Annotated in this window: 44 protein-coding genes (1 of these 44 running past the window's edge); 27 read left to right on the forward strand and 17 right to left on the reverse strand. The window is 68.8% G+C overall.

The features are described from left to right. Positions 1 to 116 precede the first annotated feature (116 nt). Positions 117 to 2,288 (forward strand): GGDEF/EAL domain-containing response regulator, encoded by a 2,172-nt coding sequence (locus tag ACO057_RS05290; RefSeq protein ID WP_421989361.1) that lies wholly within the window; start codon positions 117 to 119, stop codon positions 2,286 to 2,288. Next, entirely contained in the window at positions 2,272 to 4,773 is a 2,502-nt protein-coding gene (locus tag ACO057_RS05295; protein WP_421989363.1) for an ATP-binding protein, read from the forward strand. The genes ACO057_RS05290 and ACO057_RS05295 overlap by 17 nt, the downstream gene beginning before the upstream one ends. 48 nt (positions 4,774 to 4,821) lie before the next feature. Here the strand turns inward: ACO057_RS05295 and ACO057_RS05300 are convergent, their stop codons facing one another. The 4 genes from ACO057_RS05300 to ACO057_RS05315 form a co-directional block, all read right to left on the reverse strand. Further along, positions 4,822 to 5,775, reverse strand: a complete 954-nt coding sequence (locus ACO057_RS05300; RefSeq protein WP_421989365.1) for a crotonase/enoyl-CoA hydratase family protein — start codon at positions 5,773 to 5,775, stop codon at positions 4,822 to 4,824. A 215-nt stretch (positions 5,776 to 5,990) separates the two neighbouring features. After that, a complete protein-coding gene (locus ACO057_RS05305; RefSeq protein ID WP_421989367.1) occupies positions 5,991 to 6,578 on the reverse strand; it encodes an IMPACT family protein in 588 nt (195 codons plus the stop codon). A gap of 103 nt (positions 6,579 to 6,681) precedes the next feature. Continuing rightward, a complete protein-coding gene (locus tag ACO057_RS05310; RefSeq protein ID WP_421989369.1) occupies positions 6,682 to 8,016 on the reverse strand; it encodes a sensor histidine kinase N-terminal domain-containing protein in 1,335 nt (444 codons plus the stop codon). Next, a complete protein-coding gene (locus tag ACO057_RS05315; protein WP_421989371.1) occupies positions 8,013 to 8,675 on the reverse strand; it encodes a response regulator in 663 nt (220 codons plus the stop codon). Before ACO057_RS05315 ends, ACO057_RS05310 begins: the two co-directional genes overlap by 4 nt. A 98-nt stretch (positions 8,676 to 8,773) precedes the next feature. Here ACO057_RS05315 and dsbD point away from each other — a divergent pair, with 98 nt between their 5' ends. The 3 genes from dsbD (at position 8,774) to ACO057_RS05330 (ending at position 11,964) form a co-directional block, all read left to right on the forward strand. After that, positions 8,774 to 10,624, forward strand: a complete 1,851-nt coding sequence (dsbD, locus tag ACO057_RS05320; protein WP_421989373.1) for a protein-disulfide reductase DsbD — start codon at positions 8,774 to 8,776, stop codon at positions 10,622 to 10,624. Next, the gene (locus ACO057_RS05325) at positions 10,621 to 11,247 is read left to right on the forward strand and encodes a DsbA family protein (protein WP_421989375.1); all 627 of its coding nucleotides are present in this window, start codon (positions 10,621 to 10,623) and stop codon (positions 11,245 to 11,247) included. Before dsbD ends, ACO057_RS05325 begins: the two co-directional genes overlap by 4 nt. 84 nt (positions 11,248 to 11,331) lie before the next feature. Continuing rightward, positions 11,332 to 11,964, forward strand: coding sequence for a L,D-transpeptidase (locus tag ACO057_RS05330; RefSeq protein ID WP_421989377.1), 633 nt, complete (start codon positions 11,332 to 11,334; stop codon positions 11,962 to 11,964). A 53-nt stretch (positions 11,965 to 12,017) separates the two neighbouring features. Here the strand turns inward: ACO057_RS05330 and ACO057_RS05335 are convergent, their stop codons facing one another. After that, a complete protein-coding gene (locus tag ACO057_RS05335) occupies positions 12,018 to 12,722 on the reverse strand; it encodes a GntR family transcriptional regulator (RefSeq protein WP_421989379.1) in 705 nt (234 codons plus the stop codon). Positions 12,723 to 13,241: 519 nt separating this feature from the next. On the opposite strand from ACO057_RS05335, the gene ACO057_RS05340 reads away from it, so the two are divergent. From ACO057_RS05340 to ACO057_RS05380, 9 genes are all read left to right on the forward strand, one after another. Beyond that, positions 13,242 to 14,294: a TIM barrel protein gene (locus tag ACO057_RS05340; protein WP_421989381.1), complete on the forward strand. Its 1,053-nt coding sequence runs from the start codon at positions 13,242 to 13,244 to the stop codon at positions 14,292 to 14,294. 21 nt (positions 14,295 to 14,315) lie between these two features. Continuing rightward, positions 14,316 to 15,458, forward strand: a complete 1,143-nt coding sequence (locus tag ACO057_RS05345; RefSeq protein ID WP_421989383.1) for a Gfo/Idh/MocA family protein — start codon at positions 14,316 to 14,318, stop codon at positions 15,456 to 15,458. 14 nt (positions 15,459 to 15,472) lie between these two features. Continuing rightward, positions 15,473 to 17,965, forward strand: a complete 2,493-nt coding sequence (locus ACO057_RS05350; RefSeq protein WP_421989532.1) for an ATP-binding cassette domain-containing protein — start codon at positions 15,473 to 15,475, stop codon at positions 17,963 to 17,965. A 43-nt stretch (positions 17,966 to 18,008) separates the two neighbouring features. Further along, the gene (locus tag ACO057_RS05355; RefSeq protein ID WP_354553917.1) at positions 18,009 to 19,019 is read left to right on the forward strand and encodes a sugar ABC transporter substrate-binding protein; all 1,011 of its coding nucleotides are present in this window, start codon (positions 18,009 to 18,011) and stop codon (positions 19,017 to 19,019) included. Between the two features lie 94 nt (positions 19,020 to 19,113). Then, positions 19,114 to 19,962 carry a sugar phosphate isomerase/epimerase family protein gene (locus ACO057_RS05360; RefSeq protein WP_421989386.1) on the forward strand — a complete coding sequence of 283 codons (849 nt, stop codon included), beginning with the start codon at positions 19,114 to 19,116 and terminating at the stop codon, positions 19,960 to 19,962. A gap of 48 nt (positions 19,963 to 20,010) precedes the next feature. After that, entirely contained in the window at positions 20,011 to 21,564 is a 1,554-nt protein-coding gene (locus tag ACO057_RS05365) for a UxaA family hydrolase (protein ID WP_421989388.1), read from the forward strand. A gap of 200 nt (positions 21,565 to 21,764) precedes the next feature. Continuing rightward, on the forward strand, positions 21,765 to 22,196 hold the full coding sequence (locus tag ACO057_RS05370; RefSeq protein WP_266331531.1) for an RbsD/FucU family protein: 432 nt from the start codon (positions 21,765 to 21,767) through the stop codon (positions 22,194 to 22,196). 132 nt (positions 22,197 to 22,328) lie between these two features. Beyond that, the gene (locus ACO057_RS05375; protein ID WP_421989390.1) at positions 22,329 to 23,639 is read left to right on the forward strand and encodes an efflux RND transporter periplasmic adaptor subunit; all 1,311 of its coding nucleotides are present in this window, start codon (positions 22,329 to 22,331) and stop codon (positions 23,637 to 23,639) included. Positions 23,640 to 23,643: 4 nt separating this feature from the next. Next, entirely contained in the window at positions 23,644 to 26,778 is a 3,135-nt protein-coding gene (locus tag ACO057_RS05380) for an efflux RND transporter permease subunit (protein WP_421989392.1), read from the forward strand. 71 nt (positions 26,779 to 26,849) lie between these two features. Here ACO057_RS05380 and ACO057_RS05385 read toward each other — a convergent pair whose 3' ends face one another. The 3 genes from ACO057_RS05385 to ACO057_RS05395 all read right to left on the reverse strand — a co-directional run bounded on the left by ACO057_RS05385 (position 26,850) and on the right by ACO057_RS05395 (position 33,645). Continuing rightward, the gene (locus tag ACO057_RS05385; protein WP_421989394.1) at positions 26,850 to 30,812 is read right to left on the reverse strand and encodes a translocation/assembly module TamB domain-containing protein; all 3,963 of its coding nucleotides are present in this window, start codon (positions 30,810 to 30,812) and stop codon (positions 26,850 to 26,852) included. Further along, entirely contained in the window at positions 30,812 to 32,656 is a 1,845-nt protein-coding gene (locus ACO057_RS05390) for an autotransporter assembly complex protein TamA (protein ID WP_421989396.1), read from the reverse strand. The genes ACO057_RS05385 and ACO057_RS05390 overlap by 1 nt, the downstream gene beginning before the upstream one ends. Before the next feature lie 212 nt (positions 32,657 to 32,868). Continuing rightward, positions 32,869 to 33,645: an NADPH-dependent oxidoreductase gene (locus tag ACO057_RS05395; protein ID WP_421989398.1), complete on the reverse strand. Its 777-nt coding sequence runs from the start codon at positions 33,643 to 33,645 to the stop codon at positions 32,869 to 32,871. A gap of 212 nt (positions 33,646 to 33,857) precedes the next feature. Here ACO057_RS05395 and ACO057_RS05400 point away from each other — a divergent pair, with 212 nt between their 5' ends. The 3 genes from ACO057_RS05400 to ACO057_RS05410 all read left to right on the forward strand — a co-directional run bounded on the left by ACO057_RS05400 (position 33,858) and on the right by ACO057_RS05410 (position 37,761). Continuing rightward, on the forward strand, positions 33,858 to 35,114 hold the full coding sequence (locus tag ACO057_RS05400) for a hydantoinase/carbamoylase family amidase (protein WP_421989400.1): 1,257 nt from the start codon (positions 33,858 to 33,860) through the stop codon (positions 35,112 to 35,114). A gap of 67 nt (positions 35,115 to 35,181) precedes the next feature. Beyond that, the gene (locus tag ACO057_RS05405) at positions 35,182 to 36,579 is read left to right on the forward strand and encodes an amidohydrolase family protein (protein WP_421989402.1); all 1,398 of its coding nucleotides are present in this window, start codon (positions 35,182 to 35,184) and stop codon (positions 36,577 to 36,579) included. Between the two features lie 45 nt (positions 36,580 to 36,624). Further along, positions 36,625 to 37,761, forward strand: coding sequence for a DUF2252 family protein (locus ACO057_RS05410; protein ID WP_421989404.1), 1,137 nt, complete (start codon positions 36,625 to 36,627; stop codon positions 37,759 to 37,761). Positions 37,762 to 37,796: 35 nt separating this feature from the next. Here ACO057_RS05410 and ACO057_RS05415 read toward each other — a convergent pair whose 3' ends face one another. After that, entirely contained in the window at positions 37,797 to 38,456 is a 660-nt protein-coding gene (locus ACO057_RS05415) for a DUF1028 domain-containing protein (RefSeq protein ID WP_421989406.1), read from the reverse strand. A gap of 260 nt (positions 38,457 to 38,716) precedes the next feature. Here ACO057_RS05415 and ACO057_RS05420 point away from each other — a divergent pair, with 260 nt between their 5' ends. Both ACO057_RS05420 and ACO057_RS05425 read left to right on the forward strand, forming a co-directional pair. Continuing rightward, positions 38,717 to 39,919, forward strand: coding sequence for a pyridoxal-phosphate-dependent aminotransferase family protein (locus ACO057_RS05420; protein WP_421989408.1), 1,203 nt, complete (start codon positions 38,717 to 38,719; stop codon positions 39,917 to 39,919). Then, entirely contained in the window at positions 39,916 to 41,013 is a 1,098-nt protein-coding gene (locus ACO057_RS05425) for a calcium:proton antiporter (protein ID WP_421989410.1), read from the forward strand. Before ACO057_RS05420 ends, ACO057_RS05425 begins: the two co-directional genes overlap by 4 nt. Before the next feature lie 18 nt (positions 41,014 to 41,031). Here ACO057_RS05425 and rnd read toward each other — a convergent pair whose 3' ends face one another. Continuing rightward, complete coding sequence (gene rnd / locus ACO057_RS05430) at positions 41,032 to 42,207, reverse strand: ribonuclease D (protein WP_421989412.1); 1,176 nt, start codon at positions 42,205 to 42,207, stop codon at positions 41,032 to 41,034. Positions 42,208 to 42,316: 109 nt separating this feature from the next. On the opposite strand from rnd, the gene aspS reads away from it, so the two are divergent. From aspS to ACO057_RS05455, 5 genes are all read left to right on the forward strand, one after another. After that, the gene (gene aspS / locus ACO057_RS05435; RefSeq protein WP_421989414.1) at positions 42,317 to 44,122 is read left to right on the forward strand and encodes an aspartate--tRNA ligase; all 1,806 of its coding nucleotides are present in this window, start codon (positions 42,317 to 42,319) and stop codon (positions 44,120 to 44,122) included. 78 nt (positions 44,123 to 44,200) lie between these two features. Then, positions 44,201 to 44,602: a MarR family winged helix-turn-helix transcriptional regulator gene (locus tag ACO057_RS05440; protein ID WP_421989416.1), complete on the forward strand. Its 402-nt coding sequence runs from the start codon at positions 44,201 to 44,203 to the stop codon at positions 44,600 to 44,602. A gap of 47 nt (positions 44,603 to 44,649) precedes the next feature. After that, the gene (locus ACO057_RS05445; RefSeq protein ID WP_421989418.1) at positions 44,650 to 45,924 is read left to right on the forward strand and encodes an MFS transporter; all 1,275 of its coding nucleotides are present in this window, start codon (positions 44,650 to 44,652) and stop codon (positions 45,922 to 45,924) included. A gap of 187 nt (positions 45,925 to 46,111) precedes the next feature. Continuing rightward, positions 46,112 to 47,908: a tetratricopeptide repeat protein gene (locus ACO057_RS05450; protein ID WP_421989420.1), complete on the forward strand. Its 1,797-nt coding sequence runs from the start codon at positions 46,112 to 46,114 to the stop codon at positions 47,906 to 47,908. Positions 47,909 to 48,138: 230 nt separating this feature from the next. Continuing rightward, complete coding sequence (locus tag ACO057_RS05455; protein WP_421989534.1) at positions 48,139 to 49,920, forward strand: cellulose synthase subunit BcsC-related outer membrane protein; 1,782 nt, start codon at positions 48,139 to 48,141, stop codon at positions 49,918 to 49,920. A 2-nt stretch (positions 49,921 to 49,922) separates the two neighbouring features. Here the strand turns inward: ACO057_RS05455 and ACO057_RS05460 are convergent, their stop codons facing one another. Together ACO057_RS05460 and ACO057_RS05465 are read right to left on the reverse strand one after the other, a co-directional pair. Then, positions 49,923 to 50,852 carry a glucokinase gene (locus ACO057_RS05460; protein ID WP_421989422.1) on the reverse strand — a complete coding sequence of 310 codons (930 nt, stop codon included), beginning with the start codon at positions 50,850 to 50,852 and terminating at the stop codon, positions 49,923 to 49,925. Positions 50,853 to 50,909: 57 nt separating this feature from the next. After that, positions 50,910 to 51,521, reverse strand: coding sequence for a hypothetical protein (locus ACO057_RS05465; RefSeq protein WP_421989424.1), 612 nt, complete (start codon positions 51,519 to 51,521; stop codon positions 50,910 to 50,912). 198 nt (positions 51,522 to 51,719) lie between these two features. On the opposite strand from ACO057_RS05465, the gene ACO057_RS05470 reads away from it, so the two are divergent. After that, a complete protein-coding gene (locus ACO057_RS05470) occupies positions 51,720 to 52,466 on the forward strand; it encodes a GntR family transcriptional regulator (protein ID WP_421989426.1) in 747 nt (248 codons plus the stop codon). 9 nt (positions 52,467 to 52,475) lie between these two features. Here ACO057_RS05470 and ACO057_RS05475 read toward each other — a convergent pair whose 3' ends face one another. Next, entirely contained in the window at positions 52,476 to 54,335 is a 1,860-nt protein-coding gene (locus tag ACO057_RS05475; RefSeq protein ID WP_421989428.1) for an ABC-F family ATP-binding cassette domain-containing protein, read from the reverse strand. A gap of 138 nt (positions 54,336 to 54,473) precedes the next feature. Here ACO057_RS05475 and ndk point away from each other — a divergent pair, with 138 nt between their 5' ends. Then, the gene (gene ndk / locus ACO057_RS05480; RefSeq protein ID WP_421989430.1) at positions 54,474 to 54,896 is read left to right on the forward strand and encodes a nucleoside-diphosphate kinase; all 423 of its coding nucleotides are present in this window, start codon (positions 54,474 to 54,476) and stop codon (positions 54,894 to 54,896) included. Between the two features lie 75 nt (positions 54,897 to 54,971). Here the strand turns inward: ndk and ACO057_RS05485 are convergent, their stop codons facing one another. From ACO057_RS05485 to purM, 4 genes are all read right to left on the reverse strand, one after another. Further along, positions 54,972 to 55,187 (reverse strand): hypothetical protein, encoded by a 216-nt coding sequence (locus tag ACO057_RS05485; RefSeq protein ID WP_421989432.1) that lies wholly within the window; start codon positions 55,185 to 55,187, stop codon positions 54,972 to 54,974. A gap of 112 nt (positions 55,188 to 55,299) precedes the next feature. Then, positions 55,300 to 55,458 (reverse strand): preprotein translocase subunit SecE, encoded by a 159-nt coding sequence (locus ACO057_RS05490; protein WP_421989434.1) that lies wholly within the window; start codon positions 55,456 to 55,458, stop codon positions 55,300 to 55,302. A 14-nt stretch (positions 55,459 to 55,472) separates the two neighbouring features. Further along, on the reverse strand, positions 55,473 to 56,105 hold the full coding sequence (purN, locus tag ACO057_RS05495) for a phosphoribosylglycinamide formyltransferase (RefSeq protein ID WP_421989536.1): 633 nt from the start codon (positions 56,103 to 56,105) through the stop codon (positions 55,473 to 55,475). 44 nt (positions 56,106 to 56,149) lie between these two features. Further along, positions 56,150 to 57,172, reverse strand: a complete 1,023-nt coding sequence (gene purM / locus ACO057_RS05500) for a phosphoribosylformylglycinamidine cyclo-ligase (protein ID WP_421989436.1) — start codon at positions 57,170 to 57,172, stop codon at positions 56,150 to 56,152. A 93-nt stretch (positions 57,173 to 57,265) separates the two neighbouring features. Between purM and ACO057_RS05505 the strand changes: the two genes are divergently transcribed. Next, a protein-coding gene (locus tag ACO057_RS05505) for a hypothetical protein (RefSeq protein ID WP_421989438.1) crosses the window boundary here: on the forward strand, positions 57,266 to 57,671 show its 5' portion. The gene runs 257 nt beyond the window's last position; 406 of the gene's 663 nt are visible here — the first part of the coding sequence; it begins with the start codon at positions 57,266 to 57,268; its stop codon lies off the right edge, out of view.

Here is a 57,671-nt window from a genome sequence, read left to right on the forward strand (position 1 = left end):
TCGACCCGACGCCCTCCGGCCGCCCTCAAGCAATTTTCAATGCTATACGGTCATCCCAGTTCAGCGTGCCAACGCTATCGCAAGAGGCCTTTTGTGTGTCCATGGCGCCAGCACTGATGCCCAAGATCCTCATCGTCGACGATAGCTCGACCAATCAGCGAATCTATTCGAAGCTGGCGCGTCAGCTGGAGACCGAGCTGGATATCCGCACATTTGGAAATCCGCGAAAGGCGCTCGAGTGGCTGGCGGAGAATACCGCCGATCTGATCATCACCGATTACAAGATGCCGACGATGTCGGGCGCCGACCTGACCGCCTCCATCCGCGCCGACGTGCGCAACTGGGATGTGCCGATCATCGTTATCACCGCCTATAGCGACCAGCAGTTCCGGGTCGAGGCGCTGGAGGCGGGGGCGACGGATTTTCTCCTCAGCCCGGTGGACCATGTCGAATTCCTCGCCCGGGCCAAGAATCTCCTCAGGCTCCGGGCGCAGCAGCTCCTGATCTCCAAGCGGGCCGACCTGTTGGAGATCAGCCTGCACGCCAAGGAGCGGCTGCTGCGCGAAAGCCGCGAGGCTTTGGCCCAGGTTATCGATACCGTGCCGGCGATGATCAACGCGACGGACCGCGACGGCCGCTGCGTCTTCGTCAACGCGCATCAGGCTGCCTTTTTCGGCAAGGCGCCGGGCGAGCTGGTGGGGAAGCCGATCGAGGCGCTTCTGGGCGAGGAGCGCGCTCACATCAGCCGCCGGCTCGACCAGCTGGTGCTCAAGACGGGGCGCGCCATCTCCCCGCGCCAGGAGGAAGTGCTGGCGCCCGATGGCGAGCCGCGCATCTACCTGACCAGCAAGGCGCCGCTTTATGACAGCTCGGGCGAGATCGCGAGCGTACTCTCGACATCGATCGACATCACCGAGCAACGCCATGCCGAGCGGCGGCTGCTGCACATCGCCAATCACGATTCGCTGACCGGGCTCCCTAACCGGCTGATGCTGCGCGACCGCCTGCGGCGCGAACTCGCGCGCGGCCGGCGCGGCGACCAGAATTTCGCCCTGCATTTCATCGACCTGGACCGCTTCAAGGCGGTCAACGACGCGCACGGCCATCATCGCGGCGACGAGTTGCTGCAGCGTGTCGCCGCGGCGCTTTGCGCGCTGGTGGACGAGGGGCACACGGTTGCCCGGCTCGGCGGCGACGAATTCGCGATCCTGCAGCCCGACATTGACGGGCCGGAGGATGCCGGCCGGTTGGCACAGTCGATCCTCGACCTGCTCAACAGCAAGGAGGACAGCCCGCTCGCGCTCAATATCGGCGCCAGCATCGGCGTCACCCTCGCGCCGCTGGATGGGACCGACCCGGACGAACTGCTTAAGAATTCGGACCAGGCCATGTATCTGGCCAAGTCGCTGGGCGGCGATACCTGGCGGTTCTTCGCAGCCGACATGCGGCCGCGCGCCAGCCAGACGGCCCATCTCGAGACCGAGTTGCGAGGTGCGCTGTCGCGCCGGGAATTCGTCCTGTTCTACCAGCCGCAGATCGATCTTCGCAGCGGCAAGGTCGTCGGCGCGGAAGCGCTGCTGCGCTGGCAGCATCCCGAGCGGGGGCTGCTGGCGCCCGGCTCCTTCCTGGGCCTTGCCGAGGAAACCGGCCTTATCCTGCCGATCAATGAGTGGGTGCTGAACGAGGCCTGCCGCCAGGGGGCGGTCTGGGAGGCGGAAGGGCTCGGCGATCTGCGCATCGCCGTCAACATGTCGCCGATCCAGTTCCGCCGCCAGGGCGTCGAAACCCTCGTCAAGGATGCGCTGCGTTCGAGCGGCATGCGGCCGACCCTGCTGGAGCTGGAGCTGACGGAAGGCATCCTGCTCGGCCATGACGAGCATATCGTCAAGCAGATGCATGTGCTGCGGTCGCTCGGCGTCACGCTCTCCGTCGACGATTTCGGCACCGGCTATTCGTCGCTGAGCTATCTGCGCAGCTTTCCGCTGCACCGCCTGAAGATCGACCGGTCCTTCGTCCAGGATCTGGGCAGCGATCCGAGCGCGCTCGCGATCGTGCGCACCATCATCGATCTCGGGCATATCCTGCATCTGCAGGTCCTCGCCGAAGGCGTCGAAACCGAGCCTCAGTTGCAGCTTCTGCGTCTCGAAGGATGCGACGAGGTACAGGGATACCATTTCAGCGGACCGATTCCGGCCGATGCTTTCGTCGCCTGGGTGATGCAGCATGGCCAGGCGGGCTCCGGACCCTCGCACGGGGCGACGGAGAATGAGCATGCGCGCGCCGGATAGACTCGTTCAGGCGCTCACCGCACCCCTTCGTTGGATGGCTGCGCGGCTGCGGGACCGGCCCGATAGCGAACACGAGATGAGCTACAACCGGCTCGTCTTCGCCACGATCATCGTCATCGTCCTGCTGGTGAACGGGAGCAGCGACGACATCGGCTATGCGCTCGATGTCATGGCGCTCTACATCCCGCTCGCGCTCGGGGTGCTAGGCCACATCCTGCTCTATCCCGGCGTCTCGCGCGGGCGGCGCTTCTTCGCGCTCGTTATGGATTGCGGCTTCCTCTCCTGGCAGCTGCATCTGGGCGGCGAAGTCGCGGCGCTGTTCTTTCCGATCTATCTCTGGGTCATCTTCGGCAACGGTTTCCGCTTCGGCCTGACCTCGCTGGCCATTGCCATACCCGTGGCGACCCTCTGTTTCGGGACGGTCGTGCTGACCACGCCGTTCTGGTTCAATCGCTGGCATCTTTCCATGGGCCTGCTGGCCGGCCTGGTCATCCTGCCGGCCTATGCCGGTACGCTGATCCGCAAGCTGTCGCAGGCAACCCAGGCGGCCGAGGAGGCGAGCCAGGCGAAAAGCCTGTTCCTTGCCAGCGTCAGCCATGAGCTGCGGACCCCGCTCACCGCAATCGTTGGTATGACGGGGTTGCTGCGGGCCAGCCCGCTCGTCGCCGAGCAGCGCGACATGGTCGAGACCGTCGATGTCGCGAGCCGTTCGCTGCAGTCGCTGATCAACAGCCTGCTCGACCTGTCGCGCATCGAGGCCGGCCGCATGCCGGTATCGAATGGCGAGATCGACCTGATCGCCCTGCTCGTCGATGCGCGCCGGCTGGTCGAGGCCCAGGTGCGCGAACGCGACCTGACCTTCGACATCTACGTCACGCCGCGTACGCCGCTGCGGCTGTTCGGCAGCCGCCAGCATTTGCACGAGATCCTGGTCAATCTGGTCGGCAACGCCGTGAAGTTCACACGCGAGGGCGGTGTGACGATCGCGGTCGACGGCCAGCCCGAGGAAGACGGCCGTTTCCGTCTGATCGTGGAGGTCACCGATAGCGGCATCGGCATCGCGCCGAAGGACCAGGATCGGATCTTCGAGGATTTCACCCAGGCCAATGCCAGTATCATGAACCGCTTCGGCGGCACCGGCCTCGGCCTGGCGATCGCACGGCGACTGGTGGAATTGCTGGGCGGGTCGATCTCGGTCGAAAGCGCCCTGGGCGAGGGGAGCACCTTCCGCTTCGACATCGTTGTGGCGACGCCAGTCGACGAGGGGCTTTCGGCGGAGGAGCCGTGGCGCGAGCGCGGCGTCGTGCTGGTCTGCCGCGATGTGGCGCCCCTCAACGACCTGATCGCCACGCTCTCTTCGCTCGGCGTGACACCGATCCTCGCCGATCCGCGCCAGGGACCGGCGAGGATGTTTCCGCCCGAAGCGTCCAACGCCATCCGGTTGCTGTTCGAGCCGGACAGCAAGAATCTCCCCCTGCCTTCTATCGGCGCGACGGGATCCTCGAAGGGCGTGCTGATCCAGCCCTGGGTGCCGCCGGGACTGCCGCCGCTGGCGACCCGGCAGCGTTGCTCGAGCCTGCTGTCGGAGCGTCCGACGCCGACGGAACTGCGCCGCGCGCTGACGGTCGCCAGCCGGCTGAACGCGCCGTCGCCGGCGGAAGCCGTCGCCGCGACGCCGCGCCCGATCCGGCCGAGCCGTCCGCGCCGCATTCTTCTGGCCGACGACAACCGCATCAACCAGCGCGTCTTCTCCCGCATCCTCGAGGCGGCGGGTCACTCCGTCCTGCTGGCCGAGACCGGAGACCAGGCGCTCGACCTGTTGGAGGAAAAGGCGGACCAGATCGACATCGTGCTGATGGACTTCAACATGCCCGACACGGACGGGCTGGAAGCGACCAAGCTCTACCGGGTCATGGCGACCGGCGACCGGCGGCTGCCCATTGTCGGCCTGACCGCCGATGCGACCGCGATGAACGACAGCCGCTGGCGCGATGCCGGCATGGATGACTGCCTGATCAAGCCGGTCGAACCCTCGGCGCTGCTGGCCGCCATCGACCGGATCACCGGCGACGAGCCGGACAAATCCGTCCGTTCCGAAACCCGGCTCACTCTGGTTCGCAACGCGGTACTGCCCAGCCTCGACGATCGGGCGGTCGAGCGCCTGCAGAGGCTTGGCAATGCGGAATTCGTGATCGAGCTGATGGAGGATTATCTGGCGGATGCCGAGATCATGCTGGAGAGGCTGATCAAGAGCGCCAGCCGGGGCGATCTCGAAGCATTCCGCAGCGACGATCATGCGCTGCAGAGTAGTTCTGCCAATATGGGAGCGGTGGCGCTCGGCGCCATCTGTGCGCCCTGGCGGAACCTGCGCGGCGACGAATTGCGCGCGGGCGCGGCGGAATTCACCCGGCAGGCCAAGGCCGAACTCAGGCGCACGCAAAAGGCCATGCGCGCCTATTCGGCGCGCGAAGCGGGTCTGGGATAGCCGAAGGGCGGCTGGCGATGCGCCCGCGGGCGCATCGCCAATCGGGCCTTATTCGGCAGCCACGAGCACGGGCACGTCCGGCTGCAGGCTTGCGAGACGGCGGTTCTGGGCCGAGCAGAGCCGATCCATCTTGCGCAGGTCCGCTTCGGTCAGGTTCAGCGCCGCTTCCGCCCAGATGTCGACCACGTCGATCAGCTCGGAGAGCGTGACGGGATTGACGCGCCGGCGGGCCCGGTACAGGGCGTGATGGGCGTTGTGCTTGCGGTTGTGACGCGCGATGTAGTCGAGCACGGCCGCCTGGCCCTGTCCGTCCTCGGCGAGCACATCCACCACGCCCATCTCATACAGTTCCTCGGCGGTGTGGATGCGGCCCGACAGGATCAGCGCTTCCGCCTTGTCCCGCGACATGCGACGCGACAGGAAGCTGTAGGCGCCCATGCCGGGGAACATGTTGAACAGGATTTCCGGCAGGCCCATCTTGGCGCTGCGTTCGGCCACGATCAGGTCGAAGGAAAGGGCATGCTCGAAGCCGCCGCCCAGCGCGTCGCCCTGGACCAGCGCCATCGTCACGACCGGGGCGTCGAACGCCACGGCATTGCGGTGGATGGCCTCGACGGCGACATGGCCATAATGGCGCATCGCCTTCAGGTCGCGGCTGCGGATGCGCTGGGCGAAATGGCCGAGATCGCCGCCCAGATTGTAGATGCCCGGCACGCCCGAGGCCATGACGAACCAGCCGAAGGGGGCTGCTTCCGGGCCGGAGAGGTTGGAGAAGGTCTGGGTGATCGCCTTCTGCATCCGGCTGATGTCGCCCATCAGTTCATGCGTATAGGAAGGCTTGCCCACCGGCTCCATGTAGCACCAGCAGGTGGCGTTGACCGTATCGATATCGAGATGAAGGTTGTCATAGCCGATATCGTGGATCGCCCGGGCGGCTTCCGCCGCCGTCTGGATCGCCGAGCCGGCGTTCGGGTTGGCGAAGGCGATGGGTTCGTGGGTCATGCGAAGGGAAGTCATCGTCAGTCTCCTTTTGCGTAAATGTTTGGGCCGTCGCGGGGGAGGATGCCGCAAGACCGCCACCATTACATTACGCTCAAGAAGGCCGATGAGAGCAGATCCTAGCGTGCGTTCGTTGCTGAAGTTTACGTCAGGTCGTGCTGCATCCCTGAACGGCAGGGGTATGAAGCTTTCGGGGCGCCGACGGAAGGGCGTTCGATCTAATCGGCGAGACGCATGGCGGCGCGGCCGCTGGTGAGGTCGGCGACCAACTGGCGCACGGCCTCGACATCGTCCTGCCGGATGGCGACGACGAGTTCGCCGCCCGTCTCGGTGAAGGTCTGCGACGTCACGCGGGTGGTGGGCCATGCCGCCAGCCGCGCCTGCAGCAGGGCCAGGTCGCCGAAGCCGCAAAGGATCGTCGCCTCCTGCGTCACGACCAGCGGCTGCTTCTCCGCCGCGCGCAGGCACGCCGCCGCCGTGCCGCCATAGGCGCGGATCAATCCGCCGCCGCCGAGCAGGATGCCGCCGAACCAGCGTGTCACCACGACGGCGACGCCGTCGAGCGACTGCCCCTCGATCGCCTGCAGGATCGGCTTGCCGGCCGTGCTGCTCGGTTCGCCATCGTCGCTGAAGCGATACTGCTGCCGGATCTTCCAGGCCCAGCAATTATGGTTTGCGGTAGGGTCGGAATTCGCCGCGATGAACGCCTTCGCGTCCGCCTCGTCGGATACGGGCCCCGCCACCGCGAGGAAGCGGCTCTTCTTGATTTCCTGCCGGAAAGTTTCGGATTTCAGAAGGGTGAACATCGCCGCCGCTCGTGCCTCGCCGATGCTTCCATGCAAAGCCCGGCGCCGAAGATCAAGGGCACCGCGTCCGTTTTGCCGCGACAGTTCCCTGCGGTGGCCGGTTTCACGAGCGCGGTAGGACGAAGGCTGCCTGCAGGCCGCTCCGGTCCTGCCGGTTGCTCAACACCAGTTCGACGCCGAGCCGGCGGGCGGCGATGGCGACGATGGTGAGGCCGAGGCCGGTTCCGGACGTGCTCTTGTGGCGGCCGCGATAGAAGCGCTGCGTCACCAGGGCCAGTTCCTCCTCGGGGATGCCCGGGCCCTGGTCGACGGCCATCACGCCCCGCCCGTCCGGTGTCGCGCACCAGCGGACGAGGCCGCCCTCCGGCATGTGGTGGATGGCGTTTTCATGCACGTTGCGCAGGGCCAGCATCCAGGTGTCGCGCGCGCCGGGCAAAGCCACCCCGGCCAATTCCGGATCGATCTCGACCCGGACATTGGCGGCGGGCGGCGGCGCGGTCGCGACGATTTCCGTCAGCAGGTCGCTGGCCTTGTGGGCGCCCTCGCGCGGGGAAGCGGTTTCGGCTTCCAGCCGGGTCAAAACCAGCAGCTGGCGGACGAGACGGGTCGTCCGGTCGACGGAGACGAGGATCTGCGACAAGGCGCGATCCCGCACCGCCGGATCGGCGGCCGCCCGCGCCACCTGCGCCTGCGTCTTGAGCCCCGCCAGCGGCGTGCGTAGTTCATGCGCCGCGAAGGCCGTGATCTCGCGCTCATGCCGGCGCGCCGCTTCGACCTTGTCGAACAGCACGTTAAGCGCGTGGGCGAGCGGCTGCACCTCGGCGGGCAGCCGGCTCGCGTCGAGCGGACGCATGTCCTCTGCGTCCCGCCCCTGTAGCTCCGTGGCCATGCTGCGAAGCGGCCGCAAGCCGCGCCCGAGGCTTGCCCAGGTCAGAAGCCCGAACAGCGGCAGTACCAGCAGCGCCGGCGCCAGCAGCCCGACGATCAGGTCGTTGACCAGCTTGTGGCGCAGGCCTATGCGGTCGCCCACCATGACGCGCACGCGCTTGACCGGATCCTGGATCGTGTAGACCCGCCAGGGTTCACCATCGACGATCCGGTCCGAATACCCATCGACGTTCTCGGCAAGCCGGGCGGCGGGTGCGCCGCTCGATCGGGCGACGAGTTGGCCGTCCAGCGACCAGATCTGGCAGGAGAGCTGGCGCTCATAGCCTTGTACTTCCGCCGGAAGCGCGGCGTTGAGAGCATCGACCGAGGCCGGCATGGTGTGGGCGTCGACGAGCGAATGCACCATCTTCGCCGCTTCCTGGAGCCGGGTGTCGAGCACATGCTCGAGTTCCGAGCGGCTGCCGATATAGATCCAGGCGCCGGCGCTCAGCCAGATCAGGCCGGTCGCGGCCACCAGGATGAAAAACAGCCGTCGCCGTAGCGAGGTCATGGCGTCGACCCCATGCGATAGCCGAGCCCGCGCACGGTCTCGATCGCGGTGCGGCCGATCTTGTTGCGCAGATTGTGGATGTGGACCTCGACCGCGTTGCTGTCGACCTCCTCCTGCCAGCCATAGAGCCGCTCCTCGATCTCGCCCCGCGAGCGGATCGTGCCCGGCCGTTCCATAAGCGCCGCCAGCACCGAGAATTCGCGCCGGGACAGGGAAATTGGCTCGCCGGCGACCGTGACGGAGAGCGTCGAGGGATCGAGCGAGATCGAGCCGGTTTGCATCAGGGGCGCGGCGCGTCCGGCATGCCGCCGTGCCGCCGCCCGGACCCGTGCGGCCAGTTCGTCGAGATCGAAGGGCTTGCCGATATAGTCGTCGGCGCCGCTGTCGAGACCCCGGATGCGGTCGGAGGTCTCGTCCTGCGCTGTGAGCAGAAGTACGGGGGTATCATCGCCTGCGCGGCGCATGTCGCGCAGAACGTCGAGGCCCGAACCGTCCGGCAGCATGAGGTCGAGCACGACGGCGTCGAATTGCGCAGTGGCGAGCGCGGCGCGCGCATCGGCGCAGCTCGCCACGCAATCGACCGTGACGAGGCCGAGCGCCAGGCCGACCTTCAGGCCGTCCGACAGGACTGGATCGTCTTCGACGACGAGAACGCGCATGCGGGGATCCTCTGCTTTCGCTCTCTATTCTCCGCGAGACTTAAGGCTGGCTTAAGGTGCTCATCCGATGGTGCGCCTCCATTCCGTACGGAGCCGCAATGTCGGGCAAGTTCTTCCTGTATCGCACGTTCCTGGCGCTTGGCGTTTTCGTCATGCTGCTGGGCGCCGTGGCAAGGGCGCAGACGCCCTTGCCGGCGGATGCCGCCTTTCGTCTTGCCGCCGAGCGCGATGCCGGCGGCCCGCTGCGGCTCGAATGGCAGATCGAGCCCGGATATTATCTCTATCGCGACCGGATCTCGGTCGCCGGCGACGACAAATCCATCGCCATCACAGCGCCGCCCGGCGAAACCAAGGATGATCCGAATTTCGGTCCGAGCGAGATCTATCGCGATCGCGTCTCCATCCCCCTTGAGGCTGCCTCCCTGCAGAGCGGGCAAGTGCGGGTCACCTATCAGGGCTGCGCCGAGGACAGCATCTGCTATCCGCCGGTGACGAAGGCGCTCGATCTCGCCACGCTGGCGCTGACGGATGTCGAGACGGGGCTTGGCTTTGGCACGCAAACCGCGTCGGTCGCTGCCGTCGCGCCGGCCGCTCCGGCCGAGACAGGCCTAGAAACGCCGCCGGTAAGCTCGCTGATGGCCGGCAGCCTGTTGCTGACGCTGCTGAGCTTTCTCGGATTTGGGCTGCTTTTGTCGCTGACGCCATGCGTCTTCCCGATGATCCCGATCCTGTCCGGCATGCTGGCGCGCGCGGGGGAGCACCTGTCCGCCCGACGCGGCTTCGTGCTTTCGAGCGCCTATGTCGGCGCCATGGCCCTGGCCTATGCCGTCCTCGGCCTCGCCGCCGCATGGTCGGGCCAGAACCTGCAGGTGGTGCTGCAGGCGCCCTGGGCGCTCGGCCTGATGGCGGCGGTGTTCGTCGCGCTCGCTCTGTCGATGTTCGGCCTGTTCGAACTGCAGGTGCCGGCGCGCTGGGCCGGATGGATCGCCGGCCGTACCGGGGGGCGGGCCGGATCGGTCGCGGGCGCCGCCGGTCTCGGCTTCGGCTCGGCCCTGATCGTCGGACCCTGCGTGACGCCGCCGCTCGCCGCTGCCCTTCTCTATGTGGCGCAGACAGGCGACGGCCTGCGCGGCGCGACCGCGCTATTCGCGCTCGGCCTCGGCATGGGGCTGCCGCTGATCGTCTTCGGCACCTTCGGCAGTCGGGTGCTTCCGAAATCCGGCCCTTGGCTGGTCCGGGTCAAGCAGGCTTTCGGCGTGGTCTTTCTGGGGCTTGCCGCCGTCTTGCTGCTGCGCGCGCTGCCGGAAGAATTCGAGCTGCCGGTCTGGGGCGCCGGGGCGCTGGGCGTCGCCGTGTTCCTCGGTGCCTTTGACGGCCTGACGGCTGCGACAGGCTGGATCCGTCGGCTGGAGAAGTCCGCCGGGCTGGCGCTTGCCATCTATGGCGCGACGATGATCGTCGGCTTTGCGGGCGGCGGCACGGATCCGCTGCGCCCGCTCGCTTTCCTCGCCGGGGCGGGGCCTGTTGTGGCCGTTGTGCCACAGACGCTGACCGTTCGCTCGGAAGCGGCGCTGGATCAGGCCTTGTCCGCGGCCAAGGCCGAGGGGCGCCCCATTCTCGTCTCGTTTACCGCAGACTGGTGCACCGTATGCAAATCGAACGACCGCGTTCTGGCGGAGCCCGGTCTTGCAGCCCCGCTTTCCGGCGTCACTTTCATCAAGGCCGATGTGACCCGGAACAGCGAAGACAGCCGTCGGCTCATGCAGCGCTTCGGCGTCGTCGGGCCGCCGACGATGTTCCTGCTCAGCGCCACCGGCTCGGAACTGGCCGGATCCCGCATGATCGGCGCGATTGCCGCCAACGACTTTACCCAGCGACTTGAGCGCGCCGTGTCTCCCGGCCGCCAAGCGCCCAAGGACAGCAGTTTTCCAGAATGGAGCCCTTCATGAACCGCCGCTTTTTCCTCGGAACCGCCGCGTGTCTTCTTGCCTCATCCGCGTTCGTTCTCGACGGCCTGCCGGCCATCGCCAAGGGCGTCGATGTCAACGCGGTCCTGAACGATCCCGAGGCGCCGACGGGCGGCAACCCCAAGGGCGATGTCACCATCGTCGCCTTCTTCGATTACAACTGCCCCTACTGCAAGACGTCGGCGGCCGACCTGGCGCGCGTCGTCAAGGAGGATGGCAAGATCCGCCTGGTCTACAAGGATTGGCCGATCCTGACCGAATCCTCCGTCCAGGGCGCGCAGTTCGCGCTGGCGGCCAACTACCAGGGCAAGTACGAGACGGCGCATCACGCGTTGATGGGCATTTCGGGCCGCGGCGTCACCGGCGACACGATGCTGGAGGCGATCCAGGCCTCCGGCGTCGACATGAAGCGGCTGCAGGCGGATTTGACCGCGCATGGACCGAAGATCTCGGCGCTGATGCAGCGCAACCTCGCCCAGGCCGAAGGCCTCGGCATGAACGGTACGCCCACCTACCTGATCGGTCCGTTCCGGGCCTCGACCCTCGACTATGACGGCTTCAAGGAAGCGGTCGCCGAAGCGCGCCGTCGGCAGGCTGCGAACTGATCCCGCCCCTCTCATCCCCTCTTCTTCGTGACCACTACGGAACCCCCAAGCATGTCCTTAAGCCTTCCCCCCTTCTTACGGCGGATGACGGTCGCCGTCCTGCTGCCGCTGGCGCTCGCCGCCTGCGCCTCGACTGGACGGGATTTCTCCGCCCCGCTGACGCCCGCGGTCGATCCGCAGGTGGCGCGCCATTACGCAGCGATCGAGACGGAGAAATTCCCGGTTCCGGCCGTGCCGCTCGACAAGTTGAAGCAGCGCAACATCCGCACGCAGGTCGACTATTCGACCGACCAGCCGCCGGGCACCATCATCGTCGACCCGCATGACCGCTATCTCTATCTGGTCCAGGAAGGCGGAAAGGCGATGCGCTATGGCGTCGGCGTCGGCAAAGCCGGACTGGAGTTCTCCGGCACCGCCAATGTCCAGTACAAGCGCCAGTGGCCGCGCTGGACCCCGACGCAGGACATGATCGCCCGCGCCCCGGAGATCAACCAGCAATGGGCGGGCGGCATGGAAGGCGGCCCGGAAAACCCGCTTGGCGCCCGCGCGCTCTATCTGTTCCAGGGCGGCAAGGACACGCTCTATCGCATCCACGGCACCAACCAGCCCTGGTCGATCGGCGAGGCGGTTTCGTCGGGCTGTATCCGGATGATGAACCAGGACGTGATCGACCTCTACGGCCGGGTTCCCGACGGCTCGAAGGTCGTGGTGCTCTAGGCCGACGGGGCTCTTCCGGTGGAGGAGCCCCGCGTCCGCTTCGTTCGAGCGCGCTAGCCTTCCGGCGGATCCAGCATGTCGCCGAGCAGGCTCAGCGTGTTGCGCAGCGACGTGTCGAGATGGACGCGCATCGCCTCCATGGCCTGCTGCGCGTCGCGCGCGGCGAGCGCCGTCAGGATCGCCTGGTGCTGGGCAATCGTCGTGGCGCCGTAGCCGGGCCTCGGCAGCGCCAGATAGCGCCCGCGATCCATCTGCGCCTTCGAGATGTCGACGGCGCGCCACAGCATCGAGAGATTGTTGATCTCGGCGATATAGCGGTGGAACTGGTCGTCGAGCCGGATGGCATCGGTGTAGCGCTTGCGGCCGATCGCGGTCTGGTGCTGGCCGACAATGTCTTCCAGTTCCTCGAGATGGAACGGACCGATCTTCGCCGCCGCCCTCCGCACGCTCTCGACCTCGAGCGCGTTGCGGATGACGTAGGCTTCCTCGATCGCGTCGCGCGAGAGCGCTGCGACGAAAGTGCCGGTCTGGGCGTAGACGTTGATCAGGCCCTCGTCGCTCAGCCGCTTCACCGCCTCGCGGACCGGCGTGCGCGAGACGCCCAGCTGCTCGGCGATCTCGACCTCGTTGACGGATTGGCCGGGCCGCAATTGCCCGATGATGATCAGCGTGCGGACGACCTGATAGATCTGGTCGCGCAGCGGCGATTTGCGGTCGAGGTTGACCAGCTGCAATTGCAGTAATGCCGCGTCGGCCACCCGCTTGGATCCTCTTCCAGAATTCTCCGACGGCCGTTGGCCGAAGCCTGTGCCGACCGTGGGGCAAGCGGCAGCGCGTCCATGTCCCACACCCCCGCCTTCGTTACTGTTATATTACTCTCCCGCCGCCCCGCAAGCGCAGCTGCCTCGGGCACGAGGGGCCGAAACGTCCGCGCCGGTTCTCCGGGAGCGGCGAGAAGCCAGCCGTTGTCAGCGATATGGCAGAAAAAACCGGACAGCAAACTCAAGAATTCGATCTTCCCCAACGTGCCCAACCATGCGTTGAACTCCGCTTGACACGTTACACTAATATAACAGAGAGTGCCGTTGCGTTCCGGCCAATAGAGGTAATGGTTGGAGCGCGCAGGGGAGGAGACCCTCGCGGCGTGGCGCAATCTGAACGGAGTCCGATGGGGCTGCCGGCGGAGAGGTGCGCCTGCATGGCGAGCGCGTTGCCTCCCCCGCATGCAGGTGGACCATCGCCGCCGACGGGGCGGGTCCGATAGGGAGGAAGAGCACATGGCGGATCCGAACAACTATCCGAAGCTGCACAACGCCGCGTGGCCGGGCGTCGTCGGCAAGGGCGGCGAAGGCGGCGAGCCCGTCATTCCGCTGGACACGCTGCTGGAGCTGACCGCCAAGGCGGACGTCGGCGGACAGAAGTTCGACGGCATCGATCTCTGGCTGGCCGATCCGCACCTGTCGATCGACAGCGACAAGGACCAGGTCAAGCGCATGGTCGACCATATTGCGGGCTATGGCCTGAAGGTCGGCTCGTTTGTGGCGCCGATCTGGGCGGGCGCCGGCGGCGGTTCGGCGATGGGCTCGGCCGAGGAGCGCAAGCGCTTCGTCTCGCAGGTCCGCAAGGCGGCTGCGATCGGCGCGCAGATGCGCGAACTGGGCATCCGCCCGACCGGCGGCATCCGGATCGATTCCTCGACCGGCGTCGCCGATTGGGACAAGGATCCGGTCGGCAACACCAAGATCATCGCCGAGACGTTCCGCGAGGCCGGTAAGGCGGCGCAGGATCATGGCGAGTTCCTCGTCGCCGAGGGCGAGATCTGCTGGGGCGGCATGCAGTCCTGGCGCGAGAATGTCCGCCTGCTGGAAGAGGTCAACATGCCCGGGATCGTCGGCTACCAGGCCGACATGGCGCATTCGATGCTGTTCACGCTTGGCTACAACGCCGAGCAGGATCGCCTGCTTCCCGAGGGCTATGACTGGCAGGACCGCTCGGTGCTTGACGCGGCCTACAAGAAGGTGGCCGACGCGCTGCGGCCCTGGACCTATGATTTCCACGTCGCCCAGAATGACGGCACCGTTTTCGGCTCCGGCGACCACGAGAAGACCGGCCGCCACGTCCAGGTCTCCGACCCGAACGGCAAGCTCGACGTCACCAAGCATGCCGGCTACTGGCTGCGCGACGACAGCGGCAACCTGACCAAGAAGATGCGCCACATCGCCTGGGACGGCTGCATGTTCCCCAATTCCGTGATGACGGCGCAGCAGACCTGGAACGACGTTCTGGGCGCGATGATCAAGGTGCGCGACGCCCATGGCTGGCGCGAATAACGGCTTCAGGGATCCTCATAAATGACCAAGAAAAAGCTGAACATCGGTCTGGTCGGCGCCGGCTTCATGGGCCGCACCCATTCCAACGCCTTCCGCCAGGTCGGCCAGTTCTTCAACAGCGAGTATGAGCCCGTCCTGAAGGCGATCGCCACGCGCAACGCCAAGGGCGCGGCCGATTTCGCCGGGAACTGGGGCTTTGAGAGCTCCGAGAGCGACTGGCGCAGGCTGATCGAGCGCGACGATATCGACCTGATCGATATTGCCAGCCCGAACGATACGCATGCCGAGATCGCTATCGCGGCGGCGCAGGCCGGCAAGATGGTGATGTGCGAGAAGCCGCTCGGCCGCAACGCTGCCGAGGCCGAGAAGATGGTCGAGGCCGTCGAAGCGGCCGGCGTCGCCAACATGGTCTGGTACAATTATCGCCGCGTGCCGGCCGTGACCTTGGCCAAGCAGATGATCGAGGAGGGCCGGCTGGGCCGGATCTTCCATTATCGCGCCAAGTTCCTGCAGGACTGGACGATCTCGGCCGACGTGCCGCAGGGCGGCATGGGCACCTGGCGCCTGGACGCCAGCGTCGCCGGCAGCGGCGTCACCGGCGACCTGCTCGCCCACTGCATCGATACCGCGATCTGGCTGAATGGCGGCATCGACAGCGTCACGGCGGCGACGGAAACCTTCGTCAAGCAGCGCTCGCATGCGGTCAGCGGAAAGGTCGAAGAGGTCAAGATCGACGACGCCAGCGCCTTCCTCGCCCGCTTCCATAACGGCTCGCTCGCGACCTTCGAGGCGACCCGCTACGCCCGTGGCCACAAGGCGCTCTACACGCTCGAGATCAATGGCGAGAAGGGGTCGATCGCCTGGGACCTGCACGACCTGCATCGGCTGTCCTATTTCGATTACAGCGACGAGGGCCATCTGCGCGGCTGGCGCTCGATCCACATCACCGATGGCGACCACCCCTATATGAGCCAGTGGTGGGTGCCGGGCCTGCAGATCGGCTACGAGCACAGCTTCATCCATCAGGCCGCCGATTTCCTCTCCGGCCTCGCCTCCGGCACGCCGGCTGCACCGACCTTCCGCGAGGCGCTCCGCACCGACTACGTCACCGACGCCGTGCTGGCCTCGGCGAAGTCGGGCCGCTGGGAAGCGGTCCAAGGCTGAGCGGCACCACGGCCATGACCCCCGATTCACCGCTCGCGATCCAGGTACAGGGCGTGACCAAGAGCTTTCTGGGTCAGCGCGCGCTGGATGACGTCGATTTCGAGGTTGCGCGCGGCGAGGTGCATGGCCTGGTCGGCAAGAACGGCGCTGGCAAGTCGACCTTCATGAAGATCCTGTCGGGCGCGCAGCCGCCCGACAGCGGCGAGATCATTGTCGGCGGCACCGCCTTCAAAGCGCTCAATCCAGCCGAGGGCCGGGCAGCCGGCATCGCCATCGTCTACCAGAACCCGGAACTGCATCTCGATCTCTCGGTCGCCGCCAACATTTTCCTCGGGGCCGAGCCGCGCAAGGCTTTCGGCATCCTCGATGACAAGGCGATGGCGGCGCGGGCGACCGAGCTGCTGGGCCGGCTCGGGCTCGATTTGCCCGTCAACCAGCGGCTCGGCGACCTCGACATCGCCGATCGGCAGCAGGTGGCGATCGCCAAGGCGGTGCGCGAAAAGGCGCATGTGCTGCTGCTCGACGAACCGACGGCGGCGCTCAACAAGGCGCAGGCCGAGTTCCTGTTCCGGCTGATCCGCGACCTCGCCAAACAGGGCATGGCTGTGGTCTACGTCTCGCACCACCTCGACGAGGTGCTGGCGATCTCGGACCGCATCACCGTGCTGCGCAACGGCCGCAAGGTGGCCCTGGTCGAGGGCAGGAGCGCCGACAAGGACGGGCTGATCTCGATGATCGTCGGGCGGACGCTCGACGCGGTCGAGACTCACCGCAGCGTCCGTCCCAGGACGGAACCGTTCCTGGTGATGGACGGGGTTTCCAGCGCGGGCGGTCTCGACAATGTCTCGCTCGAGGTGGCCAAGGGCGAAATTGTTGGGCTGACCGGGCTGATCGGCGGTGGCGCCAATGCGCTGGCCGCCGTGATCGGCGGGCTCGACCATCGCCATGTCGCGGGCAGCATGTCGCTCGGCGGCGAGCCCTATGCACCGCGCGCCGTGCGCGAGGCGATTGCCCGGGGCGTGCTGTTCATCCCGGAGGACATGCGCGGGCGCGGGCTGGTGATGAGCCTGTCGATCGCCAAGAACATCTCGCTCGCGGCGCTTCGGCGTCTCTCCAGGATGGGCTGGCTCAAGCTTGCGCGGGAGACCGGCGTCGCGACCGAAATGTCCGAACGGCTCGACCTCAATCCACGCGCGCCGAGCCGCGAGGTCCGCTTCCTGAGCGGTGGCAACCAGCGCAAGGCGCTGCTCGGCCGCGCCATCTTCGCCGATGGCCAGCTCTTCGTGCTCGAAGAGCCGACCCAGGGCGTCGATGTGGAGTCGCAGCGGCAGATCCACGACCATCTGCGCAGCCTCGCCAACAAGGGCGCGACCATCGTCTTCGTGTCGACGGACCTCGAAGAACTGATCGCGCTCGCGGATCGAATTCTCGTTCTTCGGAATGGCCGCATCGAGCAGGCCCTGTCGCCGGATCGGCTCGATCCCGAGCGCCCTGCTCTCCGCCATCCAGACCCAAAGCACCCGGAGCGTAAACTGATGTCTTCTCCCGCCGCAACGGCTGCCAAGCCGGCCACCCGAAAGCTCGGCGCGCTCCGTGGACAGGATCTCGGCCGCTACACGCTGCTGATTGTGCTCCTGCTTATCGTGGTGGTGACCGCGATCGGCAATCCGCGCTTCCTGTCCGTGAACAACCTGCTGAACATCCTGTTTCAGGTGTCGGCGCTCGGCATCGTCGCCTCGGGCCAGACCATCCTGCTGATTGCCGGCGGGCTGGATCTTTCGGTCGGCGCGGCGCTGTCGGTCGCCGGCCTCGCCACGGCACTCACCATCATGCACACCGGCTCGGTCGCGCTCGGCATTCTTGCCGGCGTGGTCGCCGGTTGCGTGATCGGCGCCATCAACGGCATGCTGGTCGCGACCAACCGCGCCACGCCCTTCATCATCACGCTCGGCATGATGACCTTCCTGCAGGGCGTCGCCATCCTGATGTCGGGCGGCAGCCCGATCAATGGTACCGGCGCCCTGTTCGACGTCTTCGGCCTCGGCGATTTCCTCGGCGTGCCCTGGCCGGTCTACGCCATGTTCCTCGCCATCCTCGTGATGTTCCTGATCCTGCGCTTCACCACGCTCGGCCGCTATGCCTTCGCCATTGGCGGCAATGAGGAAGCGGCGCGGCTTTCCGGCATTCCGGTGCGGCGCATCAAGATCGCGCTTTATGCGCTGAGCGGCCTCTTTGTCGGCGTCGCCGGCGTCATCCTCACCGGCGTTCTCGATTCCGGCCTGCCCAGCATGGGCACGGGCTACGAGCTTCGCGCGATCGCGGCCGTGGTCATCGGCGGCACGCCGCTGATCGGCGGGCGGGGAACGGTGCTCGGCACGCTGGGCGGCGTCCTGCTGCTCGGGCTGGTGAGCAACAGCATGAACCTTCTCGGCGTCGGCGCGAATTTCCAGAGCGCCGTGCTGGGATTGATCATAACGGCGGCGGTCCTGCTGCAGAAAAAAGCCTAACCGGCACGCCGCTTCAGGGACATTGCAACGGAGGAGACGAGCAATGAATATCACGAGGAGAGCCCTCGCCGTGCTGGCGCTGGGAACCGCCATCCTGGCGCCGAGCCTGTCGCAGGCAGCGGAGAAAACCATCGCCTTCATGCGCGGCGGTCCGGATCCCTATTACCAGTACGGCATGAACGCGGCCCAGGCCGCCGCCGACAAGCTCGGCGTCAAGCTGATCACCTATTCCGCGAATAACGACCCGACCCAGGAACTCGCCAACGTCCAGGACGCGATCACCAAGGGCGTTGACGGCATCCTGATCTATGCCGTGTCGCTTTCCTCGGAAAAGGCCGCCATCGCCCAGGCCAAGAAGGCCGGCGTGCCGATCTTCTTCCAGTATGGCTACGACCCGTCGATCCTGGCGGATTCGGCCGGCATCATGCAGATCGATCTCTACCGGTTCGGTGAGCCCGTCGGCGAGGCGATCGGCAAGCTGCTGCCGGAGGGCGAATACGCCACCATCACCGGCAAGCTCGGCCGCGGCGACGCGGAAGCCTTCGTGCAGTCGTTCAAGAATGGCATCGCTAAGTCCGGCTCCAAGGCGGTCAGCGTTGCCGACCTCGCGGCCGACTGGGACCGCCAGAAAGCCATGGACGCCGCTTCGCAGATCCTGGCGGCGCATCCGAACGTCAAGGCGATCTATGCCGCCAATGACGACATGGCCGTCGGCGTCGCCATCGCCATCGAGCGTGCCGGCAAGACCGGCCAGATCCTGATCGGCGGCAACAATGGCGCGCCCTATGGCGTCGAACTGATCGAGAAGGGCCAGATGACCCTGACCGGCAGCAACCCGCCCTCGATCGCCTCGGTCCATGCGCTGCGCCTGCTGCTCGGCGTCATCGACGGTTCGGTCAAGCCGGGCCAGTTCTACTACGCGCCGAGCCAGGTGATCACCAAGGACAATCTGGCCGATGCCGCGCCCTGGGATGCAAAGCCTGAAATGGTGACCAAGTGGCTGGAAGAGCCGCTGCCGCAGGGCGCAGCGCCGCCGGTCCCGCCAACCAACTGATGCGTTGCGGCCGGTGGCCCCTCGGGTCCGCCGGCCCCTCCCGGACGGGGGCATCGCGCCGCCGACCTGCCGGATGCGAACCAGGACATTCTCGATGAAGATCGGCTTCAATCTCCTGCTCTGGACGGCGCATGTCGAACCGCGACATTGGCCGATCCTCGAGGATTTGAAACGCTGCGGCTATGACGGCGTCGAGATCCCAATCTTCGAAGGCACGCCCGAGCACTATGCCGAACTCGGTCGCGAACTCGACCGGCTGGGGCTGGAGCGTACGGTGATTTCGCTGTTTCCAGGCGTCGAGATGAACCCGCTCGGCGCCGATGCCGCGCAGCAGCAGGCCGCCCGCCGGCACGTGGCCTGGATCCTCGAATGCTCGTCAGCATTGGGCGCCAAGGTCGTCGGTGGCCCGCTGCATTCGACGCTCGGCCATTTCTCCGGCGACGCGCCGACCTTCGATGAACGGCAGCGCGCCATCGCTTTCCACCGCGACGCTGGCGACATGGCGCGCGCCAAGGGCATCACGCTGGTGCTGGAGGCGGTCAATCGCTTCGAATGCTATTTCGTCAACACCATGCACGACCTGAACGATTACCTCGCCGCCGTCGCTCACCCGAACGTTGCTGGCATGTACGATACCTTCCACGCCAATATCGAGGAGAAGGACCCGATCGCCGCCGTGGCTGCCATCGCGCCGCATCTGGCGCATGTGCATGTCTCGGAGAACGATCGCGGCACGCCGGGCAAGGGTCATATCGATTTCGCCAGCACCTTCAAGGCGTTGAAGCAGGCCGATTATGACGGCTGGATCACGATCGAGGCGTTCGGACGGTCGATGCCGCTGCTGGCGGCGGCGACGCGGATCTGGCGCGATCTCTTCCCGGCCGCCACCGAAGTCTACAGCGACGGCTTCACGCTCATTCGCGATGGCTGGCGTTCAGCCTGAGGCCCCCGCAACAGCGGCCGCCCGTTTGGCCGCGATAGGATCGAACCCATGAACGAGGCAGCCCCCCTTCCGGCCCAGCCGCGCACGCTTCTCCTCCATGGCGAGGACAACATCGCCGTGGCGCTTGGCAATCTCGATGTCGGCATGATGACGGCGCAGGGTGTCACCATCATCCGGCGCGTGCCGCGCGGGCACAAGTTCGCCATTCGTCCGGTCGCGGCCGGCGAGCCGATCCGCAAATTCGGCCAGATCATCGGCTTCGCCAAGATGGACATCGCCCCCGGCGACTGGGTGCATGAGCACAATTGCGGTATCGGCGAAGAGCATGGCGCTTTCGAGCGCGACTACGCCTTCAGCGAAGGCGTGGTGCCGACCCAGTTTGTGCCGAAGGAATTCCAGGCGACGTTCCAGGGCTTTCGTCGCGCCAATGGCAAGGTCGGCACGCGCAACTATGTCGGCATCCTCACCTCGGTGAATTGCTCGACGACGGTGGCCGGCTTCATCGCCACCGAGATCGAGCGCTCCGGCATTCTCAACGACTATCCGAACATCGACGGCATCGTCGCGCTTAAGCAGGCCAATGGCTGCGTGATCGACTATCGCGGCGTGATCTTCGACACGCTGAAGCGCACGACCTGGGGCTATGCCACCAACCCGAATATGGGCGGCGTCGTCATGGTCGGCCTCGGCTGCGAGGGCTTCCAGATCCCGCGTTTCAAGGATGCCTATAACATCCAGGAGAGCGAGACTTTCCGCACCATGACCATCCAGGAAGTCGGCGGCACCAGGAAGACGGTCGATGCCGGCGTCGAGGCGGTCAAGGCGATGTTGCCGATCGTCAATTCGGTGAAGCGCGAGACAGTGCCGGCGAGCGAACTGATGCTCGCGTTGCAATGCGGCGGTTCCGACGGCTATTCCGGCATCACCGCCAACCCGGCATTGGGCGTCGCCGCCGACATCCTCGTGCGCAATGGCGGCACCGCCATTCTCTCCGAGACGCCGGAGATCTACGGCGCCGAGCATCTGCTCACCCGACGCGCCGTGTCGCGCGAGGTCGGCCAGAAGCTGGTCGACATCATCCACTGGTGGGAGGACTACGCCGAACGTAACCTCATGGAGATGAACAACAATCCGTCGCCGGGCAACAAGCAGGGCGGCCTCACGACCATTCTGGAGAAGTCGCTGGGCGCCGCTGCGAAGGGCGGCACCTCGCCGCTGACGGCTGTCTATGGCTATGCCGAGCCGGTGACCGAGAAGGGATTCGTGTTCATGGATACGCCGGGCTACGACCCTGTTTCGGCGACGGGGCAGGTGGCGGGCGGCGCCAACATCCTCTGCTTCACCACCGGCCGCGGCTCGGCCTATGGCTGCAAGCCGACGCCGTCGATCAAGATCGCCACCAATTCCGAGATCTACGCCAAGATGATCGACGACATGGACATCAATGGCGGCGACGTGCTCGACGGCAAGTCACTCGAGACCAAGGGGCAGGAGATCTTCGACCGGATCCTCGAGGTCGCTTCCGGCGACAAGAGCAAGTCGGAACTGCTCGGCTATGGCGACAATGAATTCGTGCCGTGGCAAATCGGCGCGACGTTCTAGGGGCGTTAACCCGTCTCTCGGAGGCGAGATTTGTTAGCCTCCTGTTAACCCTATGCTCCCTGCGCGAGCCGCCTCGCGCCACCGCATTTCCAGACCCGAGGGGAGGGGCCGGTCCGGTCCGTTCCAGCCTTCACCGGCCGGAGCGGGCCGGGCTGTCGCAAACCCCGAAGCCACCCATTTCCGCAATTGAAGGACACGACATGCTCAAGGGACTTTCGCCGATCCTGTCGCCGGATCTGCTCTGGACGCTGCGCGCCATGGGCCATGGCGACGAGATCACCATCGTCGATGCGAACTACCCGGCCACCAGCGCCGGGCCGGAACTGATCCGCATCGATGCCGCCACGGCGCCGCAGGTGCTCGACGCCATCCTGTCGCTGCTGCCGCTCGACCAGTATGACGATGTCGCCGCGATCTCGATGCAGGTGGTGGGCGATCCCGACCGGCGCGAGCCGATCGTCGACGAGTTCGAGCAGATCGTCCAGCGCCACGAGCCGGAGCACAAGGTTCACTCGCTGGAGCGCTTCGCGTTCTATGAGCGGGCCAATGCCGGCTACGCCATTGTCCAGACCGGCGAGACGCGGCAATATGGCAATCTGATCCTGAAGAAGGGGATCGTCCGGCCGGCTTGAAAAGGCTGGCTTGCCGTCGCTGCCCCACGTGCCGCGGGGGTGGGCGCTAACCTTTGCGTGCGCAAACAGAATTCGCAGCAATATTTCGAAACGCCAGCAATGTTTTGACGCCCAAAAACGGTTGCGCAGCTGGTGGCCGAGGTGAAAAGAGAGGCTCTATATAGTCACTCGACGAGAGTGGCAGTGGCGATCTTCGGAGCATCTCGCATGAAACCTAGGGCCCTCGCATTGGCGAGCCTGTTCGGCGCTCTCTTTCTGGCGGCCTGTTCCGGCCCGTCCTCTGGAAACGGGCCGGGTCCGGGAGGGCCTCCGACGGGGCCGGTCGAGGTCGGCGTCGTCACGCTCAAGCCGCAGAACGTGCCGATCACGATCGAGCTGCCCGGCCGCGTCAGCGCCACCAAGGTGTCGGAGATCCGGCCGCAGGTCGACGGGCTGATCCAGAAGCGGGTGTTCACCGAGGGCGGCCAGGTCAAGGCCGGCGATCTGCTCTATCAGATCGATCCGCGCCCCTATCAGGCCGCCTATGACGCCGCCGCCGCGGCGCTGGAAAAGACGCAGGCCGCCGTGCCGAGCGCGCAGGCCAAGGTCGACCGCTACAACCAGTTGGTTGGCGTCAACACCGTGACGGCGCAGAGCCTCGACGATGCCAAGGCGACGCTGGCCCAGGCCAAGGCCGATGTCGCGGCCGCCGAGGCGGCGCTCGCCTCCGCCCAGATCAACCTCGACTACACCAAGGTGCTGGCGCCGATTTCCGGCCTGATCAGCACCTCGACGGTGACCGAGGGCGCGCTGGTGACGGCCAATCAGGCGACGGCGCTCGCCACCATCCGCGAGATAGACCCGATCAATGTCGACCTGACCGATTCCAGCACCAATCTGCTGCGCATCCGCAGCCTGATCGAAAGCGGGCGGCTGAAGCGCGGCGATGGCCCGCCCAGCGTGCAGCTCAAGCTCAACGACACGCTGGTCTACGACAAAACCGGCGAACTGCGCTCGGCCGAGGCGACGGTCAACGAGACCACCGGCACCTTCTCGATGCGCGCCAGCTTCGAAAACCCGACGCGCATCCTGCTGCCGGGCATGTATGTCCGCGCCATCGTCGATCTCGGCAATGACGAGGGTGCCTTCCTGGTGCCGCAGCGCGCCGTCAACCGCAACGCCAAGGGCGACGCGACGGCGATGTTTGTGTCGAAGGATGGCAAGGCCGAGACCCGCGTGCTGAAGACCATGCAATCGGTCGGCTCGGACTGGCTGGTCGAGTCGGGCATTTCGGATGGCGACCGGCTGATCGTCGACGGCCTGCAGAAGATCGGCGACGGCCAGGCCGTGAACCCGATCGAGGTCACGCTCGACGCGGCTGGCGTAGCGCATGCCGTCGATGCAAAGACGCCTGCATCCACCGGCACGCCGGCCCCGGCTCCCGCTCCCGCCGCAGGAGGCTGATCGCATGGCCGATTTCTTCATTGATCGCCCCATCTTCGCCTGGGTGCTGGCGATCGCCGTCATGCTCGGCGGCCTGCTCGGCATCTACACGCTGCCGATCGCGCAATATCCCGAGATCGCACCGACGACGGTGCGCATCTCCGCCAGCTATCCCGGCGCCAGCGCCGAAACGGTCGAGAACTCGGTGACCAAGATCATCGAGCAGGGCATGACGGGGCTTGAGAACCTCGACTATATGTCGGCGTCCAGCTCGTCTTCCGGCCAGGCCTCCGTGCAGCTTACCTTCGCCAGCGGCGTCGATCCCGACATCGCCCAGGTGCAGGTGCAGAACAAGCTGCAGCTGGTCGAATCGCAGCTGCCCGATGCGGTGGTGGCGCAGGGCATCACGGTCACCAAGTCGACCTCCAGCATCCTCATGGTGGCCGCGCTGGTCTCGACCGACGGGAGCCTCTCTTCCGAGGATCTCGGCGACTACTTCACCAGCCGCTTCGAAGACGCGATCAAGCGGGTCAACGGCGTTGGCGATATCAACGTCTTTGGCTCGGGCTATGCGATGCGGATCTGGCTCGATCCGATCAAGCTCGCCAAATTCCAGATGATCCCCAGCGACGTCGCTGCCGCGATCGCTGCCCAGAACAGGCAGGTCTCGGCCGGCCAGCTCGGCGCGCTGCCAAGCATCGAGGGCCAGCAGCTCAACGTCACCATCACGGCGCAGAGCCAGTTGCAGACGCCGGAGCAGTTCCGCAACATCATCCTGAAGACGACGACGGATGGCTCGATCGTCCATCTCGCCGATGTCGCGCGGGTCGAGATTGGCTCGGACAGCTACGCCAACACCTCGCGCTTCAACGGCATGCCCGCCGCCGGCTTTGGCATCAACCTGGCCACCGGCGCCAATGCCATCGACGCGGCGTCCGGCGTCGAGGCGATGCTGGCCAAGCTTTCGGTCGGCCTTCCGTCCAACATCAAGGTCGTCACTGCCTATGATACCACCCCGTTCGTCAAGCTTTCGATCGAGAAGGTGGTCGAGACGCTGATCGAGGCCGTCGTCCTCGTCTTCATCGTCATGTTCGTCTTCCTGCAGAACTTCCGTGCCACGCTGATCCCGACGATTGCCGTGCCCGTGGTGCTGCTCGGTACTTTCGCCGTGCTCTCCCTCGCGGGCTATTCGATCAACACGCTCACCATGTTCGCCATGGTGCTGGCGATCGGCCTGCTCGTCGACGACGCCATCGTCGTGGTCGAGAATGTCGAGCGCGTGATGGCGGAAGAAGGATTGTCGCCGCGCGAGGCGACCAAGAAGTCTATGCACGAGATCACCGGCGCGCTGATCGGCATCGCGCTGGTCCTTTCCGCCGTGTTTGTGCCGATGGCCTTCTTCTCGGGCTCGGTTGGCGTGATCTATCGCCAGTTCGCGGTGACGATCGTCGCGGCCATGGTGCTGTCGGTGTTCGTGGCGCTGGTTCTGACGCCGGCGCTCTGCGCCACCATGCTGAAGCCGTCGAGCGGCCATCAGGCGCGCAAGGGCTTCTTCGGCTGGTTCAACCGCACCTTCGACCGTGGCGCCGACGGATACCAGCGCGGCGTTCATGGCATCATCCGGCGGCCGCTGCGGTTCTTCCTGGTCTATCTGCTGATGTGTGGCGGCGCGGCCTTTTTGTTCAGCAACCTGCCGACCTCGTTCCTGCCGGAAGAGGATCAGGGCGTGCTGATGACGTCGATCCAGTTGCCGGTCGGCGCGACCACCGCGCGCACGCTCGAGGTGGTGAAGCAGGTCGAGAACCATTTCCTCACCCAGGAGAAGGACTCGGTCGAGGGTGTCTTCGTCGCCCTCGGCTTCGGCTTCAATGGTGGCGGTCAGAATTCCGCGATGGCTTTCGTCAGGCTGAAGGACTTCGACCAGCGCAAGGGCAAGGATCAGGCCGCATCGGCGATCGCCGGGAGGGCCATGGCCGCGTTCTCCACGATTCGCGACGCGCAGGTGTTCGCGCTGTCGCCGCCGGCCTTGCCCAATCTCGGCAATTCCAACGGCTTCGAGATGTATCTCCAGGATACGGCGGGTGCCGGCCAGCAGCAGCTTGCGGCGGCGCGGGAACAGCTTCTGGGACTGGCGCGCGCAAACCCGCTGGTGAGCGGCGTCCGTCAGGGCGGGCAGGAGGACCAGGCCGAATTCCGTATCAACATCGACCAGGCCAAGGCCCGGGCGCTCGGCATCGATCTCGGCGATATCAACGACACGATCTCGGTCGGTTTCGCCGGCAGCTATGTCAACGACTTTATCGATCGCGGCAAGGTCAAGCCGGTCTATCTCCAGGCCGACGCGCCCTTCCGAATGCAGCCGGACAATCTGAACGACTGGTTCGTGCGCAATGCCAGCGGCGAGATGGTGCCGTTCTCCAGCTTCGTCTCGACGGACTGGACCTATGGCTCGCCCAAGCTCGACCGCTATAACGGCATCTCGGCCGTGAGCATCCAGGGTTCGGCCGCGGCGGGCGTCAGCTCGGGCACGGCCATGGACGAGATGCTGGCCATGGTCGCCAAGCTGCCGGACGGCTTCACCGCCTCCTGGACGGGGCTGTCCTACCAGGAGCAGCTTTCCGGCAACCAGGCGCCGGCGCTCTATGCGATCTCGATCCTCGTCGTCTTCCTCTGCCTGGCGGCGCTCTATGAAAGCTGGTCGATCCCGTTCTCGGTCATGCTTTCCGTGCCGATCGGCGTGCTCGGCGCACTGATCGCCGCCAAGCTGTTCGGCCAGTCGAATGACGTCTACTTCAAGGTCGGCCTGCTGACGACGATCGGCCTCGCGGCGAAGAACGCGATCCTGATCGTCGAATTCGCCAAGGACCAGCAGGCGGCCGGCAAGGGGCTGGTCGAGGCGACACTCGACGCCGCGCGGATGCGGCTTCGGCCGATCCTGATGACGTCACTGGCCTTCATCTTCGGCATCCTGCCGCTGGCGATCGCAACCGGCGCCGGCTCGGGCGCGCAGAACGCGGTCGGCACCGGTGTGATGGGCGGCATGATTGCGGCGACCGCGATCGGCATCTTCTTCGTGCCGCTGTTCTATGTCGGCGTGCGCCGCCTCGGTTCCTGGCGGATGTCGCGCAAGACCCCCACGCCGGCCGAAAAGCCGGTCTAGATTGGGGGCGGACGAGCCTGCGAAGCAACAGAGCGGCGCGGAACCCGACCGGTTCCGCGCCGCTCTGGCATTTAGCGCTCGACAGGCTCCCATGCCGGGCCGGGATTGAAGCTCTGGATTTTCGGGCCGACCGCCCCGGTCGAAGCGCCGAGATTGCGCTGGTAGACATTGCCGCGCTGGTCGCACAGGAAGGACATGATGCCGGTCTCGCCCCAGGTCTCCGGATAGGCGACGAGCGCGAAGCCGGCCAGCATGCGGTCCTTGACCAGATAGTCATAGGCCCCGCCCGGCGCCGCCGGACCCTGCCTCGTCAGGACATGGTAGCGATAGCCGTGATAGGCGCGCGGCGCGTCGGAATCCTTGCCGGCTCGCACCGAGGCGGCGGCGATCTGGTCGCCGAGCGGGCTGCGATCGGTCGGCGATTCCGGTTCCCAGTAGAGTCCGTCATGGCGGCCGGGCGTGCTGATGAGACGGCGCGCGAACTGGTGCACTGGCTGGTCGTCATGCAGGGTGCGGAAATATTCGTTCTGGGCCGCGACATAGTCCTCGCAGGCGCCGATCGCCACCAGCTCGTTCCGGCCGATCGCCATGTCGGCGATCTTCTGCCGGCCCGCGTCCAGATCGAAGGCCCAACCGCCGCCGGCAGGTTTGAGCGGAATGGGAAACGGCCATGGATCGGCGCCGAAGGTCAGCACCTTGGTGCCGTCCTCGCCATCGGTGACAGCGTTCCCTTTGCTGGCAAGATCGTTGAAATCGGAAAGCCGCTGCTTATCCACCTCCTCGTCGCCGGAGGCGATCAACTCCTGGGCGCCAGGACCGAAGATCTTGTCCAGCATGCCCTTTTCCGGCGCCTTCGCCGCATCGACGAGCGCCGTCGAGGCCGCTTCGGGCGTGGGAAACACTTCCTGGGCGCCGGCGGGTTGGGCGAGGAAGGCGGCGCCGGCGACCGTGCCGCCGATGGTGATCTCGCCGCCCAGCTCGGCCTCCAGGCCACGGCCTCGGATGAAGACGGCGCGCGGCGCCGCGATCACGAGGTTCAGCGTCATGGGCAGCGCGGGGCGCGCGGCCGCCGCCGCCGGGCGGGGCGGCGTGGGCGCGCGGCGCCCCGGCGGGAAGGGCCCGATCTCGCGCACCGGCCCGACGCTGGGCACGCTGCCGCCGAGCTGCTCGGGGATGCGGATCTCGGCGCGCACGATCGTGATGCGGCCGCCCAGGCTGCCGCCATCGGTGAGCGGACCACGCAGGGCGATGTCGGCATTGAGGGTCGCATCGCCTATCTCGCCCGTGACGGGGCGGGCGTTGTTGGCGGTCAGGCGGATCTCGGCGGGGATGCCCGCGCCCATCGGCTCCACCCAGCCCTGGGCGGAGATGGTGCCGCCGCCGATCGTGCGGCCCGAGAAGGAGGAGATGACCAGCCGCTGGCCCTGCGCCGTGAGCCGCGCCGCCAGGCCGTCGATCCGCACGCCGTAGATGGGGTTGGAATAGCTGCCCTCGGAGAGCGTGGCGGTGCCGGCCAGCTGCGGCTCGGCGGCGGTGCCGCTGGCGCGCAGGTCGAGCGCGGCGCGGCCCTGGAAGCGGTCGGCGCCCCCGGCCAGGAAGGGCCGCGCGAGCTGCCCGAGATCGAGCCGCCCACGCAGCGAGGCCTCGAAGGGCGCGGCCGGGCCGATCCCGCGCGACTGCGAGGCCTCGATGTTGAGCTGCACGCTCGGGCCGGCATTCACCTGGGCCTGGGCACGGAAGGCCTCGCCCTGGAGGCGCGCCGTGGCGGCGATATTGGCGGAGGGGATCGAGGCCATGGCCGGATCGGCCGCGCGCAGCCCGGCGATGCGGATATTCGCGTCCACCTGCGGCGCGCCACTCGGCCCGGCGGCATTCACCTGGCCCGAGACCGTGCCGTTCACCAAGCCCGCGCTGAGCGGGCCGAGCGGGACGTTCGTGATATCGGCCCGCGCGGTGAGATTGCCGCCGGCCAGCCGCCCGTTCACCGCCAGCGTGCCGCCGCGCCGGCTGGTGAGCCGCGCGGGCTGGAGCGTGAGCTCGCCCGTCTCGGTCACCAGGATGCGCGCGGGGGCGGCGAGGCGCAGCGCGTCGTGCGCGGCCCGTGCCTCCAGCCGCGTCAGGGTGATGACGTTGAGCGGCCCCTCCTGGCCGAGATGGCCCGCGAGATCGAGGCCGTAGGCCGGTGCCGTCACGCCCAGGCGGAAATTCAGCGCGGCCAGGGTGCCGGTCATCTCGACCTGCGCGCCGACGCGGTTGGCGCCGATGCCCACGCCCGTGCCGTTCACCCGCAGTTCCACGCCCTGCGCGGCCATGCCCGTGGCGCCCGCGATGGCACGCCCCTGGAGATCGACCGTCAGCCGGCCGGCCAGGCCCATGCCCAGGGGCGCGAGGTCCGGCGCGTCCAGGCGGATCCCGCCCGTGAAGGGTCCGCGCGGCAGCGGCCCCTCGCCGCGTCCGTCGAAGGCGATGCCGGCATAGCTGCCATCGAGGCGGGTGAGGCGGATGGTCTCGCCCTCCTTGCCGGCGGCGAGGTTGAGCCGCAGCGGCTTGCCGTCGAGCTGGCCGGTCGCGAGGGCCGTCACCTGCTGGAGATTGGCCTCGGCCGAGAGATCGAAATTCTCGACCAGCCGGCCCGAGGCGGTGAGCCGCTCGGTGCGCAGCTTGGCCGTGATCTGCGGCGCCTCGGCGGTGCCCGTCAGGCGGCCCTCGGCGGCGATGGTGCCCTGGACCTGCGGCGGATCGCGCGCTTCCAGCGTGAAGGCGAGGTCGAAGGGGCTGGCGGCCGGGCCGCGCACGGTCGCGCGGATACGCTCGGCCTGGAGCGTCGCGTCCACCAGCCGCTCGGCGCCGCGCACGCTGGCGGTGAGGTTCACGGCCTGGCCGAGCATCTCGTCCACGGCCCCTGCCCCCTTGAAGCCCGTGCCGGAGACCCGCAGGTCGAGCGCGGGCACGGTGACCGTGCCGCCGACCTCGCCCTCCATCGAGAGCGTCGTCCAGCCGGTGCCCTCGGGCAGCAGCGCGCCGAAGGCCTCTGGCGGCGCGGGGTCCACGCGGAAGCGCAGGGCGAGGGCCTGGGCGGCGCTCATGGTGCCGCTGACCTCGGCACGCCCGGCCGGCAGAGCGAGGGTCAGGTGCTCGATGGTGATGGCGTTGTCCGCTGCGCGGCGCAGCGCGAGGCTCGGCGTGATGCGGTTGGCCAGAGGCTGCTGCGCCTCGGGCACGAAGGGTCCGGGGATGACGGTGCCGTCCAGCGTGACGGCGGCCGCGCCATCGGGCGCGACGGACAGCCGCCCGGCCAGCTGCGCGTTGGTCGCCCCCAGCGCGGCGACGAGCCGCCATTCCGCGCCCGTGGCCGGGCCGTCGAGGTCCAGCCGCACGTCCAGCGGCGCCTCGGGCTGGCCCGCGAGCGTGGCGACGAGGCCGCCCGCCGGCTCGGAGGCCTGGACATGGGCGCGCAGCGCCTCGTCCCGCAGCGCAAGGTTCACGGCGATGGTGCCCGGACGGTCCAGCCGCGCGACGGCCAGCTGCGTCTGCAGATGCTGGCCCTCCAGCGAGAGCGTGCCGTCGAGCGACAGCGCCGCCGCCTGCCCCGCCACGGCCTGCGCGATCTCGATCCGCTCCACCCGCAAGGCGTCGATGCGGATGGCGACGGGCAGCTGCGGCAGGGCCGGGATGGCGACGGGCGTGGGATCGGAGGGCGGCGCGGCGGGGTCGCTCGGCGGCAGCCGCGTGAGCGCGATGCGGCGGGCCTGGACCGAGCTCAGCGTCACGCGGCGGTCGAAGAGGTCGCGCCAGGCGAGGTCGATGCGCACATCCTCGATCTCGACCCAGGCGCCCTCGGCATCGCGCATGGCGATGCGCCGCGCGCCGAGATGGCCGGGCAGCGGGCCCGAGACGCCCTCCAGCTCCAGCCCCGGCACGAAGCGCGTGGCAAGGCCGGCCGCCGCGTTCAGCCCGAAGGGCGTCGCCAGCGCGCCGATCAGCAGGACCGGGACGAGGATCAGGATCGCGAAGATAAGGCCCAGCCAGCGCATCAGAAGGCGTGTCCTATGCCGACATAGAATCCGAAGGAGCCGCTGCCCTGCTGGCGGACGAGCGGGATCGCGACATCGGCGCGGATCGGCCCGATCGGCGTGTAGTAGCGCGCGCCCACGCCGGCGCCGACGCGCACCTCGTCGGTCGGCGCGCCGGCGCTGGTGCCGACCGCGCCCGCATCGACGAAGGCGACCGCGCCGTAGGAGGAGCCGAAGCGCTGCCGCAGCTCGATGGAGCCCTCCAGCAGGCTCGCGCCGCCGGCCGGCTTGCCGCGCGCATCCCGCGGGCCGATGGACTGGAAGTCGTAGCCGCGCACCGAACCGCCGCCGCCCGCATAGAAGCGCTGGCTCGGCGGCACCGTATTGGCCGTGCCGTTCAGCAGGCTGCCGAAGCCGGCCCGCATCGCCAGGATCGTGCGTCCGCCGCCGGAGAGGTCGAAATAGGTGGAGCCCGAGATCCGCAGCGGCATGAAGGCCGTGCTCTCGGTGAAGGCGTAGGAGGGCGTGATGCTGCCCAGCGCGCGGATGCCCCGGCGGGGATCGAGCGCGCTGTCCGTGCTGTCATAGCGCAGCTGCCCGGTGAAGCCGGCGATCTGATAGGCCTCCAGCCGCCCGCCCGAGGGCGCGGACTGGCCCACCTCGCCCACCGGGCCGGTGGAGAGCGTCCAGCGGTCGGAGAGCCGGCGCTCGTAGAGCAGGCTGAAGATCGCGGCGTCGCGGTCGTAGCTGTCCAGCCGCTCGCGCACGAAGGAGAGGCTGCCCACCGCCGTGCCGACATAGCCCAGCGGCAGCGGCTGCCGCCAGATGACGGCGGCGCGGGCGTTCATCCGGTCGAGGTCGCTGCCGATGCGGCTGACCTCGCCTTCCACGCGCAGGTTCTCGGCCCCGCCGAGCACGTTGCGATGCTCCCAGGAGAGGCCGAGCCGCGCGCCGAAATTCGTCTCATAGCCGGCCGAGGCGTTGATCGCGCGGAAGGGCCGCTCGCGCACGGTGACGGTCACCGGCAGGCGGCCCTGGGCGTCGAGCGCCGTCGCCTGGTCCACGCGCACCTGGGAGAAGGGCCCGAGGGCCGAGACATCGGCCCGCGCCTGATCGAGCCGGGCGGGCAGGAAGCCGCGCTCGGCCAGGCGCAGCGCGGCCACGCGGCGCACCACCTCGGGGTCGACGCGCTCCGTGCCGGCGACCTGGGGCATGGCGAATTCCGCGCGGGGGCCGGGCTGCTCGGTGAAGGTGATGTCCATGGCGCGCGCGCCGTGATCCACCGTGACGGAGCGGTCGATGCGCGCGAGCGGGCGGCCGTCCAGACGCATGGCGTTCCAGGCCGCCTCCTGGGCGACGATGACGACCTCGGCCCGGGCCGGCTCGCCGGGGGTGACGGCGACGGGCGGTCCGCCGCCGAGCGTCTGGATATTGCGGAAGGTGTAGCGCGGGCCCGGCGTGACGCGGATCTCCAGCGCCAGGGGGGCGGGCTGGGCGGCCAAGGCGGCGGGGGTGAGCGAGCCGCCGGGGGCCACGACCTCCACCTGGCCGGCCCAATAGCCCTCGCTTTCCAGAGCGGGACGGAGCTTCTCCGCCTCGGCGCCGATGCGCGAGACCACGCCCTCGGCATCGGTGGGCGCGCGCTCCTGCAGGGCGATCAGCCCGGAGGAGAGGCGCAGCAGGCGGTCGAGATTGTCGTCGCCCGTCGCCTTCACGGTGGCGCGATATGGGAGGTTCGGCGCCTCGGCGGCCAGAGGGGGCCCAGGTTCGGGCTGCTCGGGCTGCGCGCGCAGCGCATCGGGGGCCGAGGCCAGCAGGATCAGGAGGGGCCAGCCGGCCCATTTGCGCGACATACCGGGGGGCAAGCACTTCTCCTTCCCGTACGCGCCTCGGGCACGCAGACTGCGGTGATTTTCCAACCCCCGGAATGGTTCAGGGTTGCCCGCAATATACCCGAAGGGGGCGGCGGATGCCTCCCCCTACCCTGGAAGACCATTTCCGGTGGCTCGCGAACAGGGGCAGGTGCCGGAATTCCGCATGGTCGGGACGTCCCGACCAGCGCCGGGACGCGCCATCCTCAGCGCAGCGGGAAGCCCATGGCCTTCAGCACGCCGCTCAGCTTCTCGCGGCCGGCGAGGCCCTTGAGCTTGCCCATGCGGTTCAGCACCCGGCCGCTCCAGGTGGTCTGGGCCGTCTCGTAGCGGCTGGAGAAGCTGGAGAGCTTGTCGTCATAGGCGGCGACATGCACCGGCTCCTGCGAATGGTCGTAGGTGCCGTGGTGCAGCACGGCCGCCTGGGGCAGGCGCGGCTTCACCTCATTGGTGAGGCCGTCGGCCGGATAGCCGATGCACAGGCCGAAGACGCCGGCCACGCCCTGCGGCAGGTTCAGCAGCTCGCCCACGCGCGCGGGGTCGTTGCGCATCGCGCCGATATAGACGGTGGAAAGCCCGATCGCCTCGGCCGCGACGACCGCGTTCTGGGCCGCGAGGCCCGCATCGATCGCGGCGATCATGAAGGTCTCGATATAGGGCAGCACCTCCAGCTCGCTGTCATTCGCCTTGGCCAGGCGCTCGTTGCGCGAGAGGTCCGCGAGGAAGACGAGGAAGATCGGGCATTGCTCGATGTGCTTCTGGCCGCCGGCGATCTTCGCGAATTCGGCCTTCACCGCCGGATCCGTCACGGAGACGACCGACCAGGTCTGCATGTTGGAGCTGGTGGCGGCGGATTGCGCGGCGGCGATCAGCGTCTCGAGCGTGCCCTCGGGCGGGGGCGTCGGGCCGGTAGCCGCGCACGGAGCGGTGCGAGAGCAGCAGCGCGATGTGCTCGTTCCAGGGGCCGGCGGCGGGGATCGCATCGGCGCCGTAGCGCAGCGCGAGGGCGTCGGCCTTGGAGGCGACGGTGGGGCTGTTTATATCCATGGACGTATTCCCGGGGGGCTGAGCCGCCAGTGTGGCGGTTGCAACATGACGGCGGCAAGCGGGTGTAAATTTCTCCACCCCCCTACCTGCCCCCTGTCCGGACGCGCGCATCCGGGCAAGCTTTCCATCGCAGTTGGGGAGATGGGGTTTGGAACTTTCGCAAGCGGTGTCCGCGCAGACATCCCTCGTGCAGCGGCTGCTGGATGGCGTGGCCACCATCGGCGCCGATCCGCCGGGCATCACGCGCGACGCCTATGGGCGCGGCGAGAACGCGGCGCAGGCGCTGATCGCCGAGGCCGGGCGCGCCCTGGGCATGACCGCCAGCCTCGATGCCGGCGCCAACCTCACGCTGCGCTGGGCCTCGGGCCATGACGCGCCGCCGGTGCTGATCGGTTCGCATCTCGACAGCGTCGTGCAGGGCGGCAATTTCGACGGCGCGGCGGGCGTGATCGCCGGCATCGGCGCGGTGGCCGCACTGCAGGCGGCCGGCATCGCGCCAAAGCGCGACATCGAGGTGCTGGGCCTGCGCTGCGAGGAGGCGGTGTGGTTCGGCCTCGGCCTGATCGGCAGCCGCTGCCTGCTGGCCCGCCTGCCCGACGGCGCGCTGGAGCTGCCGCATGCGCGCAGCGGCCTGACGCTGGCACAGAGCATCGACGGCTGCGGCGGCGATTCCGCGCGGCTGCGCCAGAACACGCCCCTGCGCGATCCCGCGACTCTCGGCGCCTATCTGGAGGTGCATATCGAGCAGGCGCCGCAACTCGTCGAGGCGAATGCGCCGCTGGCCATCTGCCTCGCCAATCCGGGCAATGTGCGCCACCCCTTCATCCGCATCACCGGTGAGGACGCGCATACCGGCCTGCCGCATCGCTTCCGCCACGACGCCGCGCTGGCGGGCGCGGATCTCTCCCTCAGCCTGGAGCGGATGTGGCTGGAGGAGGAGGCGCAGGGCCGCCCCATGGCCGTCACCATCGGCCGCTTCCACACCCCCGCCGCGCGGCACAGCCTGACCGCCGTCTCGGGCGGCTTCGAGATGAGCCTGGACCTGCGCGCCTATGATGCCGCGCATCTCGCCGCGCTCGAAGCCCGGCTGGACGCCATCGCCGCCGAAGTGGCCGCGCGCCGAAAAGTCACGATCGCGCTGGGCGAGCGAAGCGCCGCCGCACCTGGCCCGATGGATCGCGCGATCGTCGAGGAGCTCTCCGCCGCCGCCACGCGCTGCGGCATCCCCGCGCCACGCCTCAACAGCCCGGGCAGCCACGACGCGAACAACTTCGCCGCGTCGGGCGTGCCGACGGGCATGCTGCTCGTGCGCAACCGCAACGGCAGCCACAACCCGCATGAGGCGATGGAGACGGCGGACCTGATGGCCGCGATCGGCGTGCTGGCGGAGTGGCTGGCGCGCTGAGCGCATCGCCTCGAATCGCGGGCCATGTGTGAAAGAATGCCCACCGGCCCGCGAGAGAGATTGCCCCATGGATCTGCTGATCACCGACGCCGTCCTCGTCACCTGCGACGATGCGCGCAGCCTGATGGAGCATGCCGCCATCGCCATCCGTGGCGACCGCATCGCCGCCATCGGCGACAGCTCCACGCTGGAGCGGGAGTTCCCCGAACTGCCGCGCTTCCACGCCAAGGGCCTCGCGGTCTTCCCCGGCTTCATCAACGCGCACACCCATACGGCGCTGACGGTGCTGCGCGGCAGCGTCGAGGATTACGAGGGCAGCGCCGTCTACAGCTACATGTCGCCGGTTTCCTACGAGATGACGCCGGACGAGCGCGCGGTGATGGTGAGCATGGGCTGCCTGGAGGCGATCCGCTCCGGCTGCACCACGCTCGTCGATCCCTTTCGCCACCTGCCCGACTATATCGGCGCGATGGCAGGCACGGGGCTGCGGCTGTGGCTCTCGGAGAGCTGCGCGGACATCAACACGCTGCGCATCCGCCTGGGCGACTACACGGTGGACGAGGCCTTCGGCCGCACCTTCCTCGACCGCACCGTCCGCAACATCGAGGAATGGCAGGGGCGCGCCGAGGGCCGCGTGAACTTCCAGGTCGCCGCCCACGCGCCCGACAACTGCTCGCCCGCCATGCTCGGCAAGATCCTGGATCTCGCGTCGAAATACGGGCTGACGCGCACGATCCATCTGGCCCAGGGGATGGACGAGGTGCGCGCGGTGGCCGCCGCGCGCGACGGGCTCACGCCTGCCGGATATCTCGACCGCGAGGGCTTCCTCGGCCCCGACCTCGTCGGCGCGCACTGGACCTATTGCACGCCGGCGGATGTGGAGCTGCTGGCCGCGCGCGGCACGCAGATGGCGCATTGCCCGGCCAATTCCTCCCGCCGCGGGCCGCATACCGCGCCGCTCGGCCTCATCCGCGACGCGGGGGTGAACATCGCGCTCGGCACCGACAACATGACCGAGGACATGTTCCAGGCCATGAAGATCGGCCTCATCACCCATCGCGGCGGGCGTGGACGCGTGGTGGAGGGCGGCGTGGCGCCGCAGCCGCAGGACACGCTGGACGGCATCACGCGCAACGGCGCGCGCTCGGTCGGCGCCTCCGATCTCATCGGCACGATCGAGGTGGGCAAGAAGGCGGACCTCACCATCCTGGACCTCAACACGCCGAGCCTGCGGCCGATCATCAACCTGGTCTCGGCCGTGGTGCATTACGGCCACCCCGGCGCGGTGCATTCGGTGATGGTGGATGGCGAGTTCCTGCTGCGCGACCGCAAGATGCTCACCATGGACGAGGACGCGCTGATGGCCGAGGCGCAGATCGTCACCAGGCGGGTCTGGGAACGCATGCTGGCCCATAGTCCCGACATTCCCCCGCCGCCGGGCGGATTGCGCTGGCTGGACGTCTGACCGCCAATCCTGTTCACATGCATCCGTCGTTCCCACGGGGGCCGCATGAACATCGTAAAATCCACCGACGCCTATGAGGAGGACCTGCGCGCCGAGCTTGGCGCGGAGGTGGTCGAGGAAGGCCTGCGCGAGAAGCACGCGGAGATGGCCAATGCCCCCTTCCCCTTCCTGCGCGCCACCTATTGGCGCTGGGCCGAGACGGTGCGCGAATTCGCCCCCGAGCTGATGGACGCGCCCAGCGTCCTCGCCGTGGGCGATATCCACCTCGAGAACTTCGGCACCTGGCGCGACGCGGAGGGCCGGCTGATCTGGGGCGTGAACGATCACGACGAGGCCGCGACCATGCCCTATGCGCTGGATCTGCTGCGCCTCGTCACCAGCGCGCTGCTGGCCGGGCGGCCCGATGCGGCGGCCGTGGCCAAGCCCGTCCTGGCCGGTTACCGCCGCGGCCTCGACAATCCGCGGCCCTTCGTGCTGGACCGCGATCTCGGCTGGCTGCGCAAGGCCGTCATCGTTCCCGAGCGCGAGCGCAAGTCCTTCTGGGACAAGCTGGACCGCAAGCGCCTGCGCTTCGACGAGCGGCCCGACACCGAACGCCCTCAGCTCTGGCCGCGCTATCGCGAGGCGCTGACCCGGGCCCTGCCGGCGGGCGCGGAGCCGCCGTTGATCTGGTATCGCAGCGCGGGGCTGGGCAGCCTCGGCCGGCCGCGCTGGGTGGCGCAGGCCATGTGGCAGGGCGACTGGGTCATCCGCGAGGCCAAGGCGATGGTGCCTTCGGCCTGGTCGCGCGTGGATCGGCGCACGACGCGCGAGATCCGCAGCCTGGAAATCGCGACGGGCCGCTACCGCGCGCCGGACCCGCAATACCGCCTGGCCGATGGCATCGCGATCCGCCGGCTCTCGCCCAACAACCGCAAGATCAACGCGGAATCGACGACGCGCACGGCTTCCGTCGATACGGAGAAGCGCGTCGAGCTCGACGTGCTGCTGGATCTGGAGGTGCTCCAGGCCATGGGCGCGGAGCTGGCCGCGATCCATCTCGGCACGCCGGATTCCGCCGAGGAGATCCGCCGGGACCTCGGCCAGCGCAAGAAGGGCTGGCTCGCCGAGGCGGCGGCGCGCGCGGCGAAATCCATCCGCACCGAGCAGCTGGAGTTCCGCAAGGATTTCCGGAAGCGGTAGCCGATCCGCCACGCGGCCGTGAATTTTCCGTGGCTTCAGCCCGGGTTTGGGGCGGCGTTCGGATCGACCGCGCGGGTGACGAAGGTCTGGACGTCGGGCGAATAGGCGTCCCACAGCGTGCGCAGCGCCGAGATCGCCTCGGGGGCGAGATCCACGCGCAGATCGACCAGCGGGAAGACCTCGCGCTCCATCACGAGCAGGGCTGCGGAGATGACGGGGCGGCCCTCGCCGCCCGCGGCCTCGCCGGCCTCCATGGCGCGCATGAGGCGCTCGGCCAGAGGTTCGGCCTCGCTCTCGAGGAAGGCGGCGGCCATGGCGGCCGGCACGCCGTCATTGGCGAGGATGTTCCCCAGCGTCACGCAATCCTTCGCATGCACGGCGTTCATGGCGGGCTTCACGGCCGCGCCATGGAAATGCGCGGTGCGCCCCTGGGCGTCGATGCAGGCGAGCTGCCGCCACTTGTGGTCCGGCGTGCTGGCGACCAGCGCGGCAAGCACCTCCTCGGCCGAGCACCCGCCCGCGAGCAGCTCGAGGCCGCGTGGCCCGAGGCGCGGATCGGTGCGGTGCTGCGTGAGCACGCCGCCGATGCGCGGCGCGACATGCTGCACGCGCGCGCCGACCGCGAGGCTGGAGGTGGTGACGGCCGCACCGAACTGTCCCGTACGGGCGCAACGGCCGAGAAGCGAATAGGTCATGAGCGAATCTAAACTCCGCATCTGGGGATGTCAGTGAGCACGAAAGCGGCTTCTCCGGGGAAATCCATCGCGACTGCATCGTCTGAAGGCAGGCCGCCCAATCCGTCGGCCGTCCGTGGAAAACGCATCCCAGGTCCCACTGCCCGCAGCGTGGCGCGCCGGAGGAGGGTCGTCCAGGCTTGCGCGTCGTTGCGGACTTGAATTGACGCCGCCCCCCCGGGCTCTCACTCTTCCGGCCCGCACCAGCAAGGTTTGGTATCTTGACCACGACTCAGCACGATCCCTTCACGCCCCCGCCTGGCTATCGCCTGCGCCTGCCCGGCCCGACGGAAGTGCCCGAGGCCGTCCGCGCCGCCCTCGCCCGGCCCATGATCAACCATCGCGGCTCCGAATTCCGCGCCATCCTGGCCGCGACCGAGGCGCTGATCCGCCCCGTCCTCGGCACCGCCAATCCGGTGATCTTCCTGGCCGGCTCGGGCACGGCGGCGATGGAGGCCACGCTGGCCAATATCCTCGCTCCGGGCGAACGCGTGCTGGTGGCCTCGCACGGCCAGTTCGGCGAGCGCTTTGCCGATATCGGCCGGGCGCTGGGCGCCGAGGTGGACGTGATCGACTTCACCTGGGGCGAGGCGCCCGACCCCGCGAAGGTCGCGGAGAAGCTGCGCGAGGCGGATTACGGCGCGCTGCTCGTCACGCACAATGAGAGCTCGACCGGCGCCGTCGCGGACCTCGCTGCCCTCGGCAAGCTGACGCAGGGCACGCGCACGCTGCTCGTCACGGATTCCGTGAGCGGGCTCGCGGGCATCGAGATGCGGCAGGACGATTGGGGCGTGGATATCGTCGTCTCGGCCTCGCAGAAGGCGCTGATGTGCCCGCCCGGGCTCGGGATCGTCAGCCTCAGCGAGCGCGCCCGCGCCCGCGTCATGCGCAACGAGGCGATGCCGCGCTTCTTCTTCGACTTCCGCAAGGCGCTGACCGCCGCCGAGAAGCATGAGACGCCCTTCACGCCCAGCGTGTCGAACCTCGCCGGCCTGCATGTCGCGCTGAAGCTGATCGAGGCGGAGACGCTGCCCAGGGTGCTCGCCCGCCACCGCCGCCTGGCCGATGCGCTGCGCGCCGGCGGCGCGGCGATGGGGCTCAGCGAATTCACCCGCGCGGCGCATCGCTCCGCGACGGTCGTGGTCTATGAGGTGCCGGCGGCGTTGCAGGGCGGCGACATCGTCCGGCTGATGTACCAGCGCCATGCCTGCGTCATCGCCGGCGCGCGCAACCGGCTGCAGGGCCGGGTGATCCGCATCGGCGTGATGGGCGCCCACAACGAGGGCACCATCCTGACCGACCTCGTGCAGCTGGAATCCGTGCTGGTCGAGCTGGGACATCCGGTGACACCCGGCGCGGGCGTGGCGGCGGCTGCGGCCTTCCTGGCGGGCGGCGCGCCATCCGTCTCCCGCGCCGCCGAATGAGCGCGCGGCCGTTCCCCCAACGGGAAGCGGCCGCACTCCTCGGCCTGACCAGCGCTGCCGTCGTCCATGTCTTCGGCGACGGCACGCACCCGACGCTGCTCTTCCTCTGGCTGTTCCCGCTGCTGCTCTGGTGCGCCATCACGGTGGTGCGCCATGCCGACGCCCTGGCCGACCTGCTGGGCGAGCCCTACGGCACCCTCCTCCTCACGCTTTCCGCCGTGGCCATGGAGGTCGCGCTCATCGCCGCCGCCATGCTGACCGGCGCGGAGGATCCGCTGGTGGCGCGCGACACCATGTTCGCGGTCCTCATGATCGTGCTGAACGGGCTGGTGGGCCTGTGCCTCGTCATCGGGGCGATCCGCCACGGCGAGCAGGAGTTCAACCTCTCGGGGGCCTCGGCCTATCTCTCGGTGATCGCGACGCTCTCGGTGCTGACGCTGGTGCTGCCGGACTTCACCACCAGCCGGCCGAACCATGGCTTCACCCCGGCGCAGGCCATCTTCTTCTCCGCCGTCTCGCTGCTGCTCTATGGCGTGTTCCTGCAGGTCCAGACCAGCCGCCACCGCGCCTTCTTCCAGGAGCCGGGGCAGGAGCCGCGGCGGCAGCCGCCCGAGGAGGAGACCCACGGCCACCATGCCCGAGGGACCGTCCGCTACCACGCGTTCTGGCTCGTGCTGAGCCTCGCGCCCGTGCTGCTGCTGGCCAACAACCTGTCTCTGGCGATCGAGCGGGGCGCGCGGGCCCTGCACCTGCCGCAGGCCATCGGCGGCCTGCTCATCGCCATCCTGGTCCTGGCGGCCGAAGGCATCAGCGCCGTCGCCGCCGCGCGCGCCAACCGGCTGCAGCGGGCGGTGAACATCGCGCTGGGCTCGGCTCTCTCCACCATCGGGCTGACCATCCCGGCCGTGATGGTGATCTGCCTGATCACCGGCCAGGCGGTCGTGCTCGGCCTCGCGCAGGATTTCCGGAGCCTGCTGCTGCTCACCCTCTTCGTGAGCCTGCTGACCTTCGGGACCGGGCGCACCAACGTCCTGGTGGGCGCGGTGCACCTGGTCCTCTTCGCGGCCTATCTGGCCCTGATCTTCATGCCCTGAGGGATGGCCGGAGCTATTCTATTCGGTGCGGATCAGCCGGACCCGGCGGCCCGCGACGCCCAGCGCGAGCTGGCCCGTCTTCAGCGCCAGGGCGTCGGCCCCAAAGACCTCGCGCCGCCAGCCGGACAGGGCGCGCACGTCCGGCTCGCTCTCGCTCGCCAGGCGCTCCAGGTCCTCGGTGTCGGCCAGGAGCTTCGGCGCGACGTTGTGCGCCTCGGCACTCGCCGCCAGCAGCACCTTCAGCAACGCCACGAGCGCCGGCGAGGCCCCCGCGCCCTTGCGGGCCTCCAGCGGCATGGGCAGCGCGTCTTCCGGCAGTTTCTTCGCCTCGACGATCGCGGCGATGAGCGAGGCGCCCGACTTGCCCTTGGCGAAGCCCTCGGAGACGCCGCGCACGCGGGCCAGCTGCTCCACCGTCTCGGGCGCCGTCGCGGCGACCTCGGCCAGGGATTCGTCCTTCACCAGGCGTCCGCGGGGGATGTTGATCCGCTGCGCCTCGGCCTCGCGCCAGGCGGCGGCCGCGCGGAGCACGCCCAGGAAGCGGCGGTTCGTGGATTTGGGCTTCAGCCGCTCCCAGGCGACGTCCGGCTCGGTGATATAGGTCTTGGGCTCGAGCAGCGCGTCCATCTCCTGCGCCACCCAGTCGAGCCGGCCTTCGGCCAGGAGCCGCTCGCGCAAGGCGAGATAGACCCGGCGCAGATGCGTCACGTCGCCGGCGGCATAGTCGATCTGCGAGGCCGAGAGCGGCCGGGCCGACCAGTCGCTGAAGCGGTGGGCCTTGTCGATCGAGGCGCCGGCCAGAGCGCGGACGAGGCTGTCATAGCTTGCCTGGTCGCCGAAGCCGGCCACCATGGCGGCCACCTGCGTGTCGAAGAGCGGGGTCGGCACCGCGCCGAACTTCAGCAGGAAGATTTCCACGTCCTGCCGGGCGGCGTGGAAGACCTTCACCACGGCGGGGTCCGCCAGGAGGTCGCCCAGGGGGGCGAGGTCCATGCCCTCGGCCTCCGCATCCACCACCGCGACCTCGGAGGCGCCGGCCAGCTGCACGACGCAGAGCTCGGGCCAATAGGTGCGCTCGCGCATGAACTCGGTGTCGACGGTGACGAAGGGCTCTGTCCGCAGTCGCTCGCACAGCTCGGCGAGCTCGGCGGACTGGGTGATCAGGCGTGGGGTCGGGTCTTGCATACGGGCCATGCCCCCTGCTTTGCGGCCGGAACGACCGGCATGCAAGGGCAGCGGGTTGACAGAGAGCGCCCGGAGAGGCCCTTTCCGCCGTCAATCCTTCCCAATTCGCAGGTCCCCCATGCACGCCTACCGCTCCCACACCTGCGGCGCCCTCCGCGCCGAGAATGCCGGGCAGCCGGCCCGCCTCTCCGGCTGGGTGCACCGCAAGCGTGACCATGGCGGCCTGCTCTTCATCGACCTGCGCGACCATTACGGCCTGACGCAATGCGTCATCCCCTCCGGCTCGGCCGTCTTCGAGGCCGCCGACAAGCTGCGCCCCGAGAGCGTCATCACCGTCACCGGCGAGGTCGTCCTGCGCGAGGGCGGCACGGTCAACGACAAGCTGCCCACCGGCGCCATCGAGCTGCGGGTGAAGGAGCTGGTGCTGCAATCCGCCGCCGAGGTCCTGCCCTTCCAGGTCGCCCAGGAGCAGGAGGCGCCGGAGGAGATGCGCCTGCGCTACCGCTTCCTCGACCTGCGCCGCGAGCGGCTGCAGAAGAACATGATCCTGCGCGCCCAGATCATCGACAGCATCCGCCGCCGCATGATCTCGATCGGCTTCAACGAGTTCCAGACGCCGATCCTGACGGTGAGCTCGCCCGAGGGCGCGCGCGACTTCCTGGTGCCGGCCCGCCTGCATCCGGGCAAGTTCTACGCCCTGCCCCAGGCCCCGCAGCAGTACAAGCAGCTGACCATGGTCGCGGGCTTCGACCGCTACTTCCAGATCGCCCCCTGCTTCCGCGACGAGGCCGGGCGCGCCGACCGCACGCTGATGTTCTACCAGCTCGACGTCGAGATGAGCTTCGTCACGCAGGAGGACGTCTTCACCTCCATGGAGCCCGTCATCCGCGGCACCTTCGAGGAATTCGCCGAGGGCCGCGCCATGGATGCCGGCGCCTGGATCCGCATTCCCTACCGCCAAGCGATGCTCGACTACGGCTCCGACAAGCCGGACCTGCGCAACCCGCTGGTGATCCGCGACGTCACCGAGCCCTTCAAGGGCTCGGGCTTCGGGCTCTTCGCCAAGATCACGGCCGGCGGCGGCGTCGTGCGCGCCATCCCCGCGCCGGGCGCGGGCGCCAATCCGCGCAGCTTCTTCGACAAGCTCAATGAATGGGCGCGCGAGCAGGGCGCGGGTGGCCTGGGCTACATCACCTTCGAGGCGGCCCCCGCCGGAGGCGACGAAGTGATCCCCAAGGGCCCCATCGCGAAGAACCTGGAGGCCGACCGCGCCGAGGCGATCCGCCTCGCCTGCGGCCTGCAGCCGGGCGATGCCGTCTTCTTCGCCGCCGGCAAGGAGGCCGACGCCGCCAAGCTCGCCGGCCAGACGCGCCTGCGCCTGGGCAATGAGCTGGGCCTGACCGAGAAGAACGCCTTCCGCTTCTGCTGGATCACCGACTTCCCCTTCTACGAACTGAACGAGGAGACCGGCCAGGTCGACTTCAGCCACAACCCCTTCTCGATGCCCAAGGGCGAGATGGAGGCGCTGGAGACCCAGGATCCGATGACGATCCCGGCCTATCAGTACGACATCGTCTGCAACGGCTATGAGATGGCCTCGGGCGCGATCCGCAACCACAAGGCGGAGATCATGGTGAAGGCCTTCGGCATCGCCGGCTATCCGCCCGAAACCGTCGAGGAGCGCTTCGGCGGCATGCTGAACGCCTTCCGCTACGGCGCCCCGCCGCACGGTGGCATGGCGGCCGGCATCGACCGCATCGTGATGCTGCTGGCCGACGAGCCGAACCTGCGCGAGGTGAACCTCTTCCCGATGAACCAGCAGGGCGAGGAGCTGATGATGGGCTCGCCCTCCGAGGTAGAGCCGGCGCGGCTGAAGGAACTGTCGATCAAGATCGAGCTGCCGCCCGCGAAGAAGCAGGGCTGATCCATCGGGGCCGGACGGAACCCGTCCGGCCCCGATACTTCTTGAACTATCGGCAGATCACGGGCATATACCCGCACCATGACGTCGAGCCCCTGCTACTGCACCGTGCTGAAGGCCGCCTCCCGGCGGCTGGCCGCGATGTATGACGAGGCGCTGGAGCCGGTCGGCGTCAATATCGCCCAGTTCAGCCTGCTTCGCCGCATCCGCCGCGCGGAGACGGTGACCCTCACCGAGCTCGGCCGCCTCGCGGAGCTCGACCGCTCCACCGTCGGCCGCAACGTGCGCGTGCTGGAGCGCATGGGCCTCGTCGCCCTCGCCCGTGGCGAGGACCAGCGTGAGGCCGTGGTTTCCCTCACTCCCGCCGGCCACAAGGCGCTCGACGAGGGTGGGCCGCGCTGGGACGGCGTGCAGGACGCGATCGAGGCCCGCCTCGGCCCGGCGGGCGTCATGGAGCTGTGTACCGCCCTTAGGGATCTCTGAAGTTTTATTCATTTATCGGTATATACCCGCTTCAAGGAACGACCAGCATGTCCGAGCCAAGCACGCGAAGCGGCCTCCACTACGGATGGATCGTGATCTCCGTCACCTTCCTGACGATGCTCGTCACCGCCGCCGCGGTGAGCGCGCCCGGCGTGCTGATCGGGCCGCTGGAGCGCGAGTTCGGCTGGGACACGGCCGACATCTCCACGGCCCTCGCCATCCGGCTGGTGCTCTTCGGCCTGACCGGCCCCTTCGCCGGGGCCTTCATGAACCGCTTCGGCCTGCGCCGCGTGGTGACGGTCGCGCTCGGGCTGATCGCCGCCGGCATCCTGGGTTCGCTCTTCATGACCGAGCTCTGGCAGCTGATCGTCCTCTGGGGCGTGGTGGTCGGCTTCGGCACGGGGCTGACGGCGATGGTGCTCGGCGCGACCGTCGCCCAGCGCTGGTTCGTCCAGCGGCGCGGCCTGGCGCTGGGCCTGCTGACGGCCAGCAGCGCGACCGGCCAGCTCCTCTTCCTGCCGCTGATCGCGAGCCTGACGGACGCCTATGGCTGGCGGGCCGCGCAGGTGCTGCTGCTGGCCATGTTGCTGATCGCCGCCATCGCCGTGCTGGCCCTGATGCGCGACCGGCCCTCGGATCTCGGCCTTGCCCCTTATGGCGGCGACGCGATCGTCCCCGCCCCGGCACAGCTGGGCTTCGTCGCGATGCTGGCCTCGCCGATCGTGGCGCTGCGCATGGCCTCGCGCTCGGCGACCTTCTGGGTGCTCTTCGGGACCTTCTTCATCTGCGGCGCCAGCACCAACGGGCTCGTGCAGACGCATTTCGTCTCGCTCTGCGGCGATTTCGGCATGTTGCCCGTGGCTGCCGCGAGCGTGCTGGCCATGATGGGCATCTTCGACTTCTTCGGCACCATCGGCTCGGGCTGGCTGTCGGACCGCTATGACAGCCGCTGGCTGCTCTTCTGGTATTATGGGCTGCGCGGGCTGTCGCTGCTCTATCTGCCCTTCACCGATTTCTCGATCTACGGGCTCTCGCTCTTCGCCATGTTCTATGGCCTGGACTGGATCGCGACGGTGCCGCCCACCGTGAAGCTCGCGGCCGAGCGATTCGGCGAGAGCACCAATCTGGTCTTCGGCTGGATCTTTGCCGGCCACCAGCTCGGCGCGGCCTTCGCGGCCTATGCGGCGGGCTTCACGCGCACGGCCTACGACACCTATCTGCCGGCCTTCTTCGGCGCGGGAATCCTGTGTCTGATCGCGGCGGTGCTGGTGGTCGCCATCCGCGAGGACCGCGCGCCGGCCCTGCGCATCCAGGCTGCATAAATGCCGCACGTTCCGGCGAATGAGAAAAATCACGTAAATTGTGAATAGCAGCCCGCATCCACGCATGCGAAGATTACTGCGTAAAATTAGTCGAGGGCTTGGGTTGAACAGGGTGAGGATCAGGCCGTCAGCCGGCAGCGGCCTTCGTTCGGCTCTGCTATGTGCCGCGCTCGCGGCTTTGCCCGCCGTGGCCGGAGCGCAATCCGATGTACGGACCTCCGGTGCGGATGCGACGGCGAATCTGCTCGAGCAAGCGCAGTTCTGGCAGCAGCAGGGCCAGCCGGAGCGCGCGCTTCAGGCACTCGAACGCCTGCTGGCCGCCGAGCCCAATAACGTCGACGCCATCGCCGCCGCCACCGAGGCCGCGGCCGTCGCCACTCAGGGCGCCGTTGCGCAGCGCTATCTCCAGCGCCTGCGCCGGGTCGCGCCTCAGGATGCCCGCGTCCCCCGCCTGACCGAACTGGTGCGTCTGCTCAGCGAGGATTCGGAAACTCTCTCGGCCGCGCGGGGCCTCGCGAGCTCGGGTCGCGGGGCTGAGGCGGTGGCGCGCTACCGCCAGCTGTTCCGGGACGGCAATGTGCCGTCGGTGCTGGCGGCGGAATACTATCAGACGCTCGCCGCCTCCTCGGAGGCGGGCTATCGCGAGGCCTCGCAGCAGCTCGGCCAGCGGGTGGGAGCGGCGCCGAACGACCTGCGCCTGGCGCTGACCTATGCCCAGATCCTGACCTATCGCGAGGAGAGCCGCGCCGACGGCGTGGACCGGTTGCAGCAGCTGGCCAGCCGTCCGGGCGTGCGCGAGCCGGCGCGACTGGCCTGGCGGCAGGGCCTGATGTGGCTGGGCGATGATGCCGAGACCGCGGCCCGCATCGAGGCCTATCTGGCCCAGTTCCCGAACGACCGGGAACTCGAGACCAAAATGCGCGCCGCACAGCGCGGCCTCGCCCCCGGGCAGGAGGCCCGCATCCTGGGTTGGGCGGATGTCGACGGCCGGAACTATGCCGAGGCGGAGCGCCGCTTCAACGCGGCCATCGCGCTGGACGCGACCGACGCCGAGGCGGTGCTGGGCCTGGCCGTGCTGCGCAAGATCCAGAACCGGATGACCGAGGCGCGGCGCTTGCTGGAGCGCGCCATCGCTCTGGCGCCGGATCGCGCGGAGGAGCTCACCCGCGCCGTCGGCGACCTCACGCCCTATCAGAATCTTCGCGGCAGCGGCGGTGGTGGCCGTGGGGCGGGCTGGGTCGTGGGCCCTTCGGTCCAGGGTTGGCGCGCCTTGTCGCGCGGGGACCTGGACGGGGCGGACCGCTTCGCGCGTCGCGCTTTGTCGGGTCGCGGGCAGGAGCGGCTGGATGGGGAGATGATCCTCGGCCAGGTGGCGCTGCAGCGGCGCGACTTCGTGACCGCCGAGGCGCGCTTCCGCAACGCGCTGTCGCTGCGCCCCAGCCTGCGCGACGCCCAGACCGGGCTGTACTTCGCCCTCTCCGGCCAGAACCGCATCGCCGAGGCGGATGCGCTGCAGCGCGAGGCGGGGCTCTCGCTGGCCGGCGCCGGCGCTCACAGGCCATCGCGCGGCGCGACCGCGCCGCCCTGCTGGACGACCCCCAGCAGCGCCTCGCCGAACTGCAGCGCGCCCTCGCGCTGGATCCGGGCAATGCCTGGGTGCGGCTGGACGTCGTGCGCCAGCTCAAGGCCCTGGAGCGCCTGGACGAGGCCCGCGCGCTCCAGGCGACGATGGAGCAGGACAGCTCCGCCGACGCCTCCATGGCTGCGGCCCTGCTGGCCATCGAGGACGAGCGCTTCGGCGCCGTCGTCGCGCTGCTGGACCGCGTGCCGGTCCGCCTGCGCAACGCCGACACCACGCGCCTGCTGGCCAGCGCCCGGCGCGAATACGAGGTCCGCCAGCTCGAACACCACATCCGCGAGGGCCGCCCCGGCGCGGCCGAGGCGCTGCTGGCCCAGGCCGGCCGGCGCGACCCCGCCTTCCTGAGCGGCCCCGCCGTGGTGCGGGCCTTCACGCGGCTGGGCGACAGCCGCGGCGCGGGCCTCGCCGCGCGCGCCGCGCTCGCCGCCAATCCGCAGACCACGGCGCAGAACCGCATCGACCTCGCCAGCGCGCTGCTCGACGCCAACCGGATGGAGGATGCGGCCGCGCTGCTCAACCCGCTCGCCGCCGATGCCCGCCTGCCGGTGGAGACGCGCCGCGAGCTGGCCCGCGTGATGGAGCAGGGCGCGGTGCAGCAGACCGACGCGCTGAACTACCGCCAGGCGCCCGAGGAGGCCTATCAGGCCCTGCGCCCCAGCCTCGCCGCGCAGCCGGCCAGCGTGCCGCTCAACATGGCGCTGGTGCGCCTTTACCTCAGCGCCAACCGCTTCGACGAGGCGCGCCAGCTGGCCCAGGCCGTGCTGGAGCGCGAGCCGCGCAACCTGATGGCGCGCATCACCATGATCGACGTCGCCGCCGCCCAGGGCCATTACCGCGAGGCCGAGGCGCTGCTGACCGAGACCGCCTTCTTCTACCCCGGCGACACCCAGCTGCTGATGGCCGAGAGCCGGCTGGCGCGCGCGCGCGGCGACCGCGTGCGCACGCTGCAGGTGCTGGAGCGCGTTGCCGCGCGGCGGCTGGAGCATCTGCGCCAGAGCGGCCAGATCGTGGAGGCCGAGCAGACCGCCCAGGCCTTCAGCCCCACCCGCCGCGCCACCACCTCGCGCCTGACCGACCCGACCTCGGTGCAGATCGCGAGCGAGCTGGTGCGCGCGCGCGACGAGGCCGCGACCTGGCTGCAGGCCGGCATCCAGATCCAGAACCGCACGGGCGAGCCGGGGCTGTCGCGCACGCTGACCGTGGTCGCGCCGGTCGAGGTCTCCACCCCCGTGCCGGGGATCGGCGGACGGGTCGTGGTGGGGCTCGACGCCATCTCGATGAATGCCGGGCGGATCGCCAATACGACGGCGGCGGGGCGGCAGTTCGGCAACAACGCGCTGCTGCCGCAGGGCGAGTGGCGCCGGCCCAATGCGGCGGTGGACGGCTATGCGCTGCGGCTGGCCTATATGCGCAACAACTTCCGCGCCGATATCGGCTCCACGCCCATGGGCTTTGCCAACCCCACCGTGGTGGGCGGGGCGGAGGTGGTGCCGCGGATCAACGAGCAGCTGCGCGTGCGCCTGACCTTCGAGCGCCGGGCGGTGACCGACAGCATCCTCTCCTATGCCGGCCAGCGGGAGCGCAACTTCGTCGCCAATTGGGGCGGGGTGGTGCGCACGGGCGGGCGGGTGCAGCTGGAATACGCCCCCACGGGGCGCTGGGGGGCCTATGCGGGCGCGGGGGCCTATGCGGTCGAGGGGCAGAACGTCCAGTCGAACAAGCGCATCGAGGCCTCGGTGGGCGCCTATTACAGCGTGCTGCGCCAGCCCCATCAGAGCCTGACCCTGGCGGCGGGCGCCCTCTACACGAGCTACGACCACAATCTGGGCGGCTTCACCTTCGGCCATGGCGGCTATTTCAGCCCGCAGCAGAGCATCCTGGGCCAGGTGCAGGCCGAGTATATCGCGCGCTGGGGCGACTGGTCGTTCCGCGGCGTGGGCGCGGTGGGCTACCAGAACTACCGCACCTCCGCGAACGCGATCTTCCCGACGAACGGGGCGATGCAGGCGCAGCTGGAGGCGGCCGCGCAGCTGGACAACACGCTCGCGACGCGGGTGCCGGGCCAGCGCAGCGACGGGCCGACGGGGTCGATCTTCGCCAACCTGGAATACGCGCTCACGCCCAACTTGCGCCTGGGCGCGGCAGGGCGCTACGAGCGGGTGGGCAATTACGAGGACGGCGTGGGGTTCTTCTATCTCAGATGGCGCCTCGACCAGCCCAGGCGCGACCTGCAGCCCTTCTACGACGGCGCCGCCTACCCCACCCTCAACACCAACGACCCCATCCAGTCCTCCTTCGGACAGGGAAGACCCGAATGGGTCCAACTGCCCTCAGGCGCCGCTAGACCAACCTGGTAGGGTCAGCCCTCGGCGGCCATGCGCGCCAGGCCCAGCAGGCCCGGCTGCGCATGCCGGATCAGCCGGATCGGGATTTGCGTGAGGTAGTCGCGCATGCGTGGCCGGTCCCGGAAGCGTTCGAGGAACTCGGCGCGGGGCAGCCGGTCCGCGAAGGACTGCGCCACCCCGCCCGCCAGATAGACGCCGCCGCGCGCGCCTAGGGTAAGCGCGACATCGCCGCAGAAGCCGCCCAATGCGCGCCAGAACACGGCGATCGCCTCCCGTGCGACCGGATCGCCGGCCCGCGCCGCCGCGTCGATCCCCGCGCCGTCCAGCGGGGTGGCCGCCGCCCCCCGCAGCCGCGCGATCCCCTCGTGGAGGGTGGCGAGGCCCACCCCGCCCAGCAGATCCTCGGTCGAGACCGCGCCCCGCCGTTCACGCAGCCAGGCCAGCAGCGCCTCCTCGACCGCGTCGCGCGGCGCGAAGCTGGCATGGCCCGCCTCCGTCGCCAGCGCGCCGAGCCTCGGCAGGAAACCGGCCACGCCGAGCCCCGTTCCCGGCGCGATGACGGCCATCGGCGTGCCCGCGACGGGTGAACCCTCCGCCCAGCTCTCGGTCTCGTCGGCGGCCAGCGCCGGCAGCGACCAGGCCATGGCCTCCAGGTCGTTCACCAGCCGCACCCGGCCGAGCCCGAGTTGCCCGGCCAGTACCGCTGAATCCAACTCCCACGGCGCGTTGGTGAGCCGCGCGCGCCCATCCAGGACGGGCGCCGCCACGGCCAGGATCGCCTCTTGCGGCTGACCGCCCAGCGCGGCCAGCGCCGCGCGGATCGCAGGCGCCGGTGTCGCGTGATCGGCCACGCGCTGCCCCGCCACCTCGCCGAACCGCCCGCCTTGGGCCAGGGCGAAGCGCGCCTGCGTGCCGCCCAGATCGGCGATCAACACATCCCTCATGCCAGTCTCTCAGCTCCCCTTCCGCCGGCTGACAACGCCGCAGGGGGCATTATGGCATCACCCGTTCAGCAGCGCGTCGATCTCCGCCTGGGCCAGATCCGCGGCCGAGGCCGGCGCGGCCACGGTGCGGAGCTGGGTTCGCACCGCCACGCGCGGCTCCCGCGGCCGCGCGGCATCGGCCGGCCGGAAACGCTCCAGCACCGATTCCACCTGCTGGAGATGCTGGATCGCGCGGCGGATGCGCTGGCCCGTCACGTCCTGGAAGCTGCAGGCCTCGAAGATGGAATTCACCGTCTCGGCCAGGGTCTCGATCGCAGGGAGGTCGCGCGCGCCGTCGCGGATCCAGTCCTGGATGGCCTCGGCCGCCGCCAGGATGGTGTTCGCGGCCGCCTCGGTCGCCAGCACCACCGCCTCCAGCTCCACGCCGCTGTTGCGCGTCGAGGCCGAGGGCACGGCGACGAGGCCGGCGATCTTCTCCTGCACCTGGGCGAGCTCGCGCGAGATCCTCTCCTCCGTCATGTCGGCCAGCTGCACGCTGGCATGCAGCTCGGCACTCAACTCGGCGATGCGCCGGTCCACGAAGCGCTGGAGCTCCGCGAAGAGCGGCCGGAACTCCGCTTGCACCGCGCCGCGCAGCTCATCCTGAAGATCGCTCGCCTGCATCAGCATCCAGCCGCTCCGGGGGTTATCGGCCCATGCTGCCCGCGCAGCGGTGAAGCATGGGTTAACGCGAACCGCCTCCGAACGGCCCCACAACTGGGCAGGATCGGGGCAGCGCCGGGCTCGCCCGGGAAATGCAGGGCTTCCATGCCCTGGTGAAATTCACGCCCCCCCTCTAGAGAGGGCCCCATGCGATCAGGGACCAACGTGGCAACCAGGCGAGAAACAGCGGATCCGAGACCGCGCTACCGGCAGATCGCCGACGAGCTGCTCACGCAGCTCCGCGCCGGGATTCATCCGATCGGCGCGATGCTGCCCACGGAGACGGAGCTCTGCGCGCTCTACAGCGCCTCGCGCCACACCATCCGCGAGGCGCTGCGCCTGGTGGAGGATGCCGGGCTGGTCTCGCGCCGGCAGGGCAGCGGCACCAGCGTCATCGCGCATGAGACGCGCGGGCGCTTCGTGCAGGACATCACCAGCATGGGCGGGTTGCTCCAGTATCCGGAGGAAACGCGCCTCACCATCCTGCGCGCCCGCGAGACGCAGCTCGATGCCGAGACCGCCGCCAATCTGGGCGTCGCGGAAGGCGAGACCTGGCTGCGCATCGACAGCCTGCGCCGCGTGCGCATCACCACGGCGCCGATCTGCTTCACCACGGTGCTGATCCCCACGGAATATGCGGCCGTCGTCGACGACATCGGCGCGGATCAGGGGCCGGTCTATTCGCTGGTGGAGAAGCGCTTCGGCGTGCAGCTCGCCAGCGTGGAGGTGGATCTGACGGCGGGCGGCGTGCCGGAGAGCCAGGCGGCGCTGCTCGATTGCGAGCCCGGCGCCCCGGCGCTCATCATCCGCCGGCGCTACATGGACCAGAACCAGCGGGTCTTCGAGATGTCGGAGAGCTGCCACCCCGCCCCCCGCTTCACCTATCGCGCGACGGTGAAGAAGGAGGGCTGAGACGGCGCCTCAGGCCGCTTCCAGCTTCTCGGTGATGCCGAGCCACTCCGTCTCCAGCCGCTCGATATCCTTCGCGATCGCGGAGCGCCGCGAGGTGGCGCGGGCGATCAGGTCGGCCTTGCCGCTCTCGTAGAGCTTGGGATTGGCCAGCGCGCCCTCGATCACCTTGGCCTCCTCGGTCAGCTTCGACAGCGTGACCTCGATGCCCTTCAGCCGCGCGCGCAAAGGTGCGTTCTGCGGGCGGTTGTTCTCCACCGGGGCCGGCTTGCCCTTCTTTTCGTCGCGCTTCGAAGCACCCGCCGATCCGCGTCCGCCGAGCTGCGCGCGGTAGTCGTCGAGGTCGCCCTCGAAGGGCGTGACCTTCCCATCCGCCACCAGCCAGAGACGGTCCGCCACCAGTTCCACCAGATGCGGATCGTGGCTGATGAGGATGACCGCGCCTTCGTAATCGGCCAGCGCCCGCACCAGGGCGTCACGCGCATCGATGTCGAGGTGGTTGGTCGGCTCGTCGAGGATGAGCATGTGCGGCGCGTCGCGCGTGGTCAGCGCCATCAGCAGCCGCGCCTTCTCGCCGCCCGAGAGGCCGCTGACCTTCGTGTCGGCGCGATTCGCGTCGAGCCCGAAGCGCGCGAGCTGCGAGCGGCACTGCGTCGGCGTCGATTTCGGCATGGCCGAGACCATGTGGCTCAGCGGCGTGCCGTCGAGGTCGAGATCGTCTTCCTGATGCTGGGCGAAGTAGCCCACGCGCATGCGGCGGTCGCGATGCACGTCGCCCGAGAGCAGCTCCATCCGGCCCGCCAGCACCTTGGCCAAGGTCGACTTGCCGTTGCCGTTGGCGCCGAGCAGCGCGATGCGGTCCTCCTGGTCGATGCGGATGTCGAGGTTCCGCAGCACCACGCGGTCGCCATAGCCGGCCTGGCCCCGCATGACCGTGAGGATGGGCGGGGGCAGCTGCTCGGGCTGGGGGAAGGCGAACTGGGTCGCGTGGTCCTCGACGACCGATTCGATGGCCGGCATCCGCTCCAGCGCCTTGAGGCGCGACTGCGCCTGGCGGGCCTTGGTGGCCTTGGCGCGGAAGCGGTCCACGAAGGACTGCATATGCGCCCGCTGCGCCAGCAGCTTGACGTTCATGGCCGCCTGCTGGGCCGCGCGCTCGGTCCGCACGCGCACGAAATTCTCGAAATTGCCCGGGTAGAGCGTGATCTTCAGCCGATCGAGATGCGCGATGGAATCCACGCAGCGCTCCAGCAGCCCGCGATCATGGCTGATGATGAGGGCCGCGCCCTGGAAGCGCTGAATCCAGCCCTCCAGCCACATGGCCGCCTCGAGGTCGAGGTGGTTGGTGGGCTCGTCGAGCAGCAGCAGGTCGGGCTCGAGGAAGAGCGCGCGGGCGAGCGAGACGCGCATGCGCCAGCCGCCCGAATATTCGCGCGAGGGCCGCGCCTGGGCCGCGGCGTCGAAGCCGAGGCCGGCCAGGATGGTGGCCGCGCGCGCCGGGGCGGAATCCGCCTGGATGGCGATCAGGCGCTCATGGATCTCGCCGGCGCGCGCGCCGTCGGGATGGCCTTCGAGCTCGGCCAGCAGGCTGGCGCGCTCGGTATCGGCCTCCAGCACGATGTCGAGCAGGGAGGTCTCGCCAGCCGGCGTCTCCTGCGCGACATGGCCCAGGCGCGCGCGCTGGGCGATGCGGATATCGCCGCCATCGGGCTGGAGCTCGCCCAGGATGGCCTTGAGCAGCGTGGATTTTCCGGCGCCGTTGCGGCCGACGAGGCCGATCTTGCGGCCGTCATCGACCTGAAGCGAGGCGCCCTCCATGAGGGGGCGCCCGGCCATGCGGATGGTCAGGTCCTGGATGGTGAGAACGGTCATGCCGGGGATTTAGACCAGCATGATGCGGTGCGAAATCGCTGAAAGCGCGGATCGGGGTCCTGATTCGTCCGGAAGGGCTTGCGCGTGGCGGTTTGCTTGGGCATCTGCGCGACAATCGCTCGCAAAAGGACGCCCACCATGGCCATCGAACGCACCTTCAGCATCATCAAGCCCGACGCCACGCGCCGGAACCTCACCGGCAAGATCAACACGATCTTCGAGACCAACGGCCTCGCCATCATCGCCCAGAAGCGCATCTGGATGAGCGAGCAGCAGGCCAAGACCTTCTACGGCGTGCATGCCGAGCGGCCCTTCTTCAAGGACCTGGTGTCCTTCATGACCTCCGGCCCCGTGGTCGTGCAGGTTCTCGAAGGCGAGAACGCCGTGGCCAAGAACCGCGATCTGATGGGCGCGACCAACCCGGCGAACGCCGCCGAGGGCACGATCCGCAAGCTCTTCGCCGAGAGCATCGAGGCGAACAGCGCCCATGGTTCGGACAGCCTGGAGAACGCCGCGATCGAGATCGCGTACTTCTTCGCCGGCCTCGAGCTGCTGGCCTAAGACGAAGCCAGGGGGCCCCAGGCCCCCTGGACCCTCATGATCCGAGGGAATTGCCAGGGGCGGCGCCCCTGGCCTTCAGACCCGCGGCCCCGGCCATTCCTCGCAAGGATCGGTGCCGGTGCGGCCGTCATCCCCATCCCCTCCGCCGTCCGGACCGGGATCGCGGCCGCCATGATCCGACGCGGCCCGTTTGGGATGGAAGATGTGGATCCCGCCTTCGCCGCGGAAGAAATGCTGCAGGATTTCCGGCACACCCTCATGAACCCTGGTCATGAGCGCGTTCTGCTTCACGCAGATTCTACGTCACACAGAGCGAGCCGTCGCAAGCCATCAGCCCGGTGATCGGCGCCGCGATGCGGAACCGCACGGCCCCGCAATGGCGGGAGCCGGCCCGTGGGCCGTCTCAGCCGAAGATCAGGTAGACCAGCGCCAGCAGAACGATTGTCCCGCCGATGGACCAGACCGAGGCGGTGAGGAAGGAGCCATAGGTGCTCCGGCGCTCGGCCATGATATCCTCTGACTTCACCTCGACCATGTCGATATGCATCGCGTGTTCGGTCATGACCGGTCGATCCTTCAAATCCTTTGGTCGTCTCTACGAAGAGGCGCGACCTCGGGCAAGGGGTTCGCGAGGGCTCCGGCGGCCAAATTCGCCGCGACGATCGCCCGGCCATGCTCCAGGCGAACCTTTCCGGAGGCCAGCCAGGCCAAAGCGGCGGGGTAGAGGCGGTGCTCCTGCTCCAGCACCCGCGCGCCGAGGCTGGATTCGGTGTCGCCCGCCAGCACCGGGACGGCGGATTGCGCGAGGATCGGTCCCTCGTCCACGCCGGGCGTGACGAGGTGGACGGTGCAGCCATGCAGCCGCACGCCGGCCTCCAGCGCGCGGGCGTGGGTGTCCAGGCCCGGGAAGGAGGGTAGCAGCGAGGGGTGGATGTTGAGCATCCGCCCCGCCCAGGGGCCGACGAACTCCTCGGTCAGCACACGCATGAAGCCGGCGAGCGCGATGATCTCGATGCGCGCCTGGGCCAGGGTGGCCGTCATCTCCGCCTCGAACCCGGCGCGGGTCTTGCCCTTGCTGGCGATCACCGCCGTCTCGATGCCGGCCGCCCGCGCCCGCTCCAGCCCGGCGGCCTCCGCCTTGTTGGAGAGGACGAGCGCGATCGTCGCCGGATAGGCGGGCCGCGCCGCCGCTTCCAGCAGCGCGGTCATGTTGGAGCCGCGCCCGGAGATCAGGATCGCGACGCGCGGCTTGCTCAAAGGGCCAGACTGCCCTGTAAGACGACCTCGGCCTCGCCGGCCGTGCCGGGGATGAGCCGGCCGACCCGGAAGGCGGCTTCGCCCGCCTCGGTCAGCATCGCGATGGCCTTGTCCGCATCGGCCTCGGCCACGACGACGACCATGCCCAGGCCGCAGTTGAAGACCTTCAGCATCTCGGCCTCGACCACCCCGCCGGCGCGGGCCAGCCAGGGGAAGACGGGCGGCAGCGGCCAGGAGCCGGCCTGGACCTCGGCCGCGACGCCGTCGGGCAGCACGCGGGGCAGATTGCCCGGCAGGCCGCCGCCGGTGATGTGGGCCGCCGCCTTCAGGAGGCCGGCCTTATGCAGGGCCAGAACCGACTTCACGTAGATCCGAGTCGGCACCAGCAACGCCTCGGCAAGCGTCTTGTCTTCGGCGAAAGGCGCGGGCGCCGTGAGCGCCACGCCCGAAGCCTCGATGATCCGGCGGACGAGGGAAAAGCCGTTGGAATGCACGCCCGAGCTGCCCAGGCCGATCAGCACGTCGCCGGGGCCGACATCCTTGGGCAGCAGCGCGCTGCGCTCGGCCGCGCCGACGGAGAAGCCGGCGAGGTCGTAATCGCCGCCGTGATACATGCCCGGCATCTCGGCCGTCTCACCGCCGACCAGCGCGCAGCCGGCCTGGCGGCAGCCCTCGGCGATGCCGGAGACGACCTCGGCCGCCTGCTCGACCTCGAGCTTGCCGGTCGCGAAATAATCCAGGAAGAACAAGGGCTCTCCGCCCTGCACCACCAGATCGTTCACGCACATGGCGACGAGGTCCACGCCCACATGGCCATGGATGCCCGCCTCGATGGCGAGGCGCAGCTTGGTGCCCACGCCGTCGGTCGAGCTGATGAGCACGGGGTCGGTGAAACCGGCCGCCTTCAGGTCGAAGAGCGCGCCGAAGCCTCCGAGCCCGCCCATGCTGCCCGCGCGATTCGTGCTCTTGGCCAGCGGCTTGATCCGCTCGACCAGGGCGTCGCCGGCCTCGATGTCCACGCCCGCCTGAGCATAGGTGAGACCGTTCTTCTCGGAACTGTTCAGGGCTGCCTCCGATGGGTTAAACCCAGGCCAGTGAAACGAGGATGGTCCATGACGGCGAGACACCTGGTGGCGGCCCTGGTCATGGCGCTGCTCTTTTGCCCGCCCCTGAAGGCGCAGGACAACCCCCTCGTGCAGCGGGGCATCCCTGCGGAAGCCACAGCCGAGAATGCGGTGACCGCGCGCGACCGTGCGCATGCCAATGCCCGGCGCATCGCCTTCCAGCGCATGGCCGAGGCTCTGGGCGGCGGAATCGCCACCCCCTCGGACGCCCAGCTCGAGCGCATGGTGGCCGCCCTCATCGTCGAGAACGAGCGCACAAGCTCCACGCGCTATTCCGGCCAGCTCACCGTGCAGTTCTCCCCGGGCCAGGTGGCCTCGCTGACCGGACGGAGCTTCTCCGGCTCGGGCGCCGCTTCGGGTGGCGGGAGCGCGCCGGGCAGCATGGGGCTGAACA

It is taken from the genome of Roseococcus sp., from assembly GCF_965227005.1.
Taxonomy (GTDB): Bacteria; Pseudomonadota; Alphaproteobacteria; order Acetobacterales; family Acetobacteraceae; genus Roseococcus.

Bases quoted from the DNA above. Each gene is read 5' to 3' on its own strand.
- ACO057_RS05340 (WP_421989381.1), top strand. From the start codon at position 13,242: ATGGCGGATCCGAACAACTATCCGAAGCTGCACAACGCCGCGTGGCCG.
- ACO057_RS05490 (WP_421989434.1), bottom strand. From the start codon at position 55,458: ATGACCGAACACGCGATGCATATCGACATGGTCGAGGTGAAGTCAGAG.
- ACO057_RS05325 (WP_421989375.1), top strand. From the start codon at position 10,621: ATGAACCGCCGCTTTTTCCTCGGAACCGCCGCGTGTCTTCTTGCCTCA.
- ACO057_RS05345 (WP_421989383.1), top strand. From the start codon at position 14,316: ATGACCAAGAAAAAGCTGAACATCGGTCTGGTCGGCGCCGGCTTCATG.
- ACO057_RS05305 (WP_421989367.1), bottom strand. From the start codon at position 6,578: ATGTTCACCCTTCTGAAATCCGAAACTTTCCGGCAGGAAATCAAGAAG.
- ACO057_RS05365 (WP_421989388.1), top strand. From the start codon at position 20,011: ATGAACGAGGCAGCCCCCCTTCCGGCCCAGCCGCGCACGCTTCTCCTC.
- purN (WP_421989536.1), bottom strand. From the start codon at position 56,105: ATGACCGCGCTGCTGGAAGCGGCGGCGCGGCCCGCCTATCCGGCGACG.
- ACO057_RS05380 (WP_421989392.1), top strand. From the start codon at position 23,644: ATGGCCGATTTCTTCATTGATCGCCCCATCTTCGCCTGGGTGCTGGCG.
- ACO057_RS05405 (WP_421989402.1), top strand. From the start codon at position 35,182: ATGGATCTGCTGATCACCGACGCCGTCCTCGTCACCTGCGACGATGCG.
- aspS (WP_421989414.1), top strand. From the start codon at position 42,317: ATGCACGCCTACCGCTCCCACACCTGCGGCGCCCTCCGCGCCGAGAAT.
- ACO057_RS05425 (WP_421989410.1), top strand. From the start codon at position 39,916: ATGAGCGCGCGGCCGTTCCCCCAACGGGAAGCGGCCGCACTCCTCGGC.
- ndk (WP_421989430.1), top strand. From the start codon at position 54,474: ATGGCCATCGAACGCACCTTCAGCATCATCAAGCCCGACGCCACGCGC.
- ACO057_RS05465 (WP_421989424.1), bottom strand. From the start codon at position 51,521: ATGCTGATGCAGGCGAGCGATCTTCAGGATGAGCTGCGCGGCGCGGTG.
- ACO057_RS05330 (WP_421989377.1), top strand. From the start codon at position 11,332: ATGACGGTCGCCGTCCTGCTGCCGCTGGCGCTCGCCGCCTGCGCCTCG.
- ACO057_RS05445 (WP_421989418.1), top strand. From the start codon at position 44,650: ATGTCCGAGCCAAGCACGCGAAGCGGCCTCCACTACGGATGGATCGTG.
- ACO057_RS05475 (WP_421989428.1), bottom strand. From the start codon at position 54,335: ATGACCGTTCTCACCATCCAGGACCTGACCATCCGCATGGCCGGGCGC.
- ACO057_RS05310 (WP_421989369.1), bottom strand. From the start codon at position 8,016: ATGACCTCGCTACGGCGACGGCTGTTTTTCATCCTGGTGGCCGCGACC.
- ACO057_RS05410 (WP_421989404.1), top strand. From the start codon at position 36,625: ATGAACATCGTAAAATCCACCGACGCCTATGAGGAGGACCTGCGCGCC.
- dsbD (WP_421989373.1), top strand. From the start codon at position 8,774: ATGTCGGGCAAGTTCTTCCTGTATCGCACGTTCCTGGCGCTTGGCGTT.
- ACO057_RS05360 (WP_421989386.1), top strand. From the start codon at position 19,114: ATGAAGATCGGCTTCAATCTCCTGCTCTGGACGGCGCATGTCGAACCG.
- ACO057_RS05350 (WP_421989532.1), top strand. From the start codon at position 15,473: ATGACCCCCGATTCACCGCTCGCGATCCAGGTACAGGGCGTGACCAAG.
- ACO057_RS05440 (WP_421989416.1), top strand. From the start codon at position 44,201: ATGACGTCGAGCCCCTGCTACTGCACCGTGCTGAAGGCCGCCTCCCGG.
- ACO057_RS05315 (WP_421989371.1), bottom strand. From the start codon at position 8,675: ATGCGCGTTCTCGTCGTCGAAGACGATCCAGTCCTGTCGGACGGCCTG.
- ACO057_RS05415 (WP_421989406.1), bottom strand. From the start codon at position 38,456: ATGACCTATTCGCTTCTCGGCCGTTGCGCCCGTACGGGACAGTTCGGT.
- rnd (WP_421989412.1), bottom strand. From the start codon at position 42,207: ATGGCCCGTATGCAAGACCCGACCCCACGCCTGATCACCCAGTCCGCC.
- ACO057_RS05300 (WP_421989365.1), bottom strand. From the start codon at position 5,775: ATGACCCACGAACCCATCGCCTTCGCCAACCCGAACGCCGGCTCGGCG.
- ACO057_RS05295 (WP_421989363.1), top strand. From the start codon at position 2,272: ATGCGCGCGCCGGATAGACTCGTTCAGGCGCTCACCGCACCCCTTCGT.
- ACO057_RS05455 (WP_421989534.1), top strand. From the start codon at position 48,139: ATGGAGCAGGGCGCGGTGCAGCAGACCGACGCGCTGAACTACCGCCAG.
- ACO057_RS05370 (WP_266331531.1), top strand. From the start codon at position 21,765: ATGCTCAAGGGACTTTCGCCGATCCTGTCGCCGGATCTGCTCTGGACG.
- ACO057_RS05355 (WP_354553917.1), top strand. From the start codon at position 18,009: ATGAATATCACGAGGAGAGCCCTCGCCGTGCTGGCGCTGGGAACCGCC.
- ACO057_RS05290 (WP_421989361.1), top strand. From the start codon at position 117: ATGCCCAAGATCCTCATCGTCGACGATAGCTCGACCAATCAGCGAATC.
- ACO057_RS05385 (WP_421989394.1), bottom strand. From the start codon at position 30,812: ATGCGCTGGCTGGGCCTTATCTTCGCGATCCTGATCCTCGTCCCGGTC.
- ACO057_RS05460 (WP_421989422.1), bottom strand. From the start codon at position 50,852: ATGAGGGATGTGTTGATCGCCGATCTGGGCGGCACGCAGGCGCGCTTC.
- ACO057_RS05395 (WP_421989398.1), bottom strand. From the start codon at position 33,645: ATGCGATCCCCGCCGCCGGCCCCTGGAACGAGCACATCGCGCTGCTGC.